This is a genomic window from Shewanella sp. 3_MG-2023, assembly GCF_030548765.1.
Lineage (GTDB): Bacteria > Pseudomonadota > Gammaproteobacteria > Enterobacterales > Shewanellaceae > Shewanella.
Genome location: NZ_JAUOSH010000001.1, coordinates 173015 through 230685 on the forward strand (window position 1 = coordinate 173015; position 57671 = coordinate 230685).

Consider the following 57671-nt stretch of genomic DNA (forward strand, 5'->3'; position numbering starts at 1 on the left):
CCCGGTAAAGAAGAGCGACTTGAGCGGGCCCGCAAAGTCAAATCAGGCGAAATTAAACAAGAAGCATTATGGCGTGATGCGCTTCATGAGCTTAAAAAGCCCGTTGTTATCTATTACATGTTGGTATTTGCTGGTTTCTGGTTCTTATTTAATGCCTTATTTGATGTATTACCTATTCATATTGCTGAATGGGTTGATACCAGCGTGATTGTCACCTCTCTATTTGGCCCTGAAGGCACCTCTAACGGCTTTTTCCAGTTTTGGTTAGGCCTAGATAATACTGGTACTAAGGTGATGCCTGAAGGCATGCTCAACCTCAATGCTGGTATGATCATGACCAGTTGTTTCTTGGTTGCTGCACTTACCGCTAAGTATCGTATTACCACTGCCATGTTAGGTGGTTGTTTACTGAGTATTTTGGCATTCGTGCTCATTGGCGCAACCAATGCTGCATGGATGATTGTACTGGCTATTGCAATGTTCTCATTCGGCGAAATGATGATTAGCCCGAAGAAAAATGAGTTTATGGGCAATATTGCCCCTGAAGGTAAAAAAGCCATGTACTTAGGCTTTGTGATGTTACCTCAAGGGATAGGCTGGACTCTGGAAGGCTACTTTGGGCCTAAACTGTATGAGATGTATGCCTCAAAAGAGATTTTCTCACTGCAGCTTCTTGCAGAGCGTGGCATGAGTCAAACAGATGTTGATGCAATCCCCCAAGGCGAAGCATTTTCAACCTTAGTGACTTATACCGGTGAGCCTGCACAGCAGCTAACAACGCTGCTGTATAACACCCACAGTATCGGCAATGCTTGGTATATTATCGCTGCGGTGGGAACAATTTCGGCAGTAGGAATTTATCTTTACGGTAAGTGGTTGTTTAAACTGCAACAGAGCTAAAGTAAATTTAAACAAAAAAGCTGACAAGGCTATTCATAGCATTGTCAGCTTTTTTATGGCGCTAATTTAGTATTACGCTGCTTTTAACGACGCTGGTGCTGCAGTGGTTTCAGCTTTACTTGCTGCAAATCTGACTTTTCCAACAGGCAAAATCACCCGGCCATATTCAGCATTCAGCACTTGCGCCATGGCAAAGTAAATGGCGCTTAAGCCACATAAAATACCTTCAAAGCCAGCAATGGTGCCAATTAGCTCGCTGCCGGTAAAATCTCGCGCAGCTAATAGGAAGAATAAAATAGTTAGCAAGCCAAAGACAATTTGCTTGGCTAATGGGTAACGCATAGAGCCAATAAACATAAAGCCAGTAAACATGCCCCAAAGCGCTAGGTACCAACCCATAAAGCTTGCAGGACTTGCCGCAAAACCCATTTTAGGCATGACAAGTAGACCAACTAAGGTTAACCAAAATAGCCCATAAGAAGTAAATGCTGTAGTGCCAAAGGTATCGCCACGTTTAAAGCACATGATGCCGACAATCACTTGGCCAATGCCGCCGTAAAAAATACCCATAGCAAGGATCATTGAATCAATTGGAAAAAAACCAGCATTATGAATATTAAGCAAAATGGTGGTCATACCGAAGCCCATTAAACCAAGTGGCGCTGGGTTTGCGTATGAATTTGTCTGCGGTGTCGACATTGAGTTCCCCTACAGGAAGTAATCAATTAAGTAAGTAGTGACGATAGTGTCGCCACACTAGATTAACTTTGGTTAATCTTAGCGCCGCGCATAATAATGTAACCGCAGGAGGCAATCAAACTAGCAACCAAGGGAGCTGAGGAATAAGCACACTAAACAATGCGATTAATTAGTGTTGCTTTTCAGCTTGTTAAATAAAAAAATGGCATTAACCCCTCAAGTGAACACCTGAAGGCTTGCCAGCTCACAAATATTGCCAACTACCGATCTAACTCACAATAAATCAGCATTAAAGCCTGCTTATAAGTAAACTAAAACACGCTAGAACGTTTAAAAATTGCACTGACTCACAAAAATGAATAATAACGCCATTGGGATCAATAAAAGGGTTAATGCAAACACTGAGGATAAAAAAGGGAGCCCGAAGGCTCCCAGTGGTTTATTTGCTATGAGAAGCAGGGGATCTCATAGCTGATGAAACATCTATTATTGCTAACTAGTGTGCCCCTCCAGCATGCATTATATCAATACCGTAAGTCTTACCTTCAGCATGACAAGTTGCACAAGATTCAACCGGCAGATTAGCAATTGAAGCTGGATCACCCTCAACTATCGCACCATTACTCTTGAAGTGAGCCATTGCTGAGGCACTTGAGTGAGCGTGACAAGTACGACATGCTTCAGCGGTTGGGCTAATGAACATTGTTGCACCAGCATCTACTGCAATTGCGCGTTTACCTGAAGTAAGACCACCATCTGCTGCGAATAAACTCACATCATCTTTATGACAAGCTGCACATTCGGTAGCCACTGCTGGGTAACCTTGTGTTTCCATATCAGAATTTAAGTGTATTGCAGGGAAGCCACGGTTATCATCCCAAAGACCTGAATGGAAACGGTGAGCGACAGTGAATAAGTCACGGTTGCTATAGGTTAAGCCTTCAATTGTTTCAAATACTGGGTCGCCATTTTCGTCAACTGCATCTGTTTTATATTCAACAGCCACATGATAAGAGCCACCCCAAGTGTCGTTATGACAACCTACACATTGGTCGAAACGTTCGTTACCGTAATGCTTAGCGATACCTAATGAAGTATGACAAGTATTACATTTAGCTTCATCAGCGGTTACCCGTGCAGGGTCGCTAAAGCGAGATATCGTTGCGCCGCTACCATCAGCATTGGCGAGATTCCAGTAAGCTGGCGCCATAGTGACTGCTACATAACCAACATCATATTGCGCTTCGCCGCTTGAATCTAAACACTCAATAAGCATGCCTTCTGAATCGGCACATACTGAGAAGCGTGGCGTTACAGAAATACTCTTTCCGTCTAGATTAAACTCACCTAATTGAGTCACCATTAACTGACCAGCGGATGCAACAACACCTTTTAGATTAACCGAATCACTACCGTAGTAAGTACCATCAGTGTCTATCCAGCCGGTTTTCATTTCATCGTATTTAGTAAAGTTAGTGAACTCGAAACCATCTTCAACGGCAACACCATCAATAGTGACATCAAATGTAATCACCATTTCATCCATGTCAACTGTTGCGCTTTCAGTGTAACTCACACTATTTAAAGCAATTTCAATTGAATCAGTGGCAATCGCTCTCGCTGCAACATTATGTGCTTGCATTGGGCTTAAGCTACCTGCGCCATGACAACCAGAACAGGCTGCATCACTTTCAGGTACGATACCTCTGTGGTTTTCACCAGTGGCTAAATCTACATCTGTATGACATGACACACATGCTTCTGCGTAGACATTATCATTCCATTGCATACCGTTATCATGACATGCGGTACATTGATTGATTTCTGATGGGAAGCCAATTTCGCCAAACATATCTGCAGCTTCACCTTCTAGATCGTCAATATGATGACCAGCGTGTAATGTGTGAATCATTGCATTCCAATTAGCGTTAAAGCCTTTTTCTGGATCGTCTTCACCGCCAGCATAAGCTGGGTTATGACAGGCTACACAATTTTCAACTTTTTGATAATTATGGTGGGCACCAATGTTAGCTATGCGGATATCGGTAGCTTCATACCCATCCATTTGAGTATGACACTTAATACAAGAGGCGTTAGACACTGAATCTTTTTCAGATACCGCTAGCTCACCCGTTGCAGGAATAAAGTCAACCGGAGTAGAAAGCAATTTATCTGCAATGCCTTCACCTGTGCTGTCTACAACATCATAGCTACGCACCATAACGCGATGTAAGTTATTGGCATCACCATCTGCAAGTACAACCGGTGCATTGCCTTCATGTTCCCAAGTACCTGTGTAAGTCCCTGGGTTTGCTTCATCTTCAACTAAGGTACAAGCTTCAACTTCTGCGCCGCCGCGGGCTTCTGCCATACCTGTTGGCGTACAATACATACTTGAACCAAATTCATTGGTTAGGGTATGGCTTTCCCACAATAGTGGCGCGCCAGTATCAGTGGTATTGGCCGCTTGATTCATCACATAAAGCGCTACTTTGTCTAAGCCACTAAAGGGCACATCTTCGCCTTTAGCTGTTTTGCCTGTTACCGTAAATTTGATAGCAAAATCATCACCTCCTACTACCACGATATCTGCAGGGGCTAAGCTCAACACAAAATCAGCAGCACCCGCTACTGTATCAACAACATTTCCCGCTGGTGCACCTGGTTCTCCTGGCGCGCCGGGTTCTCCAGGGGCGCCATCTTTACCATCATCTCCATCACTACAACCCGCTAGTCCAATAGCAGCGATTAACGCTGCTGCTAGAATCGACCTTTTATATGTTCTCATTATCGGATCCCCTATATAGGTATTTAAATCTGCTTTAGCAGTAACTTTAATATAAAAGATACCCCTTTAGATGTATCAAAAGAGTTTCATATATGTGACTGAAATTTAAAGATTTAGATCTTGCAATTTTACAAATCGAAGTTGGCAATTTCGATATATGAAATTTGTATAGGTTATTGAGTTTTATACTGATAATGATTGTTATTAACGAAACAGATTTGCGCTAAAAGAATGGTGGAAACAAGCATAAAAAATGCACAGTTCAAGGTGAATGACTCGACAGCCATAGCGCTTCTCTAGCCCATTAAAATGATATTCAGCGGCAGATTCCCCATCACAGGGAAATGGCTAAATAGCACATAAGCGATTTAGGCAGCGATTAACTTAAGCACTGAATTAATAATAATCTTTCTGCTGTCATCACAATAGCGACGGTATGAGGAGGTTCTTTCAATAAGGTGGTATTGCGGCGCGGCGCCATGGCCAAGCAATTTTTCTCTTTCGGTTTCCGGTAAGCTTTCAACACGTAGTGCATTAAAGTGATTTAACACTGCAGCTTCTGATGTGGCTATAAAGCTGAAACTTCGCATGGTCAACAAGTGACAAAACCACTCTTCAATGGAACTAACTCGACTGATATTAAGCGGCTCAATCCCTGATTGACGGCAGTAAATTTGGAAGAAATCTAATTTATCATTAAACCCCTTGGTATCGAGCAGCAAAAAGGGATAGTTAGCTATGTCATCTAAACTTATAGCATCATAGCCCCAAATAGGATGATTCGTTCTAGCCACAATCGAAGTGGAATCACTGTGACCGAGGCTTTCAGATAATAAATCGCTGGCGCTGGCTGGGCCAAGGTTAATCCCTAAATCAATGTCACCTTGGTGGATCAACTCTTCAGAATGCTCATTCCATATATGCATTCTGACTTTACCTAACTTATCCATTATGTCGTCGCTGCCAAGCGCCATTGAAAGTGAAGTCATAATGATGGGAGTTACCGCAATATTGAGCACGGTTGATGAATTAGTACAGTTACCTTCATGTACGATGCGTTCAATATTTGAGGCTGACTCGCAAAAACTACATATGGGCTGATAAAGGTGCTCTGCTAGCGCGGTAGGTCTTAACCCTTGTTGACGTCGATAAAATAACTCATCATCAAAGGTTAACCGTAACGCCGTTAAACAACGGCTTATTTTAGGAGCTGAAACGTTTAATTCTTTCGCTGCAAGGTTAGCAAAGCCTGTTTCATAAATAGTTTTAAAGACCAACAAACAGAACACGTCTAATTCGCTGATTTTCTTAAGCGCTTTGAAATCCATGCAATTACCTAGTAATAACCTTGTTAATATTAGGCTTAATCTAACATGGTTGTAACAAGTAAAACTTGATCAAGCCCAACCTTATAGAATTAATTTAAGTTTTTTTAAGGTTTTATAAGATTTACTTAAGATTGATTTCAGTTTGAGTGAGCGAGCGAAACTCCCCGACTAACAATTGCTTATCCAAGTTAATATTGCCCACCGACTCACGATGTAAACCAATCACCGGATTCCTGAAGCGGCCAAACATACGCTTAATTTGATGGTACTTACCCTCTTGTAACGTCACCCGTGCTTGATACTCTGAGATGATTTCAAGTTGCGCCGGTAAAGTGGTGATATCTTCAAAACCAAAATACATCCCTTGATTAAAAGCGCTGATATATGAGTCATCAATGGGATTTTCTAACGTCACCAAATACTGTTTGTTTACTTTGGTTTCAGGCGACATCAAAGCTTGCGACCATTGGCTGTCATTGGTAATTAACAGTAAGCCAGTAGAATTTAAATCAAGCCTACCAGCAATATGCATCATTTCAATATTGACGCCAGTTAATAGCGACAAGGCCGTGGGATGAATATCATCTTTTGTCGCGCTCACCACACCCACAGGCTTGTGTAACATATAGTATTGTTTTTGCTGGTTCTGAATAAAGTCACCATCAAGCATAATAGCGGTAAACTCATTAATTTGATGGTCCATCTCTTTACAAGTCTCACCATCAACATTGACCCGCCCAGCCAGTAAAATTAGCCTTACCGCCTTTTTAGGTAGCTGTAATTTTTTAGCTAAAAACTGATCTAAACGACTTCGTTTACTTTGCATTTATAAGCTCAATTTAAGTGATTTATTCTTATTTAACTAGTTAAAAGAATTAACTTATTACTAATCAATTTAGTGGATAGTTTGAGTTGGCAAACTAAATCGCATACCCTATTTGAGAGCGAATCTAAAAGGGAGTGATATGTTTTTGCAGCCAGTCTATCCGATTTTACAGCCAAATATGAGTATTGTAGAGCTAAAACAAGCCATTACTAATTTTGATATTTGGCTAGAGCAACAGATTAGTTGTAGCCCAATTACCGAGATCCTGACATTTCGCGCTCAATTTTTTGATAAACTTCTCAGTCATATTTGGCAAAAGTTTACTTTTGATATAAAAGAAATCTCTCTCAATGCTGTCGGTGGCTACGGCAGGCAAACTCTACACCCTTTTTCTGATATCGATATTTGTATTATTCATGACCACAACTTATCCACCGATGATGCCAATAAACTCAGTGATTTTCTGACTCAATTATGGGACTTGGGTTTAGATTTAGGCCATGCAGTAAGGCGCCTAGATGATACTTTTGTCGCCTGTAAAGAAGATGTCACCATCGCCACCACTTTACTTGAAATTCGCAATATTTGTGGCCATGAAAACCATCAACACCAAGTTATCAGCAAACTCTATGGCGAAAGTATTTGGAGTAGCGCAGCCTTTTTTGAAGCCAAGTTTAATGAGCAACAAGTCAGGCATCATAAAGCCCAAGGCACCGCCTTTAATATTGAGCCCAATTTAAAAAATAGCCCTGGCGGCATGCGTGATATTCAAACGATTACTTGGATAGCTCGCAAACATTTCTCCATTGACGATCTTAAAGATCTTCGTCGTCTTAATTTTTTAACTGCTGATGAATACGCAGAACTAATGGAGTGCCAAAACTTTATTTGGCGAGTGCGATTCTCATTGCATCAAGCGTCAAACCGCTCTGAAAATAGACTTTTATTGCAACATCAAGCTGAAGTCGCTCGCCTACTGGGATTTGGTGACAGCGGTAATATCACCATTGAAAAAATGATGCGCCAATTGTTTAGAGCAATGAAGCGTATTCGTGAATTAAACCTGATGTTGATGGCTTATTTCCAACGCGAGATATCGCCACTGAAACACAATAATTGTATCGATATCAATGACAATTTTGAGATCTTAAATGGCAAAATAAATGCAAAAAATCAAGATGTGTTTATTGATAGACCGCAGATCATGTGGATGTTTTATTATATTGCCGAATACCATCAACAAGTAAAAGGCATTACCCCTGAGACCTTAAGATTGATCAGGCAAGTACGTCGTCGTTTAATGGGTGATTTACAAGACTTTCATGTCTGCCGTGAACTGTTTGTCAAACTATTCAAGCACCCACAAGGCATGGGGCTGGCAATTACCTTAATGCATCAACATGGCATCCTTACCTCATATTTACCCCAATGGCGTGAAGTGGTTGGCCAGATGCAGTTTGATTTATTTCATGCTTATACTGTGGATGAACACACTCATAAACTGCTAAAAAACTTATATGCACTAACCCATGATGACATTAGTCACGATCACAAATTGGCCGCTGATATCTATGCTCGGTTCCAAGCCAAAGAAACCATTTTATTTGCCGCACTATTTCATGATCTTGCTAAAGGACGTGGTGGTGATCACAGTGAACTCGGCGCAGTAGATGCCAAATTATTTGCCAAATTCCATGGTTTAAAAAACTCACAGCAGCAATTAATTAGCTGGTTAGTGGAACAACATCTATTAATGTCCATCACCTCCCAGCGTATGGATATTCAAGATCCTGATGTCATTACTGCTTTTGCAAAATCCGTGGGCAGCCTCACTAAACTTGATGCTTTATATTGTTTAACGGTGGCCGATATTCAAGCCACCAATGATGATCTATGGAATGATTGGAAAGCCAGTTTATTAACCGACCTCTACTTTGCCACCCGTAAAGCCCTCAGGAATGGTCTTGAAAATGTATTGCAACTGCGCAGCGTGGTTAGGGAGCACAAACAAGAAGCCCTTAATATCATCAATGCCGATTCACAATTAACAGATGAACACCAAATACAGGCTCAATCTGCTGCTATTCAAAAACTATGGAAAAACCTGCCGTTATCCTTTTTCGGTAATGCAGAATCCAGTGAAATAGCAAAATACACCCTAGGAATACTTTCGCATCAGCAACAAGCTCAAGCAGATTCTGAATCGTTAATTATTGTTGATGATAGTAATGTCAAAGGCTGTAGTGATGTTTTTGTGTATACCAAAGACAGAGCAGGCTTGTTTATTTCTCTGTTTAATACCCTATCAACCTTGAAGATATCAGTGAAGCAAGCACAGATTTCACAAACTAAAGACGGTTACGTGGTTGAAGCTTTTAAAGTACTCGACTTTGACGGTAAACCGATTTTCAGTGCTCAGCGCAGCAAACAAGTCACCAGCAAGCTACGTCAAGTGATAGACAATAATGTAATGCCGCCGAAAAAGCGCCCTTTAAGACACACCCAAAGTTTTGATAACAAACCCACCATTGAATTTATTCACTCTAAAAAAGCTAACCGCACCTTAGTGCATATTTTAGCGCTAGAAACCCATGAGTTTATGGGGCAAATAGCCAGTGCATTCAGAGCACTAGAGCTTACAATTCATTCTGCAGCCATCAGCACAGTCGGTGAGCGAGCTGATAACGTGTTTACCCTTTCCAACCAATACGGTGCACAGCTTTCAGAAGAAGAACAAACCGATTTACAGGAAAAATTAGTGAAATCGATCACTTCAACCTTATAATTATCTCAATTAATGTTGTCAATGAGCGATACATGTCTACCAGCGAAACAAAAACAACAGCTTATAGCTATAGTGTTGAATATATTTTAGATCGATCTCATTTTGAAGAAACCTTCGATGAGTCAGTTGTCATTAATACCAGTCCAAAGCGTTACTTAAAATCTGTGGCATTTTTAGTCGCTGGATTTTTAATGACCATCACCGAGTTAAGCCCCTATGTTGCTTACTTCTTTATTGGTTTAGGGGCAGTTGAAGCACTGCAAGTTAGGTTTAATCGCGCTTGGTGGTTAATGAGGCAACTAATAAGTAAGTCAGCGAATAACCCAGTAAATTTAACCATTGACGATAACGGTATTCATTCAAAGTCGACTTATATTGATCATCATTTAGCTTGGGATGATGTTTATCGCATTGCAGAAACAAGCCAAGGTTTTTTACTCACAACCCAATTAACCAAGCATTATGTTTCTAAGCGCTGCTTAGATGACACTTGCAGTGATTTTATTCGCAAAAAAATGAACTAAGCATCTGTTTACATAACGTGTTAACACTTAGAGGAACAATTATGACTAAACCATCATTAAGTTTAAGTATTGTCGTAAGCCTTGTTATCTGCAGTTTTTTCAGCACAGATACCAATGCCAATGGAATACCAGCCCCTGAGGATACCGTAAAATCATTAACGGCGGCCTGTGAAAATATGGCCGCTGAAGAACAAATTGAAGCCATCGAAAAACAGCAATTTATTACCGACTGCATCAATGCTCAGTTAATTGAAATGGGCTATCAAAGGCAAGCACCGCTAGAGATTGAACAATCAAATACTGAACCAGTTGAGCAAGAATTAAATTAACGCCGTGACGCCTTTGGTTAAAAACGGCTTAATGTAAATTAATCACACCAGTATCAGTTTGTATCATTAAGGTAAAATCAGTGTAGCTAAATAATGAACAATGTTAACATTATGTTTATTGAAGTTTTATTGATTAGGTAGCAGCCTTAGATGTATCGATTATTGCTCATACTTACCATTGTTATTGCTGGTATCAAGCCAGCGCAAGCTGAAGACACCTGTCAAATTGATGGCGACTGCATTGTGGTTGGTCAATGGGATGTCAGTCTAGCTTTGGGCTGGGGCAATAAAACCAACCCAGTAAGTACCTATAAAGATATACCTATCTATGTCATACCCTCCGTCGCCTATTATGGTGAAAGCTGGTTTTTTGACAACTTCAATTTTGGCTACACCCTGGTAGAGCAAGAAAGTTTTACCCTTAATCTCGCGAGCAGTTATAGCGATGAACGTGCTTTCTTTTATCGCTGGGACCCATCAAACATTTTTTTACCCCAAGCCAGTAGCTTTGATGAGACGGTTGAACTCCCTGCAGCGGATCTCACAGAATCTAGAGGTATATCACAACCTGAGGTTTTAAATGAGCTTGAAACCAGACACTTCACTGTATATGGTGGTGTGGAATTTTTTTGGTACGGTAAATTAGGTATATTAAGACTCACCGCAGCCCATGATTTACTTAATGTTCATAATGGACAAGAAGCCAGTGCCAGTTGGTCGTACTCTTTAGCTCTTGATAAATTCCGCTTTGATTTATCATTAGAAGCTGATTGGAAAAGTTCGCAAGTTATTGCTTATTACTATGGTATTAGATCAACTGAAAATCTATACTGGAACACGCAATATCAGCCAGGTTCTGGCTGGAATAACGCGATTGAGCTAACGACACGTTATAGTCTTTCACAACGCTGGGATTTACTTTTAGCGGCACGTTACACCCGGTTAGCTGATGAAATTATTGACAGTCCAATTATTAATGAAAATTACTCTCGCTCCTACTTCATTGGAGCTGCATATAGGTTCTAATCTTGTTCAGTAAACAAGAATATAACCTCTATCACTTTTTCGGTATATTAATACTGATATTTAGTGCTTTCTGCGTCAAAGCTGATACGCTTGAAACGCAAGCACAGCTTTCGGCTACGCCTCATTTATGCCTCAAAGACGCTCAAAACAAACATTGCGAGATGGATATTGAGCTAAATTGGCAACTGAAAACTGACCAACTCATTTGTATTGAATCTAACTATCAAGCAATGAGTCGCTGGTGTAGTGATTCTACTGATGATCATTCATTGCAATTTTCAGTAAAAACCAATAAAGACATTCACTTTGTCTTGGTAAGTAAAAATAATAATAATGAATTGGCGGACGTAATCCTAAAAGTCACCACAATGTCCGAACCTAAAGTTCGCAGACGTTACCGAAATCCTTGGAGTTTATTTTAATGGCAACCCCCCCATCAACTCATAGAGTTCTGTTGGTAGAAGATGATATTCGTCTTGCCAACTTAATTGTGGACTACCTAAAATCACACGATATGCACGTTGAAGTTGAACGACGTGGCGATACCGTTTTAACACGATTGATTAGTTACAAGCCTGATATCATCCTACTTGATATTATGCTGCCTGGACTTGATGGATTAAGCCTGTGTGAAAAATTACCTGACTACTTCTCAGGCCCTATATTGTTAATGAGTGCGCTTGGCTCTCCAGAAGACCAAATCAAAGGCCTAGAATTAGGCGCTGATGATTATGTTGTCAAACCTGTCGACCCAAGCTTGTTAGTGGCACGTATAAACAACCTATTACGCCGTCAGGCACAACCGCCAAAACCAGAATCTCATTGTTTAAGCTTTGGTAAGTTAAGCATCGACCCGCATACCCAAGCGATTCGCTTAGGCAATACCGAGGTTGATTTAACTAGCCATGAGTTTGAATTATTGTGGTTACTGGCGTCACAAGCGGGGCAAGTATTAAGTAGACAATACATCTACCAATACTTACTCAATATCGATTTTGATGGTAAAGACAGAAAAATTGATGTGCGCATATCTCGCTTACGTAAAAAGCTTGGAGATAGTATCGAAACACCATTCAGAATAAAAACTGTTTGGGGACAAGGTTATTTATTCGCGCCTGAAGCGTGGAATAACTAATTAGGTCATAGAAGACTTTGAAAAGACTCTTCATCAGCCTATACCTATTACTTAGCTTAAGCTTTTTAGGTATAGGCTGGACATTAGATAGCCTCTGGCAACAGCAAGTCGATGAATACGAGAACATTGACTCGCCATTAATCGCCTTTGCATTATTATTGTCTTTGCAACCTAAAGAGCAGCGCTTAGCGCAGCTTAAAATCATTCAAAAGCAACACCCCTACCCGTTAGCTTTATTTGAAAAAGATGAAATTGCTTTAAGTGGCAATGTCGAATTCTTGGCCAATGAAATAGTCACCACCACCACAGATAGCAGCCACGAATTGCAATTTATTGCCGTGGGTGATCAAGTGTTAATGGCAGGCCCAGTAGATATCGATCCCCGCGGGTTGCTGCGTAATATTTTTACGATATTCTTTTATTTGATGCTGGCCTTTGTCGCCTTAATTTGGGTATGGCCATTATCCAAAGATCTCAAAACCCTTAAAAAAGCCACGCAAAACTTTGGTGAAGCCAAATGGGATACCCGTATTGAGCTCAATCCCGGCTCTCAAGTCGCACCGTTAGCCAACACCTTTAATGACATGGCGCGGCATATCAGTGATTTAATTGAAAACCAAAAACACCTCTCTAATGCCGTATCACACGAAATCAGAACCCCGCTAGCACGGTTAAAGTTTGCTTTAGCCTTACTACCACAATATTGTTTGCCCAATAGTGATGAGCAACGACGCCAGCAATTTCTTGATGACATGCAAATTGATATCAAAGAAATGGAAACCTTACTGCAAGAGCTATTGACCTATGCCAGCTTAGAAGTGCAACAAGAGCCCACATTAGAGCGCTGCGGCTTAGTGTCCATTACAGAAGAGCTGATCACGCGTTTAACCCCATTAAGCGATAAACCGATTAAATTTAAGCATATGTATAGTGAGTTATATGTGATGGCAGAACCACTGCTGATTGAGCGTGCGATTCAAAATCTTGTTACTAACTCCCAACGCTACACCCATAATGAAATTGTTGTGTCTTTGTCTGAAGATGACCAACACCTGCTCCTAACAGTATCTAATGATGGTCCCGCGATCCCTGAAGAAGATCATGAAAGATTATTTGAGCCTTTTTATCGCAGTAAGTCACAGCACCAAGGCAATAAAGGCCATGGTTTAGGCTTAGCCATTATCAAACGCATCATGTTGCGCCACAAAGGCGATGTCACATTAACCAGTGATGATGACAACACTTGTTTCACTTTAATGTGGCCAAAAAGTAAACGCGAACTAGCTGCAGAAAGCGCACATTAATCTCAATGGTTAGCTTAACGCTGAAGCTGACGATAGAAATAATGGAGATTGGCCGTTAGCGGCGCAGGCTGTAATAGACCCACCACATCAAACTCAATAATATTAATTACAGCTAAAGCCTACCTAAAACCACAAGGTTGCAATCACTAATCTAAGCTAAAATCAGCCAAATCAATGTTGTCATCATCAGTTTGTTCATCAAAGTCAAATTGTGGATTAGCCTGAGCTTGCTGCTGTTTTATCGCTATTTGATGGGCTTTAAATTTGGCATATTGTCGGCGGCGCTTTCGCTGCTGGCATAAGCGAATAATATTATGCTTTTGTGCATCAGAAAAATGCAGCCAGTTAAAACGCTCATCTCGATTTCTCAAACAGCCATTACAATATCCGCGCGCATCAGTTTGACACACACCTATGCAAGGGCTTGGGACGGAAAAAAAACTTAACTGTTCCATATTTAACTGACGTTTCTCTCCGACAAAATTGAAGTTTTATGCTTCTAACTTAGCATTAATTAACCAAAAAGCCATGTTCAGCGCTGGTTATTTGACCGACGAATTCTGTGTAAGATTGGTTTACTGCAGGCTTTTGATTTAAGCTGATTATTAATTCGCTCAAGAAAACATCCTATAACAAACAGATTCATTGATTAACCGGAGCCACTTATGCTATTTCGTGCGTTATTTACAATGTTACTTCTACTAGGATTAAGCGCCTGCCAAAGCACCACAGGAAAGTCAGACTTTGATACCAAATATGACTTTAGTCAGTTAAAACGATTTCATTTTATTGAAGTGTCAAATCAAGGGGATCAACTTAGCGCCGAGCGGATCAGAGCCAGTATACGTGCCAATTTATTAGCCAAAAACTTTATCGAGCAAGTAGAAAATGACTTAGCCGTGAGTGGTGAAGCCACTGGTAATGACATAACTGGTGACTTTGGCGTCAGCTACGCCTTTTTAACCAAGGACAAACCAAAAAGCTCAGGGCTTTCTATTGGTCTAGGTACTGGTACTAGTGGCAGTAATGGTGGTATTGGGATTGGTACTAGCATGGGAATCCCCATCGGCAGTGACAGCGCTAAAATCCAAGTGATTCAAATTGATATTATAGATTTAAAAGATAACCGACTCATCTGGCGCGGCACTGATGAATATGACTTTGAATCTGGTGGTAATGAAAAAGTCACTGAAACGACCAAAACCATTAATACCATTCTGGCTCAGTTCCCGCCTCAGGCTGCTGTAAAATAACAATTAATCTTATTCTTTATAAGTTGCTAAAATAAAAAGTCCGCAATCGCGGACTTTTTTATAAAAGAATAATCACATTATCACTAATGCCCTTCAGCAAACAGATAATTGAGCCAACCTTGCATCCGCAATAACACTTTACGAATAATCGAAACATGAGTGAAATGCTCGGTATAAATTGCCGCTTGCCCAGCTACACCTGCAGGCAAGCTGGTGCGTAGTTCATCGTCAGCTAACTCGATTAATACTAACACCCGGCCACGCTTAAATAACTCATTTGAAGAGCGCAGCGCACCGCCAAATTGCAGCTCACCTTCTGACATTGCAGGTAATACCTTAACGACTTTACCTTTATTTACTTGGCCAGGCATAGCATCAAGGATAATTTCCGCTTCATCACCTTCTTTTAAGCGCAGTAATGAATTTTGCCAAAATGCACCAGCAAAGTAGCGGTCTTCATCAGGTATAAATGTCATAGTGGGTCGCAGCGGAATAGGCACAGCCATCACCCCCGGACGCAACGCCATTTGAGTGACTATGCCATCAACTGGTGCTTTCACTTCGGTTTGTTCTAAATTAAAGATAGCGGCATCAAGTTCGGCTTTAACCACAGCTACATCAGTATTTACCCCGTCGATGTTTGACTCAAATGCCAGTCTAAAACGGATTTCTTCCGCTAACGCCGATTTAAAAGCAGCTTCTGCTGCTAAATATGATTGGCGTTTATTATCTAACTCAATTTCAGAAAATGGCGAGTTTCTACCACCTTTACGGCGACCTTCATCATAACGCTCAAAGGCAGATTTGGTTCTGTCACGATTAGCCTCTGCTTGCGCTGCGCGGGCAATCGCACTATCCCATGAGGCTTTTAATTGTGGCACGGCTTGCAGTGCATCTTCCAGTGCCGCTTCTTTTTGTTTAACGACAGCAATGAAAGGGGTTGGGTCGATTCTAAATAGCACTTCACCTTTTTTGACAGGGACATTGGGCTTAACATTGACTTCAACCACTAAGCCTTTTACTGCAGGATTGATTGGGATTGAAACGAAATATTCACGGGCAAACTTAGTATAAGGATGGTTATAGTTCATCAGTACTAATAAAGTACCAATTAATACTATTCCGCCTAACACCGCCGTTGGCACAGTCCATTTGTTGAGTGGGATTTTAAAAATTTTGAATATCGCCACACATAAAGCGGTATAGGTTAATATCAGTAACAGATCCATCGCTACGCTCCTTGTTCTGGCTGCGGTTGAGGTTTAACAGCATCGGTGACACTTGCTTGTTCCGATGGCGACTCAATAGAGATTAAACGCTCATTTAGGTCATTAACCTTATCTAACAATTCTTTCACTTCACCTTCCAACATAAGCTCTCGCTTCTTACCATCACTAAAGCCCCAGCCTCTATCTTCGCGGTATAAGGTTGCCCAAATCCATAAGAATGGCCAAATAGCGTGTAGGGTAAATAAACTGACCCAACCAGCGATATGCAAAGCATCCTGCTGTGGGTGATTACGCTTTTTAGCAATTTCATAGGGGATATCATGAATCGCGATAACACCGTAAAAAATAACTAATGCTACAAAAAACAGCAGCCCTAGAGCAAAATAATCCAAAAACATATGACACTCCTATCACAATCAAAGCAAAAGAAATAACAACCAAAATCAACAAACTGGCAACCTCAAGATAACACAAGGCAATAGCTAAAATAACCAATTAAAGTGCTTTATTCGCTATAAAAATAAGAGTTTTCACGTGATCTTTTACACACTTATCGGTTTAGCTAATCAATCAAATACGAATAAAAGGTAAACTGCCTCGGCTATTTTTTCCCCCTACAAGGTTAAATAATGAATAACAATGTCCCTTTCACCTTTGGTACCGCTGAAACTGACGGTGCAGTTAAAGCCATGCTGCTAGGTTGTGGTGAGCTTGGTAAAGAAGTCGCTATCGAATTACAACGCTTTGGCATCGAAGTTATTGGCGTAGATCGCTACCCTAATGCTCCAGCCATGCAAATTGCACATCGTTTTCATGTGGTAAACATGTTGGACGAAAAAGCATTACGAGACGTTATTGAATTAGAACAACCGCATCTAGTGATCCCAGAAATTGAAGCTATCGCTACTCAAACCCTAGTTGAGTTAGAAAAAGGCGGCATCAATATCATTCCAACAGCTAAAGCGACTCAGTTAACCATGGATAGAGAAGGCATTCGCCGCCTAGCCGCTGAAACCTTAGGTATTCCAACATCGCCTTATTTCTTTTGCGATACATTCGCTGAGTTTACTGCCGCAATTGAGCAAATTGGTCAGCCCTGTGTGGTTAAACCTGTAATGAGTTCATCAGGTAAAGGTCAAAGCGTGATAAAAACCAATGCGCAAATTGAACAAGCTTGGCAATACGCTCAAGAAGGTGGCCGCGCGGGTGGTGGGCGAGTGATTGTGGAAGGCTTTATTGATTTTGATTATGAAATCACCTTGCTGACCATTAGTGCTGTCAATGGCATTCATTATTGTGATGCCATTGGCCACAGACAAGAAGACGGTGATTACCGTGAGTCTTGGCAGCCTCAAGCAATGTCAGCAGCTGCACTTACCAAAGCGCAGCAAATTGGTGAGCAAGTAGTAACCGCGTTAGGCGGCTATGGTTTATTCGGTGTTGAGCTGTTTATCAAAGGTGATGATGTTTACTTTTCAGAAGTATCACCAAGACCCCATGATACTGGTTTAGTCACGCTTATCAGCCAAGATTTATCTGAGTTTGCTTTGCATGTTCGGGCTATTTTAGGCCTGCCTATTACCGAAATTAAGCAACATGGCGCAAGTGCCTCTGCGGTTATTCTGGCTGAAGGAAAGTCTGAAAATATTCGCTATCAAGGCGTTGCTGAAGCATTAGTGCAAACGGATACCCAAATTAAGCTGTTTGGTAAACCTGATATTGATGGTAGACGCCGTCTGGGTGTTGCCTTAGCCCGTGATAACAATATTGATAATGCCATAACGAAAGCCATAGCATCGGCGGCAAAAGTTAAGGTTATATTTTAGCTTTACACTATGATAACTCGCCTATTACCACGTCATAATTACGCTTTGTGACCTAGGTTAATGATTGCTCGCTGTAGACATAAACGCCTAACCTCAAGCACATAAAGTACTAAGGTTAGGCTTTTTATTGGATAAATTCGATGTGGTATTAACATCACCTTGAAAGGCTTATGAAGCAGTTAGCTGCTTTTTCTTTTAGGCAGTGCTCTACCTTGCAAATGAAATAACACTAAAATTAACATCCTTAATAAGGATTTAAGTTTACCAGCTTGCTCGAAACGCCCCGCTATCATCAACTTTTGCAAAACAAATATTTTACCGTAAACATTGGCAACCAGCTCATCAGAGCTTTTACCGATATATTTATCAAACTCAGGGTAATCAATAATGGCCTTGGCCAATAAGCTATTAGCAGTTAAACGATTAAAGTCATAACCTTGTATCATTGATTGCTTAAACACATCGACATCAATTCCTGCCACGATTTGATCAGCACTAAGACCCTGTTTTAGCCCTACAGCGATAAAATTGATATTGGCTTCAATTTCAAATAACAGCGCGCGTTGCTGGCCTTTATGCTTCTCAACCCGCGCATGCTCTTTTTCAAATACATCGTAAAGCGCTTTCCATAAACTCATATTGCACAAATATCCTTATTTGTTTTTCTGGCTAAGTTACCTGATTACATGGGCTGTTTTTTAAAAATTGCGCCACATTATCCACGGCAATATTTAACAGATTTTGCCTTGCCTCTGTTGTTGCCCAAGCGATGTGAGGGGTAATAATGGTATTTTCAGCCGCTAATAACGGGTTATCAGCCATTGGCGGTTCGCTTGAAAGCACATCAAGTGCAGCGCTAAGGCGGTTGTCATTTAACGCATCTGCCAATGCTACTTCATCCACTAAACCGCCTCGAGCGGTATTAACCAATAAAGCGTTAGGCTTAAACAACTCAAGACTTTGAGCATTGATCATTTTATCAGTGGCTTGATTAAGCGGACAATGCAACGACACGATATCTGACTGGCTTAATAACTTATTGAGCGTCTGCCATTGAACACCTGCAGGTAAATCCGTTTTGGGTGTCGATGTGTTAATTAACACATTCATATTAAATGCCAGCGCTAACCTTGCCACTTGTTGACCAATATCACCATAGCCAACAACCCCCATAGTTTTGCCTTTAAGTGATACTAAAGATGAAAGCGTAAAACAAAAGTCTCTTGATTGACTCCACTGACCTTTTTTTACTGCTTTATCATGTAAATCCACCTGCTGGGTATGTTGCAGTATTAAAGCAAATACCATTTGCGCCACAGCATCAGGGCCATAAGCAGGCACATTGGTTACAACTATCTGCTGCGCGCTAGCCGCTGCGATATCAACCACATTGGTACCTGTTGCCGTCACACCTATGTATTTAAGCTGTGGACATTGGCTTATCACCTCAGCATTGATTACCGCTTTATTGGTTAAAATTATATCGGCATCTTTGCTACGGGAGATAATATCTGCCGCCATAGTGTGTTCATAAACGCTAAGCTCACCCAGCGCAGCTAACGATGACCAATCTAAATCACCCGGATTTAATGTATGGCCATCAAGTACAACAATTTTCATGTTCGGTCACCTAATTAAAATTTAACCTCTAAACCAATATTGCCCTGCCCTTGCCACATGATATCGGCAGAAATATTCCACACACATTCATTGGGGCCGCAGAAAAAGCTATTGTTTGAGTTAACGAATGTAGCGTAGCCTCTTACATCGGCAAATAAGGCCACTTGAGAGGTAATGTCATAGGCTACGCCGCCGCCAAATCCCATTGAAAAACGGGTTTCAGTTGAAAAGTCATTGCTCGGTCGCATGTGCGTGACACCGGCAGTGACGGTAACGTAAGGTTTAACGCGGCCATTGGGGAAAAATAAACTTCCACCGACATGGAAATAATCAACATCAAGATCAGTAAAGACATCCGCACTAAAAGCATTGCTTCTCAAATCAGTTTTTTGCGTGCTATACAGAAAGTAGATATTACCTGGGTCTTTGGTCGTGACTCCTGCCATAAAGCCATAATGCTCAGATTCGGTTATTTTTAGCTTATCTGTTTGCTGACTATTCAGATCGCCAATGTCAAATTCTGTACTGCCAAAACTATAACCGCCAAAAGGAGCAACAAACACCTCAGCTTGAACAGAGGTTGCTAACAACGCCAAACTTACTAGACTCACAGTCGCTTTATATTGCATAGAAAACTCCCTTTAACATCACTTCTTAATGATGATTATTGTGTTTACCACCCCTGCGCTTATTTCATTCCTCGAGATGTTTTAACTGTTTCATAAGCAGATTGAATGTCTTGAGCTTTACTTTTTGCCAGCTCCATCATTTCTTCTGGTAAACCTTTAGCGACCAGTTTATCTGGATGATGCTCATTCATGAGTTTTCGATAAGCACGTTTGATTTCTTGGTCGCTGGAAGACTCCTGCTTACCCAATAGTGAATAAGCGTCTTCAAGCTGCATGTGGCTGCCATTAGCCGTTTGATGATGGTGAAACTCTGCCTGCCAACGATTAAGTAGCGCATCCAAATGAGCTTGGCCTAACCCTAACTCTTTGGCTATGGTTGATAAAATCTGCTTTTCTTTGCTATGTAATTCGCCATCAGACAGTGCGGTTTGAATTTGAATTTCAAGAAACATTTGTAATATTTCACGGCGACCTTGGGTCATCACTCGAAATTCGCGCAGGGTTTTGACTAAGTCGAAATTGGCATCGCGTCCATTTCTAAATGCTGTTTGCGCATCACGTCTTGCATCGCCAGTTAACTTCATTTGATCCATCAGCATAGTGGCAATACGAATATCCACATCCGTCACATGGCCAGAAGCTTTGGCAACATGGCCCATAACTGTAAAGGTTGTATTAAAAAACTCAGCTTGACGCTGATGCCCCTTACGCAGCATCTCGGCAAAACCACTGCGTTTATCGTACATATGCCCAAGCCAAAGCCCTAATAGGGCGCCGAAACCTTTACCAAACATGTAGCCGATAATAAAACCGAAAACCTTACCCCAAATACGCATTCATCTTCCTGTTGTTAATTTGTCTTACTGCTGAGCTCATCACTGTCTATGTCGACTGGTTATTTATGGCACATGTCGTCATGTGCTTACTGCGGCTTGCTTACAATTTACGTTTCTGCCGATATGGTGCCTGTTGCCAAGTAGTTTGTTAACAAGTCTAACCGCTCAATGGTACCTACATCACACCAGTAAGTACTGGTACGACTACCGATAATCTTTTTATCAGCCATTTTGTGACGTAATAATGGCCCTAAGGCTTGCTTACCAGCGCCAATGTCAGCAAACATTTTGGGATGATAAATCCCCATGCCTGAATAGGTTAGCTTATTGGCACCCGCTTGCGCTAATTGCGCTCCAATAATCGCAAAATCACCTTCTGGGTTATGCTGAGGATTATCAACTAACCATAAAAAAGCCTCTAATGCGGGTTCTGCTTTTAATTGCGCCATTGCCTGGGTGATATCAGGCAGTTCATCGATATATATATCGCCATTGATAACCAAAAAAGCTTCGTCACCTAATAGGCTTAAGGCTTGTTTAATACCGCCAGCAGTTTCTAAGGCGTTCTCTTCAGCACTATAGTTAATAGTGAGCCCCCACTGACTGCCATTGCCTAGCGCTTGTACTAATTTATGCCCTAACCAAGCATGGTTGATGACAACTTCTTTGATGCCAGCGGCGGCTAACTTTTCTAAATGGTAAACAATTAGCGGTTTACCCGCTGCTGCAACCAAAGGTTTGGGAAGTGAATCTGTAAGCGGTCGTAATCGCTCACCACGACCCGCAGCCAAAATCATGGCTTTCATATTTTAATGTCCATAAGGTTAAGCTTATCTGTGTATATTAACGGTAGCCGCACGAATATCATTGATCTGTCGCATCTGCAGTAAAATGCGTTAGCACCTTTTGTTGCAACCATTGACCAAAGTCTTGTAGCTCTGGGTATAAAGCGGCAATATCAACGATGTAACTAAGGGTAAGTGGAATATCCTTCAAATAACCGGCTTTGCCATCACGCAAATTCAGCCGTACAAAAATGCCGGCGGCTTTTATGTGGCGCTGCATTCCCATTAAATCAAACCAGCGCTGATATTGGCTAAAGCTTACACCATCATCAATTAATCCATGCTGAATACATAAATTAAAATGATCCATTTGAAGCTGATTAACCACAGCATCTGGCCATCTCACATAACAGTCTCGCAGTAATGACACCGCATCATAGGTAACTGGGCCAATCACCGCATCTTGAAAATCAATTAAGGCTAATTGTTGCTGATTTATGAGAATATTGCGGCAATGAAAATCACGGTGCATTCCGACACTAGGCTGCTCAATTGCATTGGCGGTTAACACCCCAAAAGCATTCTCGATAATGCCATGCTCATTTTCACTCAGGGTTAATTGCAAATGCTTCAATAACAGCCACTCGGTAAAAATGGCTAACTCTCGCTGCACAAAAGCGGCATCGTATTGCGGTAAATCCCCCTTAATGGTGGACTTAACCTGTGCCACTTGCGGCAATAACCCTAACGCTTGCTGATAAAAATCAATCACAGATTGGTCATTCAGGCGTGTTATGAGTTGCTCATCGCCTAAATCTGACTGCAATACAAAGCCGTTAATATCATCTTGTGCTATAACTTCAGGTACCTTTAATCCTGATTGTGCGTATGCAGCTGCTAGCTCAATAAAGGGCGCTATAGGTACCAGTTCAACAGGCGAATCAGAGACGATATACGTATTTGCTAAATGCTGAACGCGAAAATAACGACGAAAACTGGCATCACCACAAATGAGTGTTGGGGTGATATCTGTGTTGAAATGTTGACTTAACCACTTACTCAGTAAAATAAATCTTGTATCAGATAAACTCATCTCAATGGCTCTTATGTAAAAATTGCTTTATTATAGCCAACATAACATTTGGAAACAGCTAAAGATAAAATGTTAGCTGTGGCTCTTTTTTCAATTCATTTTGTCTAGACTAAGAATTCATAATCAATTATTAACATGCAGATCCGTTATTTCCTGGCATTAAGCCTGTTACCAAACCTAGTCTTGGCACAAGAGTCTCCTGAAATTGAAGAGGCTCAGCTTCAGTGTGCAGTGCAGGCCCCCGTTTCACCGTCAATAAACGACCGTGATAGCATTAGCAATATTTCAGCTGAAGATATTGTCATTATTTCCGATCGCTCTGAAGCAGCCATGGGCGATAAAGCCCATTTTTCTGGTAATGTCAGTTTCAGCCAAGGTAGTCGCCATATCAGTGCTGACGAAGCCATCTTAGATCAAAAAAATGAACAATTAGATGCTAATGGCAATCTGATTTTCAGTGATGAGCAATTTACCGTAACCGCAGATTCATTAAATGCGCAAATGCTGACCAACAGCGCCACCCTTACTGGGGCTAAGTATTGGCTTAATGGCCAACAAATTAACGGCGATGCTCAGCAATTAAAAATTACCGAACAAAACAATTTAGAGCTCAGTAACACCAATTTCACCACCTGCCCCCCTGGCGATAACTCTTGGCGCCTTGAAGCCAAAGAAATACGCATCGACAGCAGTGAAGAATGGGGTGAGATCTGGGATGCTAAATTACGCATAGCCGATGTACCGATTATGTACATCCCCTATATGACCATTCCGGTTTCAGATAAAAGAAAGTCAGGCTTCTTATTTCCCAGTTTTAGCACCAGTACCACCAATGGCGTTGAAGTCAGTGTGCCTTATTATTGGAATATCGCCCCAGAATACGACTTAACCTTTACCCCAACCTATATGTCAGCCCGTGGGTTTTACAGTAAAACAGAATTTCGATACTTAGCCGGTGAACAACAAAATGGTCAATTCAACTTTGAATTCCTTGCTAATGACGACAAGTTAGATAATAGCCCTGACCGTTACCTGTACCATTGGCGCCATCAAGGCGCAATAAATGACAATTGGCGTGTACAAGCTAACTTTACAGATGTCTCAGACAATAACTATTTCAATGATCTCAGTTCTGATGTTAATCGATCAACGGATAATCAGCTTTCACGTATTGGTGAAATTAGCTACTTTGAACGAGATTGGAACCTCGGCATGCGGGTACAAGACATTAAAGTTCTCGGCGAAGAAGAGAGCCCTTATCAGGTTATGCCTCAGCTGAACTTTAACTATCAGACTAATGATTTTTGGAATGGGTTAGATTTTAAATTCAATTCTGAGCTAACCAATTTTCAACATACAGAAAATGACTATGCCACGGCGACACGTTTTCATATGGAGCCAAGTATAAGCTGGCCGATACAGGGGCCTGCAGGTTCTGTGACCAGTGAAGTTAAATTACTGCAAACCCAATACTGGCAAGACAACAATAACAGCAATGATGAACTGGATGACACGGTTAACCGAACCATTCCTCAAGTGCGAATTCACGGTCAAATTAATTTTGAACGTCAGTTAGCCATGCTTGGCAGTAATTACAAACAAACCTTAGAGCCACAATTTCAATATTTATATGTCGGCTACGAAGACCAATCTAATATTGGGATTTATGATACTGCCCAGTTACAAGAAGATTACTTTGGCTTATTTAGAGACCGCCGCTTTTCTGGTTTAGATAGAATTGCAGACACCAATCAAATAACCTTAGGGGTTACAACGCGCCTCTTTGATGAGTCCAATGTTGAGAAATTTAAATTCAGCATAGGTCAAATTGTGTTTATTGAAGATAGTAAAATAAATAGTTATAACGACATAGAAGCGGACGCATCAACCTCTGTGCTTGCCGCTGAAATCGATGCCAATATGTATCAAGATTGGTTTATTAGTGGTGCTGTGCAATTTGATACTGAAAACGGTGAGAATAAGAAAAGTGAAGTCACCTTAGATTTTAGGCCCAGTAATGACAAATTATTACAGTTTAGCTATCGCTATGTGCCTGATTTGCTTAACACCAACACTAATGACAGAGTGAACATATCTCAAATAGGCATGCGCACCTCATGGCCAATAAGTGATGATTTATATTTTGTCGGTAACTTTTATTACGACTTAAATGAATCAAGAAATATTGAAACCTATACCGGTGTCCAATACGAATCTTGCTGCTGGGCATTGCGCTTAAGTTACCATTACCGCATTAAAACTAATTACGATGATGATTTAAATCCAAGTTTAGATACCCGAGAAGAGTTTGAAAGTGGTGTATACCTTAACTTTATCATTAAAGGCTTAGGTGGTTCTGGCCCCCTAGGTGTCGAAGACATGCTTGATGACGGATTATTTAACTATCGTAAACCACTTTACTTGAGGAATTAGCCATCATTTGTGGTAGATTGCTGAACCTACTGGAAAACAAACAGTCCTAATAAAAGATAACAACACTGTATGTGGTATATATTCCACTGCAATTAAAACTAAAAGTGCCAAGGATTTCGTGGATGAAACACTGTAAGAAAATGATTTTTGCTTTATTTACTTTGGCAATGAGCCAAGTAACCATCGCGGCGCCAGTTCCCCTCGACCGCGTATCAGTACAAATTAATGAGGGTATTATTCTTGAAAGTGAAATCACTCATATGGTGGCGTCGGTAAAAGCCAATGCGCTAAAAGCAGGCCAAGGCTTACCGTCAGATAATGCACTTCGCACTCAAGTTATTGAACGTTTAATTTTGACTCACTTGCAATTGCAAATGGCAGAACGTATTGGTCTATCTATTGGTGACCTACAGCTTGATCAAACCATTGAGAATATTGCTAAAGAGCAAAAGCTAACGGTTTCTCAAATGCAACAACAAATTGAAAACGAAGGCATGAGCTATGCGCAATACCGTGAGCAATTACGTGAAGAAATCACCCTAGGTGAAATCCAACGTATTCAAGTTCAGCGTCGTATTCAAGTCTCACCTCAAGAGATCAGTAACTTAGTTAAAATGATCCAAGAGCAAGGTTTAAAAGATGTCGAGTTCCAAGTTGGACATATCTTAATTGAAGTGCCAAATAACCCAAGCAGTGAACAACTAGAAGCATCGAGCAAACGGGCGAATATCGTATTAGACCGCTTAAATGAAGGTGAAGATTTTCGCCGCACAGCTATCGCATCTTCATCAGGGCCTAAAGCGCTTGAAGGTGGTATCTGGGATTACATGAGCGTGAACGAAATGCCAACCTTGTTTGCTGAGGTAGTAACTGACGCTAAAACTGGTGATGTCATTGGCCCAATTAAAAGTGCCTCAGGTTTCCATATTATTAAAATCATGGACGCTCGCGGCCTGCAAACCAAAGAAATCAATGAAGTAAGATCACGACATATTCTGCTAAAACCATCACCGATCCTTTCAGAAGATCGTGCTAAAGCAATGCTAGAAAGCTTTTTAGCTCAAGTTCGTTCAGGCGAAGCTGATTTTGCAGCACTTGCCCGCCAATACTCTGAAGATCCTGGTTCTGGGGCAAAAGGTGGTGAATTAGGCTGGGCAGAACCGACTGTATATGTACCTGAGTTTGCTCAAACATTATCAAGCTTAGAAATTAATGAGTATAGTGAACCCTTTAGAACAACCCATGGATGGCACATCGTTCAACTTGAAGAAAAACGTAAAACTGATGCTACTGCTCAGTTTAATAGCAATCGTGCTCACCAGTTGATTTATCGTCGTAAGTTCAATGAAGAGCTACAAAACTGGTTAGATGAAATGCGTTCAGAAGCCTATATTGAAGTTTTTGAACCTGAGAGTACTCGAGGTTAAGCTAACTTAATGACAATACGTATTGCGATTACGCCGGGTGAACCGGCGAGTATCGGCCCAGATCTTGTTATTAAACTTGCTCAGCAGCCATGGCCTGCTGAGTTAGTTGTTTGCGCCGACCCAGAATTATTAACTAGCCGAGCAAAAATGCTTGGCTTGCCGCTGACATTAAGACCTTACCAGCCAACGTTACCTGCTAAGGCTCAGGAAGCTGGCACCTTAACCATTGCGCCATTTACTCTTGCTGCAGAAGTTGAATGCGGCAAATTAAATGAGCTTAACAGTGAATATGTGGTCGACACCTTGCGTTATGCGGGTGAGAAAAACATGACCAATGAATTTGAAGCTGTGGTAACGGGCCCTGTTCATAAAGGCATTATTAATCAAGCGGGTATACCTTTTAGCGGCCATACTGAATTTTTTGCATTACAAGCAAATTGCCAAGATGTGGTAATGATGCTGGCAGCGCCAGGTCTGCAGGTGGCGTTAATGACCACCCACATTCCACTGGCTTATGTTGCAAAAGCCATTACACGCGAGCGTTTACATCATATAATACAAATCTTGCACAGTGAGTTAGTGCAAAAGTTTGGCATTACTTCACCTAAAATATTCGTCTGCGGTCTTAATCCGCATGCTGGTGAAGATGGACACTTAGGCCGAGAAGAGATCGATATCATGATCCCTGCTCTGAATGAACTTAGAGAGCAAGGTATTGATATTGTAGGTCCATTACCTGCAGATACTTTATTCCAGCCTAAATACTTACAAGAAGCAGATGTGGTTCTTGCTATGTATCACGACCAAGGACTTCCAGTACTTAAATCTTTAGGTTTTGGAAAATCGGTTAACATTACCTTAGGTCTTCCGTATATCAGAACCTCTGTCGATCATGGCACAGCTTTAGAGCTAGCCGGAACCGGTGAAGCTGATAGTGGTAGTTTTACCTGTGCATTAAATAAAGCCATTGAATTGGCCTCAAAAGTAAGTAGTTAAATTTTAATGAGCAATAAAGTACATTTAGGCCACACGGCCAGAAAACGTTTTGGACAAAACTTTTTAACTGATGAAAGTGTGATCAGTCGGATCGTGGGCGCCATCTCGCCAGATAATGACCATGTTATGGTTGAAATTGGCCCAGGCCTTGGCGCATTAACTGAACCTGTTGCTGAATCAGTTGATTGCTTAACTGTAGTCGAATTAGATAGAGACTTAGTCGAGCGTTTAGAAAACCACCCAGTATTAAAGCATAAGCTTAATATCAATCAGGGTGATGCACTGAACTTCGACTTTAGCCAGTTGCAACAAGACGGCAAAAAGATGAAAGTATTTGGTAATTTACCGTACAACATCTCAACGCCGTTAATGTTTCACTTATTTGAGTTCGCTGAAATAATTGAAACCATGCACTTTATGCTACAAAAAGAAGTGGTTTTGCGCCTTTCTGCAAGTCCAGGCACTAAAGCTTACGGCCGCCTAACTGTGATGGCGCAGTACTACTGTAAAGTGGTACCTGTACTTGAAGTGCCGCCACAAAGCTTTACTCCGGCGCCAAAGGTCGACTCTGCAGTGGTACGTTTGTTGCCATACGATGTAAAACCATTCCCGTGTAAAGATGTCACCGTTTTACGTCATCTATGTACCACAGCCTTTAATATGCGCCGTAAAACACTACGGAATAACTTAAAGCACATGATAACAGATGATGAGTTCAGCGCGCTGAACATTGATTCGACTCTTCGACCGGAGCAAATAACTGTCGAGCAGTATGTGGCACTTGCAAATTTAGTTTGCGATAAAAATCTATAATTCTAAGGGCACTTTTCATTGAAAGTGCCCTTTCGTTTTTAGGAAGTTTAATGTCCTCTGTAGCCCCCAAAATTAAAATAAAAGTTGAGACTAACTATTTAGAAGAGCAGTCATCAGCAGCAGAATCAAAATATTTATTCAGTTATACCATTACCATCATTAATCTGAGCGACATTGCAGTGACACTCAAAGATCGCCACTGGATTATTACTGACTCAAACGGTGAAAAAAGTGAAGTGCAAGGCCCTGGCGTGGTCGGAGAAACACCGACTATCGAGCCTAATACAGCTTACCAATACTCAAGTGGCACAGTATTAGAAACACCCGTTGGCTTTATGGAAGGCTCATACGGCATGAGCAGCGCCCAAGGTGAAGCTTTTAAAGCTGTAATCCCAACATTTAGATTAGCCGTCCCAGGGATTTTACAATAATCCTATGGCACATTATTTTGTTGGCGATATACAAGGCTGTTTTGAAGAATTACAACTGATCCTCGCTAAAGTGGACTTTAACCCTTCAAAGGATGAACTATGGGCTGTCGGCGATTTAGTCGCCAGAGGTAATGGCTCCTTACAAACTTTACGCTATTTAAAATCATTAGAGGCCAGTGCCAAAATAACTTTGGGTAATCACGACTTGCATCTATTAGCCCTTAACGGCAACATTAAAAGACCCAACCCCAAAGATAAGCTTGCTGAATTGCTAAGCGCTGATGATTTACCCGACTTAATTACTTGGATAAGAAAGCAACCCTTGGTGCAGACACTGCCCTCCCACAATATCATCATGAGCCATGCAGGCATTCCACCGCAGTGGGACTTAGCGACCTTACTCACAGAAGCTAATGCGGTGAGCCAAGCATTACAGCAAGATGATTATATCGATTCACTAATTGCAAAAATGTACACCGATGATGCAGAGCGCTGGGACATTACAGCCATAGGCTTGCCAAGACTGCGATATTGCATCAATGCCCTAACGCGAATGCGCTATTTGTTTGCTGATGGCAGTTTAGACTTTAAATGTAAATCCCCCATTCAAGACAAACCACCACAACTCACGCCTTGGTTCGAATTCAACTCCCCGTTAAAACAAAGCCACACTTTGGTATTTGGTCATTGGGCGGCGTTAATGGGCGTGGTTAACCAACCTAATATGCAAGCACTGGATACAGGATGTTGCTGGGGAGAGCATTTAACCCTATGGCATTTAGAAACCAACGAAAAAATACAACAGCACAAAATAAAATCATAAATAAATAATTAAACTTTCCAGTAACAAAGCCGATACAGTTATTGGATCTCCAATGATCATACAGCCCTGAGTGATCAAAGAGATAAATTCGGGATAAAATAATAACAGCCGGAGTATGCTATGAAAATTAATGTTGCCACCAGAGTGATTGGCGGTTTTACCGTTGTGACTCTCCTTTTGATAGTTTTAGGTGGCGTGTCTTTGCTCACCAACAATAGCATCAAGGACAGTACTAGCACCTTACAACAAGTTAGTTTGCCAGCCCTTACTGCTACCGGTGAATTAACGCAAAACTTAAGCGCCCAGCAAATTCACATTCTATTCGGTTACTACACTGATCAATCAGCTCAAATTCCAGCAGTCAAAAAAAATATAAACACTGAATCAGTGGAATTTAACAAAAAACTCAATAACTTGACTGGGTTAATTTCTGGTAGACAAGAGTTTTCCAGTAACCTTTCTCAGCTTAAAAACAGCTACCATAATTTTGAAAAAAATAGCGCTTTAATGCTAATAGAGCATGAAAATGCATTATTAAAACATGAACAACTATTACAACTTCGAGATAATTTAGAAGACAGCGCAGATGATGCATCATCGATTTTATTAGACCTGATAGATCTAGAGTTGAGTGAAGATACCACTAAACAAAGTATTGCAGCTGCAGCGGGAGTCGTTGATAGTAATTTCATCAATATTATTACCACCATTTATGATTTAGTTGCCGCTAAAGAAAACGCTAAATATGAAGTAATAGTGAATGAGCTAGAGTACATGCTCAACGATACCCGCACAAAGATTGAGCATATCAACTTACAAGGCCGCGGTATTATTAGCGATAGCACTCTTAATGATTTAAACGTAGAAAGTGATGCTGTATTTGCCCTAGTGACAGGTAATAACTCCATAGTTACCTTGAAAGGCCAGCAACTAAAGCATGATCAAACCGCTGCCGAAATGTTAGCTGCAACCGATAAAGACCGTTTAGACGTTAATGCTAGAATGAACGAGCTAGCTAATAAAATTGAAAACTTCACAGCTAAAATAAGTGACGATGCAATTAAAAATATCGATTCGGCTACTATCCAAACAATGCTGGTAGTTATTCTGGCCATTGTGGTGGCAATTATCGTCAGTTACGCCGTAGTGAAACCATTAACTCGCTCATTAGAAAAAGTAAACCAGGCGCTAAATATTCTTGCCTCTGGAGATTTAACTCATAAATTAGATGATTCAGGCCATGACGAGTTCGCGCTACTAGCTAAAAACTGTAACAGCTTAGTGGATAGTTTAAGTGACTTAATCGTCGGCATTTTAGACCGCTCGAATCAGTTGGCCGCAGCAGCTGAACAAACCTCGGCAATTACTACCCAAACTACATCTGGTATTCAAGAGCAAAAAAATCAAGTGGATCAAGTGGCCACTGCGACAACAGAGCTAAGCTCTAGCGCCCAACAAGTTTCAATGAGCGCCGATCAAGCCCTTGAACAAATTAAACAAGCCGATCAAGAAACTCAGCATATGCGCACACTTGCTGAAGAGAATAAAGTCACTATTCTTGCCTTAGCAGAAGAAGTCGCTAAAGCGGGCGTGGTGATCAATAAGGTCCATACTGATAGCGCATCAATCGGCTCTATTCTTGATGTAATTCGTGGTATTGCAGAGCAAACTAACTTACTGGCATTAAACGCTGCGATTGAAGCTGCCCGCGCGGGTGAGCAAGGCCGTGGTTTTGCTGTTGTCGCCGATGAAGTTCGCAGTCTTGCTTCTAGAACCCAAGAATCGACTAGCGAAATTCAGCAAATGATTGAAGTGTTACAACAAGGTGCACAACAAGCAGTGACGGTCATGGAATTAGGCCGCACACAAGCAACCAGCTGTGTCGATAAAACAGAACAAGCTAACTTGGCCTTAGAAACCATTAGTCAGTCAGTACATAAAGCTTACGACTCTGGTAATCACATTGCCCAAGCCGCTCAAGAGCAAAACTTGGTCAGTCAGCAAGTCTCTGAAATGCTAGAGCACATTGCTGCTATTTCAGAAGAAACCGCCATAGGCGCAGATCAAACAGCACAATCAAGTCAGCAAGTCGCAATGCTGTCTGAAGAGCTACAAAGCTCTGTGAAGGAATTTAAAGTTTAACGACTCACAGTATCTAAATGTAGAAAAGGCTCTTTAGAGCCTTTTTTATTGCCTTTAAAGCCTAATAGCGCCATGACTTAGCAATGATTTGCGGCAATAAAAACCATAAGCAACAAAAAACCGCCCTAAGGCGGTTTTGGCAGTCAAAGCTATCAACTTTATTCATGCATAAGATTATATTTGATAATTCACAATTGCTATCACCAAATTAATCAATGCGCTTTACTCACCACTATTAATGCGATCTTGAACTGCAGCAGTAATAGCACTACCACTATGGCCATTGCTATTAGCCCAATCAAGAATGCTTTTCCCGTCGGCTTCTGGTGAACTTAAATCACCAGCAGGAAGACGTTTAGCGATGTACTCACCCACTTCAAATGAATTTGCATTATAAGCGGTTCTTAATAAGCTTGCGCCATCACAAGAAACACCGGTATAGATATTACGTAATTTAACACGACTTTCTTTGAGTTTTTTACGTAGTCGATTTTTATCATTCGATTTAACGTAATCACAAATACTTGCCACAAGTTGATCGGTATCAGCGACTGCTGGGGTTGAAACTGAAGATGCTGCAATTAGGACGGCGACGGCCACAGGCATTAAACGCATCCGATACTCCTTTGTAGGTATTATTATTTTCAGCTTACCATCAAGGGTAAACCTCTATTCAGGGTAAAACAGCTTGTAATTTAACATTTTTTCACAAAAGTGTTAAAGCTATATTGCAATTGTGCTGCATTAACCTGATTAACCTTATCTTGTAACGTCCAGCTATCATCATCCCACTCGGGGAAAAAAGTATCGCCATCAACAGTTAGCTCAATGAAGGTTAGATATAATATATCGGCCAGCGGTAAAATTTCTTTATAGAGCTGCCCACCACCAATGACAACTAATTCATCACAATCTGTAACAAGTTGTTTAGCTTGCTCAAATGAACTCACACATGAAACGCCTTCAATGTGATAATCTGCTTGGCGGCTGATGACAATATTATGTCTACCTGGAAGCGGTCTACCAATAGATTCAAAGGTTTTACGCCCCATCACCACAGGCTTACCTAAGGTCATCGCCTTAAAATGCTTTAAATCTTCAGGTAAGTGCCAAGGCATTTTATTATCTTTACCAATGACACGATTATTGGCCATGGCGGCTATCATTGCGATGCGCATATAAAAATCCTTATTTGATGCTAAAACGGGGGTTAAATAATAGGTCTGGTTCGATAATACACTAATGAGGGCATTGCTAAGCCGACTGATAATGCCCCAAGAATGAATACGGTTTTCAGGCCATTAAGAATGACTATCGAAGTTAAATCACTGCTGACTTGCTCTTGAACACTCAGTTGTACCAAAGCTATCAAGGTATTGTATGCATAGGTACCCGGTACCATGGGTATGATAGCTGCAACAGCATACATTAGCGGCGGCGCGAGGTGACGCTTAGCAAAGCGTATCGTAATAATACCAACGATGGCTGCAGCTGCAAATGTCGCCCACTCTATGGGCATATCAAAATGCATAAGTAGGCTTCTTGAACTATGCCCTATGGCGCCAGCTACCGCACAAAAAGGTAAGTATCGCTTCGGGACATTAAACAACATCGCAAAGCCTAGCGCTGGTATTGCTGAAAAAAGTCCATCATGCAGCAATTCTAAAATAAGATTCATATAAACAAAATCCCACCCAATGCCATTGAAAGTGTAATCCCAATGACAGTAGCCAGTGTTAAGAGTGTCGCGTGGCCCCAGCGAGATATACCCACATTCATATGGCCTTTAACCATATCTGATATCGCATTAATTAACGGAAAACCGGGCACTAACATCAGCACACTGGCAGCCATTGGGGTTTTAGGGGTTGAGGTTAAATCAGTGATGAAGCCGATTTGGGCAATGATTGTGGTGATAAAAGCGGTAATGGCAAAGATAATGAGTGCATTAAAGTGCTTTTTGACTAATGATAATCGCACTGACATACCAATAGCTGAAGCACAGAATGTAATAAGACACGCGGTAATATCACCACCAAACAAGTGACAAAAACTCGCACAAGATAGCCCAATCATCGGGATCAAATATTTTGCCGGATAACTCTTAGGCTCAATGATCTCTAAGCGGCGTTTAACTTGTTTGGCATTGCACACTCCGCGCTCTGCCAAGAGGCAAATGCGTTGTACTTCACACACCACCTTCATATTGATGCCATGCTCTCGAATGCGTCGGGTTGTAGTTATACAGCGGCCATGGACTAAACTGGTCAGTACAAGGGAGTTGGAGGAAATTGAAAGTTCAACGCTGGCAAGACCCAGCGCTTTACCTAAGCGCTGACTGATCTCTTCAACAAGATCAGACTCAGCGCCATAGGCTAGAAGTAATTGTGCACTTCGTACAACAAGACGAGTGATATCATTTTGAGTTTCTGCGTACACTTGTCTCTCGACTATTAACGTTGGTAAATGATTTCCACATCGTAGTCATCGTCATCGAAGTCATCATCAAAGTCGTCGTCGTAATTTTCATTTACCGATTCAACGCTAGCTTCATGGTAGTTATCCCATTTAAACTCAACTTCATCATCTGGGCTAGTGCCTTCATCTTCAGGAGGAAGTGAATTGATGAAATCTAATAGTTTTAAGCTAATGTCTTTAGTGTTCGTTCGGTTGAATGCTGACATAGTGTAAATGTCACCCTTCCAATCCATTTCCTTAACAATGCGATCCATTCTTTCTGCAAGTTCATCTTCATGCAATAAATCGATTTTGTTAAAGACTAACCAACGTGGCTTAGCTGCAAGCTTTGGTGAATACTTTTCAAGTTCAGCCACAATTGAACGCGCAGATTCAACCGGATCACTGCCATCAATAGGATCGATATCGATGATGTGTAATAACACACGACAACGTTCCAAATGCTTCAAGAAACGAATACCAAGACCAGCACCATCTGAGGCACCTTCAATCAAGCCAGGAATATCGGCGATAACGAAGTTTTGCCCAGGTCGTGGACTTACCACACCAAGGTTTGGTACTAGTGTCGTAAACGGATAATCAGCAACTTTTGGTGTTGCACGAGATACCGCACGAATAAAGGTTGATTTACCTGCATTTGGTAAGCCCAATAGGCCGACATCAGCAAGTAACAATAATTCCAGTTTTAAGAAACGTACTTCACCAGGCGTACCTAATGTTTTCTGTCTCGGCGCACGGTTGGTACTGCTTTTAAAGCGCGTATTACCTAAACCGTGGAAACCACCTTTAGCCACAAGTAACTTTTGGCCATGGGTAGTCAAATCACCTAATAATTCTTCAGTATCGAAATCAACAGCACGCGTACCCACAGGTACTTTAAGCATTAAATCTTCACCGCCATGACCGGTACAATCACGGCCACGTCCATTTTTACCACGCTCAGCAATATGCGAGCTGACAAAACGGAAATCAATAAGCGTGTTCATGTTTTCATCTGCGACTAAAAATACACTACCACCATCACCGCCGTCACCACCATCAGGGCCGCCGTCTGGCACATATTTTTCACGTCTGAAGCTAACGCAGCCACTGCCACCGTCACCCGCTTCAACTCTGATTTTAGCCTCATCAATAAACTTCATACATACTCCTGACACCACTTAATGTGTCAATTATAACCTCAAAAGATTGAGATGTGCAGGGAAGCGTAGAAGATACAATCACCATAAATCGCTTACTGCAAAATAAATAATCAACGATGCAAAACATCGCAAATACCGCACGTAAATTTAATCCACTAATTTTTAATAAACTAAAGTCTAGCTAACTAAATCAACAATGAAGTAAAAAAACACAAAAGCCCCGCCAGAAGGCGGGGCTTTCAAAGACTGATTAGAGTCTAGATTAAGCTTCGATGCTAATAAACTTACGGTTATTAGGACCTTTTACTTGAAACTTAACTTTACCGTCTGTTAATGCAAACAAAGTATGGTCACGACCAATACCTACGTTTACACCAGCGTGGAATTTAGTACCACGTTGACGAACGATGATGTTACCAGCTACAACTGATTCACCACCAAAACGCTTAACACCAAGACGTTTACTTTCCGAATCGCGGCCGTTACGAGTAGAACCGCCAGCTTTTTTATGTGCCATGAGTTAGACTCCTAAATTATGCGCTGATCGCTGTGATTTTAACTTCAGTGAACCATTGACGATGGCCCATTTTCTTTTCGTGATGCTTACGACGATTGAACTTTTGAATAGTTACTTTCTCACCGCGACCGTGGCTAACCACTTCAGCAACAACTTTACCAGTTGCAACTAGAGGTGCACCAACGTGAACGTTCTCACCATCAGCAACCAATAATACTTGATCAAACTCTACAGTTTCACCAGTAGCAACTTCAATTTTTTCTAAACGAACTGTATGACCTTCAGCAACACGATGTTGCTTTCCGCCACTTTGAAAAACAGCGTACATAGCTATTTCACTCCAAATGGACTAACACTCCGGTTCATTGTTATGTTGATACCGGGTGCTAAAAACTTTTAATGACAATGGGCGCGGATTCTACGGCAAGATTTGCATTCTGGCAAGCGTTAAATTTGAATCAATAAAAAAAGCTCGGCTTAACTCCCACTATCTAAGAACAAAAGCTGCCTAAAGCATGAAAATTCGGTAAAATTTGTTAATATACAATTTGAACCTTATATAGTGGGCAATATAATTTTGTCCGGTAGCCTAATAACTAGAGACCATTATGGATTTAAACGCCATTCGTCAACTAGCTGATAACGACATGCAAGCCGTAAATCAGTTAATTTACAAACAACTTGAGTCTGATGTTGCATTAATAAACCAACTCGGTTTTTACATTATCAATGGCGGTGGTAAACGACTACGTCCATTGCTTTCAGTTTTAGCCGCTCGTGCTATCGACTATAAAGGTGAAGAACACCTAAAGTTAGCTGCCATTATAGAGTTTATTCATACGGCATCACTACTACATGATGATGTTGTTGATGAATCAACCTTACGACGTGGCCGTAAAACCGCTAATGCCCTTTTTGGCAATAGCGCTAGCGTGCTTGTTGGTGACTTCTTATACACTCGCTCATTCCAGATGATGACTGAGTTAGATAGCATGAAAGTACTGCGCGTACTGGCTGACACCACTAACATTCTTGCCGAAGGCGAGGTTTTACAATTAATGAATTGTAATGACCCTGAAACCACCGAAGAGAATTATATGCGAGTGATTTACTGCAAAACAGCTAAATTATTCGAAGCCGCGACCTTACTCACAGGTGTTATTGCAGATGTGAGCAAAGAGCAACAACACGCATTAGGTGAATACGGTAAATTTTTAGGTACCGCATTCCAACTAACCGATGACTTGCTTGATTACACTGCAGATGCTGATGAGCTAGGTAAAAATATTGGTGACGACTTAGCCGAAGGGAAACCTACCTTACCGCTAATCTATGCCATGGCACACGGTAATGATGAAGCTAAAGCGCTGATCAAAGACGCAATTGAAAATGGAGATGGCACCAAAGCTATCGACGAAATCGTCGCAGCCTTAAAAGATTCAGGTGCATTAGAGTACACCAAGCAAAAAGCCGATGAAGAAGCGGATAAAGCCATTGCGGCATTAGCGCCAATTGCTGATAGCGAATACAAAACCGCGCTTATCTCATTAGCTAAGATTTCAGTTCAGCGTAATAACTAAAAACCACTAAACTAAGCTGTTACTGAATATTAAAATGCACTTGATTGCTATCAAGTGCATTTTTTATTGCTAAGACCTACACTTGCCAATCAATTGGCGCACTATTTTTTGCCACTAATAATTGATTAATAATTGAAAAATGTTTGCAACCAAAGAACCCACGATAAGCCGATAACGGCGACGGGTGCGGCCCTGAAAGAATATGATGCTGAGGTGAGGTTATCCAGCGGCCTTTTTTTATCGCGTGAGCGCCCCACAGCACAAATATAATAGGTTCAATTTGTTGATTAAGGCATTGCATTACTTGGTCAGTAAAATGCTCCCAGCCCGCTTTTGAGTGCGAATGAGCCTTACTTTCTTCAACGGTTAATACCGTATTAAGCAATAACACCCCTTGTTTAGCCCAAGCCGTTAGGTTGCCATGTTCGGGAATGATAAAACCACTGATATCTTGCTTAAGCTCTTTGTAGATATTTACCAAAGAAGGCGGCGTTTTCACTCCAGCTTGTACCGAAAAACATAAACCGTGAGCTTGCCCTGCCCCATGATAAGGATCTTGCCCTAATACAACCACTTTTACCTGCTTCAATGGCGTTAGATCAAAAGCTGCAAAGGTCTCATTTTCTGGAGGGTATATCACCTTGCCTTGCTGGCGCTCTGTCGCTAAAAAATTCATTAATTCAATATAATAGCCTTGCTGTTGTTGCTCATTAAACACCTGCTGCCAATTCGCATATTTCATCTCATACCTACCTATAACCCCTAAACCAATCTACAATTATTTAACAACACATTACTAAAGATGCCTAAATGCAAATTGAAAAGCTCAAAATAACTCAAACTGGGTTTACGCTTATTGAACTGGTTGTCGTCATTATTATACTGGCTATTTTAGCCGTCATCGCTTTGCCTAAGTTTATCAACCTTCAACAAGATGCGCATGTGGCAAATGTAAAAGCCACTGGCGGCAGCTTCGCAACCGGTATCAGCCTCGCGCATATAAAATGGGCTGCGTTAGGCTATTCAGGCCCTGCTGATAATCTGCCAATATTTGAAAATGCCGGTACTGATGGCCAATTAGATATTAATGAGTGGGGATATCCAGCACAAAACTGGCCTCCGTTTGAGCCATCACCAAGGCTAAACAACGTCGCTGATTGTATATCGGTATGGGAAACCGTACTACAAGATGCCCCCAGTGTTTCCACCACTGCCGATGAAAACGTATCAGATTACCAAGCCACCTATATAAATCCTGATCAATGTCGCTATTTTTATAACTCTCTAACGACTTTATCTATTTACTATGACTCTCGAAATGGTCAAGTGATCACTGACTCTGACCCAGACAGTTAAAATGACGTTATTGCTTAATAATTGGATCGAATCCGCAAACTCAATGGTTTTTTACCTGAATTTAAGTTTTAAAGTGGGTAAACTAATTGCAATTAAACCAGTACTAAAAAGTGGAAAATATGTCAGAAGAAAAAACTGAAACAACAATGTACCAAATTGCTGATCAATTTATCGCGCTAGCAAACCAACTTAGCCAGCAAGAAAACGATATTGGCAAAGTCGGTACTGCCCTTCGCTTTGCTGCAGCACGTTACAATGCATTTGAAGCTGCAATTAAGTCTTCAAATTTAGAAGCTGAAAAAGATAATGCCTTAGAGTGGTTTTCTGAGGAGTTCAAAGGAATGTTAAGTGAAAACTTAAATGACCATATAAAGAACCCACCAGGAAGCCAGCAGGCATCAGAAGAGGACGTTGTAGAGAAAGACGATTCAGTACAAGTATTTAAGAACTAACAACTGCTTTAACCAAAAAAAGCCATCGCAAGATGGCTTTTTTGTTCTCTCTATCTGTAATAAATACTATTTAAAATAGATTTATCAACACCCGAACTGCCAGCAAGATAAGTACCACACCCGATAACTTATCAATCAATGCCGCTTTGTTTCGTAACCGATTTAAGATCGGCCCATGGGATAACACCACGGCAATAAGGGTGTACCAAAGCCCATCAACAACCAAGGGCGTTAGCACAATAACGGTTTGACCTGCCATGGTTTCAGCTGCAAGCACAAACTGACTAAATAATGCTAAAAAGAATAATAAAATCTTTGGGTTAAATAATGATATCGCTAAACCGTCTCTTGCAGCCTCAAGTAAAGATGCTGGCACTCCTGCTTGTAGCTTTTGCTCCATACCACCTTTAGAGTTTAGTGCTTGAAACCCCATCCAGGCCAAATAAAGCGCCCCCAGAATCGCAATACCGTTAAACACAATTGGCGACTTTTCTAGCACCACTGCAAGCCCTAATAAGGTCACCAAAGCATAAACACCAATACCTATTGAATGTGCCCAGGCACAAACAACACCATGTAATCGCCCACCAGATAAAGTATGTTTTAACACCATAGCTAAACTAGGACCTGGAGACATGGCTCCTAAACAACAGATAGCCAATAGACCTAACCACGTACTAAACGCCATTTTATTTCCCAAATCATTAATGAGTGAATATTCTTACAATTAAATACAGATGATTATATTCATTTAATTATCTGCAGTTTAATAAAGGCGTAACGTTACCATGAATGACCACTGACAACATGGGTTTAACCTCAAATTAAGTAAAACTTGATATAGTCGCCTATATCTTCTGCATAATTAACTGAGAACACATCCTATGGCCTTATTGCTGCCAATATTACTTGGATTACTACTAACCGGTATCGGTTTACTGATTATCCTAAAAATAAAAGGGAATAATATTCCTACTGCGATCATCGTGTTACTTAGTTTTATGACCTTATGTTTTGGCGGGGTGTATGCTTTTTTACAAAAAGATGAAGATTACAATGCTTATAAACGCTTGCAGTGGCAAACGCTTAACCCAAGCCAAATAGCGCCTTTAGTTGAGCAAGGCTATACTGTATTTGTGGATGTATACGCGGACTGGTGCTTGCCTTGTCGAACCAACCAAGCCAATGTCACCCATAGAGAAAAAGTCGTTAATGTACTTACTGCAGATAATATCATTTTAATGCAAGGCAATTGGACTGAACCTAATGCACTTATCGAAACCTATGTAACCAATGAAGGCGGCATGGGTACGCCATTCAATAAAGTTTACGGCCCTAAGTACCCACAAGGGGTTAAGCTGCCAACAGTGCTCACCATTGAATCATTGTTTGATACTTTAGATGCGGTTAACTGATTCGATTAGTGTTTAGCAAGTTCAACTCAATAAATTTATCGCAAAAAAAAGACTGCAGATGCAGTCTTTCTTGTTCAAGTTAAACGCTTAAAAGCTGTAAGTTAACTTACCGTAGTAGAAGCCACCGTTATAATCGAATGGACCACTTTCATAGTAAACTGCACCTAGAGCACCTAAAGTACCGTCTTTAAGCTTTTGAGCTTCTTGGTCGAAGATATTATTCGCACCCACTGAAATAGTTAATGCATCAACTACCGTATAACTCACTTCAAGGTCAACAGTGAAAGCAGAATCTGCCGTTTCAGAACCCCAATCAGACGTATCATCAGCATGGGTTGCATAGTATTCACCAAAGTAATTACCACGTAACGATACGTTTAAATCGTCCCAGGTTTGATTCCACGTTAAGGTCGCACGATGAGCAGGAATACCATCTTCTAAACGACGCACTTTACCTTCGTCAGTAGTATCTGGATCAAACTTATCAACGTTTGTATCCGTCCAGCCATAGGCAAGACTGAACATTGAGTCACCAGACATCAGCTCTGTTTCATACGAACCCACAATATCAATACCTTGAGTTGTAGTATCAAAGTCATTGGTATAATAAGTAACCGCCGAAATTAACTCAGGAAACTCTACTCCCGCCGCTCTTAACGCATCATAATCATCCGCTTGTACTTCAATTTGACTTGACTGCGCCAGACGACCTGTCACTTCAATATTGTAGTAATCAACCGTTAAGAAAAAGTCTTCATACTCAAATACCGTACCTAACGCATAGCTGATGGATTCTTCCGGTTCTAAAACTTCACCACCATAAAATGCCGCTAATGGATCCGTTGGTGGAGCAATAAATGTCTGGATCAAATCACCGTTTACAATCGAGGTTTGAGTGTTAACCACATTCTCTTGACCGACTGTTGGCGCTCTAAACCCAGTGCTGTGTGAGCCACGAATTGACAAGTAATCATTCACTGAGTATTGGGTTGAAATCTTATAATTTAAGGTATCGCCGAAAGTAGAAAAGTCCTCATAACGCAGCGCTAAACCCAATAACCAATCATCAGTTAAATACGCTTCAACATCGGCATAAATACCAATATTGGTTCGAGAGTTTTTACCCGCAGCTTCAGGACCAAAACCTTTAAAGCCATGGGAACCAATATTGAAACCTTGATCTGCGTATGGGCCAGCTAACCAAGAAGCTTCTTCACCTTGAGTAATTTCAAATGACTCTTCACGCCACTCAAAACCCGTTGCAAAGCTAATATCTTCAATTGAGCCAATGGTGAAATAACGCGAGAAGTCGAGGTTGACTGTGGTTTCAACTTGCTCGTAAGCACCGGTATCAAAATCAGTTTGAGTATCTTCAGGGTTAGCCGCTAAACCTAAAGAAGGGTTAAGCGAGTTCCTTAAGCTAAAACTTGCTTTGTTGGCACCGGTACCTGCACTGGCATCATAAGCCCACTCACCAAATTCGCCTTCAAAACCTAAGAAGAAAGACATATCTTCAATGGTCCCAGCAAATTGAGGGGTATAACCACCTGGGCGCACTTGGTTCATTGAGAAACAGTTAGGATCTGCAACCATTGCTGCATATTCAGGGGTATCAAGTACATTAGGTACATTTGCAGGCACAACATCACATGTTGATGGATCGCCATTTACTGCCCCCACTAGCAAGGTTTCGCCGCCATCAAGGGAGTAAACATTGCCACGGTTATGGGGGTTACGGTAATAGAAGCCACCCACAGCATCTCTTGACGATACGTTACCAAATGCATAAAGGCTGTGCTTGTCATTAAAGTCAAAGCCAAGATTCGCAAATACAGTGTAATCATCTTTAATTTCTGGGTTACCCCATATTTGGGCAGGATCATTAACGAATGTGTTTCCTCCCGCAATTAAACCCGCAGCATCAGGGCGCTGTACACTGCGACTGGTTGCATCAGCAGTTTTGTATTGCGCACTAATATTAACGAAGCCAGCATCTGTTAACGGCAATCCGATGTTGCCATCCACGGTTGTCGTTGCACCATCGCCTTCATAATATTCACCGTGAGAAACAGAGACAGAGCCACCTTCAGCGCTATCTTTTAATTGGAAGTTCATTACACCTGCAATGGCATCAGAACCATATTGCGCCGCGGCGCCATCACGCAGCACTTCAACTTGCTTTAACGCAATACTTGGAATCACCGAAATGTCAGGCCCTTGAGCACCATCATTTATGCCACCTCCTTGGAATGCAATGACAGAAGCACGATGACGTCGCTTACCATTAACAAGGATTAAAGTACTGTCTGAAGGCAATCCACGTAAATTGACTGGGCGTACAAGGGTTGCAGCATCACTAATCGGCTGAGCGCGCGAGTTAAATGATGGTACTGAGGTGACCAACATATCAATCATGTCGGTAGAGCCATTCTTCCTTAAATCATCAGCGCTAATGATATCGATAGGTACAGGGGACTCACCCACTGAACGAGGTGCAGCGCGGCTACCTACAACAGCAATTTTTTCTACATTGTCTGCAACTTCTTCCGCAGCTGCGACTTGAGTAGACATGACTGAACCAGTCAATGCTACTGTAATTGCGAGGCTTAATGAGCTAAAGCCAAACTTGGTTGTTTTCTTTAGATTGGTCATCATGTGGTCTCTTTATTTATTATATTTTTGCTTGTGACTCATTTTTATTCATAAACATATGATTAAAAATCGTCTCTCCCAAAATGAAATACATCATCTCAGTTACATTTCTATAACAAATGCAAGCTAATTGCGAACAATTTCGATTACCTCTCAAAATAATCTACGCATTTCGAGGTAATAACAGAGTAAAAGACTAAAACACTAACTAAATGAATAGCAAGGCAGTTGATAACGCTGACTTTATACTTACAAACCAATTAACCATGAGGCTCAAGAACACCTTTTTAGTTCAAAGAACCATCAAAACTGAACGAATAGATAATGCTAACCATCAGCCATTATAGAGCAAAAACTCCATACTTTTTAATACTATAATTTTACAAAGCTATAGAATGTTGTTGACCTGTTAACTAAAACCACTCTAATCTAAACGCCTGTTTGAAATGCAGCAAAAAAACAACAAAGGGGATAAGCATGGGGTATGACGCAGATAAAGAACTCAATCTACAGCAATATGATTCATTGGTAGATTTGATCGAACAAACTTGCCAACGTTATGGGGATAATGTGGCTTATGCTTGTTTGGGGAAACAAACCACCTTTAAAGAACTCGAACTTACTTCACGTCAGTTTGCCGCCTACATGCAAAACCATAGTCAGCTAAAACCTGGGGATCGCATCGCGATTCAGTTGCCAAATATCACTCAATTTGTGATTGCCGCATACGGTGCAATTCGTGCGGGGCTAATCATAGTCAACACTAACCCGCTGTATACTGAACGTGAGCTAATCCATCAGTTTAATGATTCCGGCGCAAAAGCCTTGGTGGTGTTATCTGACTTATTACCCACATTAAATAATGTAGTTGCGAAAACTGATATTGAATTAGTCATCAGCACCCATGCACTGGATTTAATTAATCCTCAGCCTCAAGCCGACACCCCTTTTGCAAAAGTCGAATTTAACCACATGCTCGCCTTAGGTGAACAATCAAGCTTTAGTCCTTACAAACCTCAGCAAGAAGATCTAGCCGCGCTGCAATACACTGGCGGCACCACGGGCTTATCAAAAGGTGCCATGCTAAGTCATCGCAATATGTTGGCTAACTCAGGCCAAGTAAAATCGCGTATTGCCAGCACTATGACTGAAGGCAAGGACATTTTTGTCGCACCGTTACCGATTTATCATATCTATGCCTTTATGGTGAATTTAGTCCTGTATTTTGAATCTGGCAGCTGCTCAGTGCTAATCCCTAACCCACGCGATATTGCAGGCTTAATAAAGACTATGGCCAGTTATCCGTTTACTGGCTTTGCAGGGCTTAATACTTTATTTGTTGGCCTATGCCACCAACCAGAATTTCAAGCATTGGATTTTAGTAAGTTAACCATTACGCTCTCTGGCGGCACAGCACTGACAAGTGCTGCGGCAAATATTTGGCAAAAAACTACTGGCAGTATGATATCTGAGGGTTATGGCTTATCAGAAACCGCCCCGGTAGTGAGCTTAAATGCGCCGGGTTACCAAAAGTTAGGCACTATTGGTAAACCTGTATTGGCCACCGAGGTTAAAATATTAGATATAAACGATGAAGAAGTGCCATTAGGTGAAGCTGGCGAACTTGCAGTTAAAGGCCCACAAGTGATGCAAGGCTATTGGCAAAAGCCTGAAGAAACCGCCAAAGTCATGACCCGTAACGGTTATTTTAAAACTGGCGATATTGCAGTCGCTACTGAAGATGGTTTTCACAAAATAGTCGATCGCAAAAAAGACATGATTATCGTTTCAGGTTTTAATGTTTATCCCAATGAAGTGGAAGATATTTTATCCCAAAACGAATTAGTGCTTGAGTGCGCGGTAGTCGGTGTCGAAGATGAAAAATCCGGTGAAGCAGTTAAAGCAGTGATCGTTTTAAAAGATCCCTCAATTGATGAAGCGCAAACCAAACAGCAAATTTCAGATTATTGCCGCAGCCAATTAACAGCCTATAAAATTCCACGCATTATTGAGTTTACCGAGCAACTGCCGAAAAGCACTGTGGGTAAAATCTTACGCCGCGAGTTAAGAAAGTAGCAGTCCACGGTATATGATTTAAAAGAAATATCATTCGTAACAACATCAAAAATGCCTTCACAATTGAAGGCATTTTTTTATCGCTGGCTAAACTGAAAATAGTCAGCGCTAAGCAGATTCTTGCCCTATGTCAATGTCAGCGAGTAATTGCAAGCTGGCAAACGCGTTATAAATTTCACTTGTATGCATTAGCTCTTGGTGTGTGCCCACAGCAACGACTTGGCCTTTTTCTAACACCACAATTCTGTCGGCATTAATCACTGTGGCTAATCGATGGGCAATGATCAAGGTGGTTCTGCCCTGCATCAGATTATCTAAACCTTGCTTTACATACACTTCACTCACCGCATCTAGGGCACTGGTGGCTTCATCTAATAATAGAATAGGTCTGTCTGCCAATATGGCTCTGGCAATGGCAATGCGCTGTTTTTGACCACCTGAGAGCTTAACGCCTCTCTCACCTAAATAGGTATGATAGCCGTCAGGTAACTCATTAATAAATTCATCAGCTTTAGCTGTTTTACAAGCGTTAATAACCTCATCTTCGCTGGCATCAACCCGGCCATAGCGAACATTTTCAAGTACGTTAGTGGCGAAAATAACTGAGTCTTGTGGCACTAATGCATACTGCTCGCGTAATTGGTTTAAGCTCAACTGCGAGATATCAAATCCATCTAACTTAACAGCGCCTGAGCGAGGTTGATAAAAACGTAGCAGCAATTCAAATAAGGTACTTTTACCGGCGCCGCTTTCTCCTACCAACGCAACTCTTTCACCCGCCTTAATCTGTAAATCAATGCCTTTAATGACATCATCGGCAACACTAGGGTAAGCAAAACGTAACTGCTCTAGACTCAGTTGGCCTTTAACCTCATCAGGGAGCATCTGAGGCGTTGTAACTTGTGGTAAATCAATAGGAGTGTTCACTAACTCAACTAATCGCTCTGCAGCGCCTGAGGCGCGCTGAATTTCACTGAACACTTCACTAATGGTGGCCACTGCACCTGCTGCCATTACCGCATAAAACATAAAGGCGGATAATTCACCAGCGGTAATATTTTGCGCCATCACATCTTGCGCCCCAACCCACAGCACCAAGGCAATAGCGGCAATACTTAAAAACATTACTGAAGATATTAAAATAGAGCGATAGAGAATACGGCTTTTAGCCGCGGTCATCACAGCTTCAACTTGCTCATTGAACACGTAGCGATCTTTACTTTCATGGCCGTAGGCTTGCACGGTATGAATTTCATGGAGGGTTTCATCGATATACGCCCCCAGATCGCCCACTTTATCTTGGCTGGTACGTGAATACTGACGCACTTTTTTACCAAGAAAAATAACCGGAACAAACACCATAGGCACAGCCAGTAACACTAAGCCCGTTAACTTAATACTGGTCAGCGCCATCATCACTATAGCGCCGAGCACGGTAACACTTGAGCGAAACGCCATCGACAAACTACTGCCCACCACACTTTGCAATAACGTGCTGTCAGCGGTAAAGCGTGAAATCACTTCACCAGTGCGCTGCTCGGCAAAAAATGCCGGCGATAATGACAATAAATGGTTATATACTTTCAAGCGAATATCAGCGATAACCCGCTCACCTAGCCAAGTCATTAAGTAAAAGCGACAAAAGACCGCCGTGCCACTTACTGCGGTTATCACTAATATAAACAAGACGATTTCATTGAGCCGGCCAGCGTTATCAGCCACAAAGCCTTCATCGACCATCATCTTCACTCCTTGGCCTAGTGATAACCAAGCAAATGAGCCGATAAATAAAAAGATAATTGCCGCTACCACTCTCATTCGATAAGGCTTAAGAAATGTCATAATCCACGGCAATACTGGAAATGCTTGTTTAGACGATGGCTTTTGTTCAAGTGGCTGTGAAGGCGAGTCAGTAGTCAAAATAGATACCAATAAAAACTAAGTAGCCAAATAGTACCAATAAACAATCAAGCAGATGAAGATAAATATAGCATTGACAATACTGAGCCAATTATTGAACTCAGCATTGTTGCAAAATGGTGCAGGGTTTTACTATTGCTTGCAGTAAAACAAAACAGTAGATTAGCTCAAGCTGTTACTGTCGATGGTTTTCAGTGAGCGTAAAAATATCCCTAAGCCGCCAACACTCAGCACTAAGATAACAATTAATTCGAACGCGCTCATTTGGGTAAAGCGAAAATTAATTGAGCTAATCACGCCGAAGATAAGCGCAACCAGTGAGCCAAAGGTTAGGATCCAGCCAAAAATATTTTTGGCATTGTAAAACATCAAACCTACTCCAAACATAAATGGGATCATGATCATGCCACTGGTCAGGTTCATACCGCCCATTCTGTATAGACTATGCCCCATACCAAATGAACTGGTGATTTTAATGGCATTCAGTAGCATATAAAAACCACCGCACATCATAATCAAACCAATAAAAAATGACCCAATTCCACCTGACGTTCCACCTGCACCTTTCATACAATTCCTTTGTAAATGTTAATGTTATTAGCGCGTTGAGCTTAATCTATTGCCTATGTAATCTAGCATCAGTCACCTTGGCGCTGCAAACCTTATCAGCCTATGTCGAACAAATACGCCACAGGGCAATTTGGGTGTAAGGCGTCATCATTGTAGATATGGCGATTAAACGGGGCGATTAACTGCAGATAAGCCCTGAGTTCCTCTCGCACAATAAACGCTTATCTGCGATAATTATCGGCTATTTTGATGATGTTGATGACAGGTAATTATAATGACGGCAAACCAATTCTCATGTGAAGGAATTGAGTTAACACTTTTTCGCTATCCAAAGCAGCAAGAGTCCAACCTGCAAGCTTGGGATGCCGCCGATGAACACCTGATAAAACATATTATTGAGTCAAGCCAGATTCAGTCAAACACGAGCCCAGTTAATACCGCCATCATTAATGATAATTTTGGGGCGCTGCAATGCGGCCTTGTTGCGATTGAGCCAAGCTGGCCTTTATTTGTGGAAACCGACGCGAAAACCAGTTTACTGGGGGCTGAGTTAAACTTAGCAGCCAATCAACTGCCATCAGATAATATCCAGCGTTTTCATAGCCGTGAGCTATTACCTGACACCTTGCAGCTAGTGTTAATGAAGCTGCCAAAAAACCTCAGTTATTTTGCTCATCAATTGCAGCGCTTATCTCAGGTTTTACCAAAAGGTACTCAGGTACTCATTGGCGCTAAAGCAAAAACCATCAATAAAGCGATTTTAGCCGTCATTGAGAAAAATTTAGGCGCTGCTAATGCTAGCTTAACTTGGAAGAAAACCCGCGTAATCACTTGTATTGCTGACGGTAATAAACGCCAACTTCCACAAGCTGTCAACTGGCCTGTTGATGAGTTATCACTTAACATCAGTAACTTAAGCAATGTATTTGCCGCTAACAAGCTCGATATTGGTGCTCGTATCATGCTAGATAACTTGCCAGAAGGTGAGTTTAATACCGTTATAGATCTTGGTTGTGGTAATGGTATTTTAGGCCTGCGAGCCGGACAACTTTACCCGCAAGCAACTATCCACTTTGTAGACGACTCAGAAATGGCCGTTGCATCGAGTCGTCACAATTGGCAAGCAAATGGCTTTGCTCGTGAAAAAGCGCAGTTTCATTGGGATGATTGTTTAACCCACTTAGATGCTGAAATGGTGGCTGATTTGGTGTTGTGTAACCCTCCTTTTCACCAGGGGGAAGCAATAACCGATCACATTGCATGGCAGATGTTTGTTGATGCCCGTAAACGTTTAGCCCCTGGCGGCATGTTACAAGTCGTGGGCAATCGGCATTTGGCTTACCATGTAAAATTGAAGCGTTTATTTAAAAACTGCAACACTGTGGCGTCAAATGGTAAGTTTGTTATTTTACAAGCAATTAAGTAAACCCTGCCAGACTCAACCTTTGTTCAAGCTTCGATTAAGCCTTTAACTTAAAGGCTTAATCGCGCTAACAGTTAAACGACTCATTCTGGCTAATCAGTGCAGTTAATCTGTGCCGCTAATCTGTGTTAGTCATATCAGGCCCTAGTTTCAATACTTCTCCCCCACAGATACTTTACTCGGCCGAGTCAAAACAGTTAACCGCCAAGACGAGCATTACCACTTAAGTTGTTACTCATGTAAGTTTATTACCAGCTGTAACAATCGAGCTTACCATAACGGCTAATGATCGAAGACTGGCTATAAAATAAAGCGCCTAATAAATCGATATTGATATGACACCCTATAGCAAATTATAACGCTATTAACTAACCCGAGACGCTATTATTCAAGCTAATAAGCTGCCACCAGCCCCTAAATAAAAGCTTAGATAAGGCAATTAAATTGATAATAACAACAGAAAAAATTGGTATACCAATAGACCAGCTAGATGATCTTCGTAACCAACGCCAAAAATACAAACAAATATCATTCTCAGAAAATTTGTTACAATTTAGTAATAAAAAAACTTTTAAGATAGCAAGGTAATTACATGCTTTTTAAGCACCTATCATCACTTTTTCACTGTAAATCAATAAAAGCTTATCCCGAAGGTTTAATATAATGTCCAATAAACTGACAATCCTTGTTAATTGATAAGGTAAAATATCACCAGGGTTAGACTCTAGACCAACTCGGCTTAAGTCATTAAATTAGTGATTTGAATTAGCGATTTGAATTAGCGATAAGAGTAAAAAAGACAACCTTTAACCGCAGCCCTTGCTTTGGCCGCTGATTTTGTACAAAAAAACAAACAGAATTCTCTACAACCATAAAAAAAGGACGCTTAGCGTCCTTTAAAGTGTGTATTGATGGTTAACTTAATCTGTTAACCAAGTTATCAATTGAATATAAATCACGCTTCTCACTGTTTTTACGTTTCACTTCTTCAAGTGATTTAGCCTCAACAGTATCAAACAATACATTAATCAAGCGATTAAAGTGTTTGTGCATAGCTGCACGCGCCTCTGAAGCATCTGCTGCGGCGAGAGCCTCATAAATGGCAGTATGTTCATCTAAGGTCTTCTGGTTGTCTTTGCTACAAACGCTATCATAGTCGTCAATAATTTTTGGACTTGATGCCCGCAGTGCCCACAAGCTTTCAAACATTTTGATTAATGCACCGTTACGAGTAGAGTTAGCGATGATGTTATGAAACATTTGATCTGCTTCTTCTACATAAGACTTATTTTCCATCATAATCAATGTCTTATTTAACTCTACCAATTCTTCTTCGGTAATAGTATTTGCTGCAAGTGCCGCTATCTCACCTTCAACAAGTGCTCTAGCCTGGGTTAATTCAAAGGCGTTGATTTTGTTTTTTAGCTGGGACTGATTGACTGATTGTAAGACGTAAACACCCGAACCCGTTTTAACTTCAATTTTCTCTCGCACTTCCAGTGCAATAATCGCCTCACGAATGGTTGGACGGCTAACATCAAACTTTTCAGCTAGCTCCCTTTCTGGAGGTAAACGACTACCAGGTACATATTCGCCGCGAGTAATAGACGCTTCAATCTCTTCTACGATGCGCCAAAACATACGTCTATTTTTCATGTTTGGTCCTTCAATATTTTAAAAAATAACAATTTGCATAACCTACATCATATCGATTTAGTCATTCAACGCAAAGCCTATTTATCAGTTTAGAGTGCAATTCAGCAATCATACAAGCAGTAATCATTGTTACCTTAATGTTATTGGTAATAACAAAAAAGTAAAGTCAATTTAATATTGGTAACACAAAATGGTTGACACGCACCATGACCATTGGTTAGTTTCTATGCAGCGAAAGGTTGTATTTAAAGATCATGTTTAAAGGATTGTGTTCGCATTTAAATACAATATTTTATCTGGGGAGATAAACGTGAAACTTAATAAAATAAGCGACGCATTAAGGTTAAGTAAGCTTAACTGGCAGCCAAAATATTGTGCCTGATGCAAATCTATTTGGTTTCTCACCACAAGTGGCATCTGCGTCAGTGTATTGGGAAGGTGATTGGGCAGCATTGCCAGTGCTTTATAAGTACCGTGAGTCCTATTTCCAACCTAATAACTTGCCGTTTCCAGATTGTTCAAACCGTTATGTGCAAGACTCTGATTACTTATCGGTATCACTTAAAGCGCTAAACCTGCTAGACGAGCCACAAATCATGACTCGTGGTAATGACACCACAGTTTCTGACTACTCTCGTTCAGGGCCTAAGTACTTCCTTGGCGCGAAAGTTAAGTTTTAATCCGCATTAGAAACTTAGCATTGCCACTCCTACCCCACTATTGAGCTAGGAGTTTATTTACGATTAAAACAACACTAAAACTCAGTATAAAAATAACAATGAGCGTACTAATGCAATATCAATATTTACCTAGCAAGGATAAAAACTTAAAACATATTGCTCTTATGCTGTGTCTATCGGCATTAAGCCCTTTCTTATCGCTCAATGCAGCCACTTACACAGTGAAGACGCCTGTGGAATATAACCAAACAATAAAAAATATTGTCGCAGGTGATGAAATCATCTTGGCTGACGGTATTTGGCAAGACTTTGAAATCAACTTTACAGGTCAAGGCACAAAAGCGGCCCCCATCACACTGTCAGCGCAAACCAAAGGCAAAGTCATATTATCAGGCCAATCTAATTTGCGTTTATCTGGCCAGTATTTACATGTAAGCGGCTTAGTATTTAAAAATGGCTACAGTCCAAGCCGTGAAGTGATTGCCTTTAGAAGCAGTGATGATGATTTTGCTCATCATTCGCGAGTATCTGAAGTGGTCATCGACAACTTCAATAAGCCAGAGCGATTTGATTCTGATCAGTGGGTGGCGCTGTATGGTAAAAATAACCGCTTCGACCACAATCATTTAGTGGGTAAGCGTAATAAAGGCGTGACCTTAACGGTGCGATTAAAATCGCCGTTAAGTCAGCAAAATAATCATCAGATTGATCATAACTACTTTGGTCCTCGGCCAACCTTGGGATCCAATGGCGGTGAAACAATCCGCATTGGCACTAGCCATCATTCCATGTCGGCATCGCAAACTGTCATCGAAAATAACTACTTTGACCGCTGTGATGGCGAAGTAGAAATCATCTCCGTTAAGTCCGGCAACAACACCATTCGTAACAACACCTTTTTTGCATCCCGCGGCACCTTAACCCTACGTCATGGTAATGCTAACCAAATAAGCAGCAATGTATTTTTAGGTAATGGCGTAGAGCACACTGGCGGCGTTCGGGTGATCAATCGCGATCAAATCGTCACCAACAACTACTTTGAAGGCTTAACGGGTTATCGCTTTGGCAGTGGCTTCACCATTATGAATGGCGTACCTAACTCGCCTTTAAATCGTTATCACCAAGTGGTTAATGCCAATATTAATCACAACAGTTTTATTGATGTAAACCATATTCATTTAGCTGCAGGTAGTGATGCTGAACGCTCTGCTGCGCCGCTAGAAACTAAGTTTTCAAAAAACCTGTTAGTTAATCGCAATCAACTATCACCATTCGCCATATTTGATGATATTTCAGGGATAAGCTTTACTAACAACGTTTCTAATAAGCTTAACAATAACAGCATTACTCAAGGCATTGATGCGCAATCGATTAAACTCGTGCGGGCTGAAAATGGCCTGTTATATCCAAGCAATAACGCCTTAAGCGCCTATGGCATATCGACCTCACTCACTCCCACTTTAAAAAACGCAACTGGCGTGAGTTGGTATCCGAAAACAGAACCAGAAATCGCCTTTGATTCAGGTAACCAAATCGCAGTTTCAACCGCGCAAGAGCTTAAGCAAGCCGTTAACCATGCAAGCGCTGGCGATGTTATCGCACTCAATAACGGCGAATATCAACTTGAACAAGTGTTACTTATCAATAAGCCGCTCACCATCAAGGCACGAGTAAAGCAACAAGCCAAACTGAGTTTTAGCCAATCCAGCCTATTTGAAATTCAAAATAACGGCAGTTTAAAGCTCGATGGTTTAGTCATTAGCGGTAAAAATAGTACCAATATTGCAGGTAACGATATTGCAGCTAACGATGTTGCAGAAAACAGTGTGGTAAAAACCACCAGCTCCGGCATGTTAACCAATTATCGATTCAGCTTATTAAATAGTGAAATCAAACAACTTGATAACCAGCCTTCATTTCACTTTTTTGACTCAGGTGCGCGAGCTTTTGCCAATAATATTGTCATTAGCAATAATCACTTTATCAATATCAGCGGTGATATTTTAAGGCTCAATAAAGAGACTGATGATAAAGGCATTTATAACGCTGAGTATGTACAAGTAAACAACAATCAGTTTGAGCATATTCAAGGCTCACTGGTTAATTTATATCGCGGCGGTAAAGACGAAAGTACCTTCGGCCCTCACCTTACATTTGTGAATAATCACATCAATCAGGTTGGCCTTGGAAAACGTAATCCCTTCAAAGCCAGCTTATACCTTCATGGCGTGCAAGTGACCGATATGGCTAATAATCAATTTACTGACAGTGCCGCAGTCAAAATAGAACACACCACAGGTGACCCCGTCACTCAACTCAGTCATAACCAATTTACTCATACGCTACTACCAACCATTAGCGCGCTTTATGAAAACCCTAAATTTATCCATAAAAACCAATAACTAAAAATAAGCAGTAGGAGTCACAATGAAACAGAGCGAACATTTTTCATTTGGAAATGAAACAGAAATTGAAGACATTGGCGGCGGTTTAAAGCGTCAAATGCTTGGGTTTAATCAAGAGCTAATGGCAGTAAAAATTTGGTTTGAGAAAGGAGCCATTGGTTACAATCATGCCCACAGACACTCACAAGTTTCATACGTTGTGGAAGGTGAATTTCACTTTAATATCGATGGCGTCACTAAAATTCTAAGAGCGGGTGATAGCTGTATGATCCCGCCTCATGCAGACCATGGGGCCACTTGCCCAACAGGCGGTATTTTAATTGATACCTTTAGTCCCGCAAGAGAAGATTTCATTGAGGGACTAAAATGAAAATAAGAAACTTACGCTGGTGGGTGATTCTACTCATCGCATTAGCTACGGTAATTAATTATATCGACCGTTCAGCGCTAAGCGTGCTTTGGCCTGATATTGTTGAAGATATATTTCCTAATGAAACCGCACTAGAGCGCAAACAGATCTATGCCAATATTTCTATTGTATTCATATTATCTTATGCCTTTGGTCAGGCGATATTTGGTAAAATATTTGACTGGATTGGTACCCGACTAGGCTTTGTGCTCTCAATTGGGGTGTGGTCTATTGCAACAGCTGCGCACGCATTCGCACAGGGCATGCTGAGTTTCAGTATCTTTAGAGCAATTCTAGGTCTGGCTGAGGCAGGTAACTGGCCAGGCGCAGCTAAAAGTAATGCTGATTGGTTTCCTACAAAAGAGCGTGCTTTAGCTCAAGGCATTTTTAACTCAGGCGCTGCGATTGGCGGCATTATATCGATTCCACTTATCGCTTATATGACCGTTTATTTTAGCTGGCAAATGGTCTTCGTTGTCATTGGTTTGGTTGGTTTATTATGGTTAATCCCTTGGATTATCTTAGTTAAAGCACCGCCTAAGTCTCACCCTTGGATTACCGAGGAGGAGCGACAATACATTTTAACAGGTCAGAAATGCACTAACGCTGACGATGAAGTTGATGCAAAAGAATATAACCCGACCACCACAGAGCTACTTTCTCATAAGCAAAGTTGGGGGGTGATTATTGCGTCTGCAGCAATCGATCCTATCTGGTGGTTGTTTGTTTTCTGGATCCCTATTTACCTCAATGAAGTGTACGCCATGGATGTTAAGTCTATTGGGATATACGGCTGGGTGCCTTATGTGGGAGCAATGCTTGGGGCATGGTTTGGTGGCTTACTGGCACAAAACCGTTTAAAAGCAGGTTGGGATACCAATAAAACCCGTAAGCTGACGATTACCCTGGGTTGTTTGATTATGTTGCCATCGCTTTTATCTATGGCAAACCCAGGTGGGCCAACGACCGCGGTAATGATCATGGCGGTGATCTTGTTCGGCTTTCAAACCGCTATTGGTAATGTACAAACACTGCCCAGTGATTTATTTGGGAAAAAAGCTGTGGGTACACTAGCAGGGGTTTCAGGAATGGCTGCCAAGCTAGGGGCATTAGGGTTAACAGCGTTAGTGCCCTATTTAACGGCTGACGGTAACTACACGCCAGCATTTGTTATTGGTGCATCTTTAGCTCTCATTGCCATTGCTGCGGTGTGGATATTGATCCCCAGAATTGAGCCTGTTAGCCCCAAAAGCAAATAGCCTCAGCAAGGAATTAGCTTTAAACAATTTAGCATTACATTATCTAGTAATAAACCTTATGTTCTGAGCAAACATAAAGTGACTAGTTAATTGTCGCTGGGGCTGAACCCAAATAGCCCTTTTTTATTTGGTGAGACCTACTTTTCATGTACTCAACCCCTTCCGAGTATCTGTTAAGTAGGTTAAACCTTTCTTTAAAAATCCGTCATCATTATCGAGTCTGGCTCTGCTCTTCCTCAAGATGGTTAAGGTTTTCAGTATGACTATTGGGCTTAGCATCAACTTGAGCCGGCGGCGACAATAACACCGCTAATCTTTGCTTTAATGTTAACCCCGCCATAGTCACTTCCTTAAACATGTCTCGCCACTCAGCAAAGCTCACGATTATAGGATTAAAACTATTAACCGGCTTGGTAATACCATAAATCACCGTGTCATTTTCAGGCTCAAAGGTGTTAAATAACTTATCCCAAATGATCAGCACGCCTGCATAATTTTTATCAATATATTGTGGGTTACGGCCATGGTGCACCCGATGATGTGACGGCGTATTAAAAATAAGCTCAAGCGGGCCAAGAGATTTAATCGCTTGGGTATGCACAAAAAACTGTAACCCCAAATTAAGCAGTACTACAAATACCACCCAATTGGGGTCAAACCCAATCACCACCAATGGCAGCCAAAACAGCCACATTCCCGCTAAGGGGTAAAGCAAACTCTGCCTAAAAGCAGTGCTGAAATTCATATTTTCAGAGCTATGGTGAACAACATGAGCCGCCCACATCCAGCGCACACGGTGGCTTGCGCGGTGAAACCAGTAATAACAGAAATCTTGGGCGATCATCAACGCAATAAAACAGCCAATTCCCATTTGAATATCAAGTAGCTTCCAATCAAATACCATCAGGTATAATTTTGCGATAAATAATCCGGCTAAAATGTCAGTTAGTTGATGCATTGCGGCAAGGCAAAAATTACACGCAACTTCCATAGGGGCGTACTTGGCTGATTCGGGTAACTTATTGGCTCTAGTGCCTAGATACCACTCCAGTAAAATGCACAGGAAAAATAGTGGCGCCAGCACCAGTAGCAAGATCTCGGGGTGAGTGATCAGTATATTCAAATCCATTGAAAACCTTCTTTATTTTTTATTATTGTATTTTATGAATCTATTTATAAATGCATTAACCCATTGGCGCTAACAGGCTTAGGTTCATTACCACTTTGCAAAATGATCTTCGGTTAATCCAAGTTGATTTTGTAACTGATGCACTCGGCCATTATTGTCGGTTATCTGGCCACTAAAATAACCAATATACTGCCTGAAATTACTTTTAAGAAACCCAAGGTTAATCTTCTCACTGCGACACTTTAATGCGTGAAAGCTTAAATCAATTTGATTGTCCCCCCCGGTGATGTACCAATCATCGTCACTGCGCTGGCGATTAAACTCAAACCTTACCGCGGGCATAAAATGGCGTTCACCATTAATCCATAACACGTTCTCGGTGGCGCCTGTTTCATTAACGCCCGCGGCTAAGTTAAGCCCCAACACACCAGACTCTACTTGAGTATTAATTGACGCCCAGCGCCAGCTGGTTTCTCGGCGCATGTATCCGGCAGAAAAATCATAACTCGCTAAAGCCTGATTCAGCGGCTGCGGTTCATCATTGACCGTTAAACTGCCTGATACTTTTAAAC

The 57671-nt window shown here is 41.3% G+C and carries 55 protein-coding genes (2 of these 55 running past the window's edge); 27 read left to right on the forward strand and 28 right to left on the reverse strand.

The window, feature by feature from the left end; translation table 11 throughout:
• On the forward strand, positions 1 to 900 hold the 3' portion of the coding sequence (locus Q4591_RS00780) for an MFS transporter (RefSeq protein ID WP_303458865.1). Its footprint begins 627 nt before the window's first position; 900 of the gene's 1527 nt are visible here — the last part of the coding sequence; its start codon lies beyond the left edge, outside the window; the stop codon is at positions 898 to 900.
• 72 nt (positions 901 to 972) lie between these two features.
• On the opposite strand, the gene Q4591_RS00785 is transcribed toward Q4591_RS00780, so the two are convergent.
• The 4 genes from Q4591_RS00785 to Q4591_RS00800 all read right to left on the reverse strand — a co-directional run bounded on the left by Q4591_RS00785 (position 973) and on the right by Q4591_RS00800 (position 6541).
• Positions 973 to 1599, reverse strand: coding sequence for a GPR1/FUN34/YaaH family transporter (locus tag Q4591_RS00785; RefSeq protein ID WP_102438811.1), 627 nt, complete (start codon positions 1597 to 1599; stop codon positions 973 to 975).
• Between the two features lie 496 nt (positions 1600 to 2095).
• Positions 2096 to 4387 carry an OmcA/MtrC family decaheme c-type cytochrome gene (locus Q4591_RS00790; protein ID WP_303458867.1) on the reverse strand — a complete coding sequence of 764 codons (2292 nt, stop codon included), beginning with the start codon at positions 4385 to 4387 and terminating at the stop codon, positions 2096 to 2098.
• A gap of 368 nt (positions 4388 to 4755) precedes the next feature.
• Positions 4756 to 5715 (reverse strand): LysR family transcriptional regulator, encoded by a 960-nt coding sequence (locus tag Q4591_RS00795; protein WP_102438815.1) that lies wholly within the window; start codon positions 5713 to 5715, stop codon positions 4756 to 4758.
• Positions 5716 to 5836: 121 nt separating this feature from the next.
• Complete coding sequence (locus Q4591_RS00800; protein WP_102438817.1) at positions 5837 to 6541, reverse strand: 16S rRNA pseudouridine(516) synthase; 705 nt, start codon at positions 6539 to 6541, stop codon at positions 5837 to 5839.
• 139 nt (positions 6542 to 6680) lie between these two features.
• Between Q4591_RS00800 and glnD the strand changes: the two genes are divergently transcribed.
• From glnD to Q4591_RS00835, 7 genes are all read left to right on the forward strand, one after another.
• The gene (gene glnD, locus Q4591_RS00805) at positions 6681 to 9326 is read left to right on the forward strand and encodes a [protein-PII] uridylyltransferase (RefSeq protein WP_303458870.1); all 2646 of its coding nucleotides are present in this window, start codon (positions 6681 to 6683) and stop codon (positions 9324 to 9326) included.
• Positions 9327 to 9358: 32 nt separating this feature from the next.
• Positions 9359 to 9850, forward strand: a complete 492-nt coding sequence (locus Q4591_RS00810) for a YcxB family protein (RefSeq protein WP_102519350.1) — start codon at positions 9359 to 9361, stop codon at positions 9848 to 9850.
• A 41-nt stretch (positions 9851 to 9891) separates the two neighbouring features.
• Positions 9892 to 10179: a hypothetical protein gene (locus tag Q4591_RS00815; protein WP_102475559.1), complete on the forward strand. Its 288-nt coding sequence runs from the start codon at positions 9892 to 9894 to the stop codon at positions 10177 to 10179.
• 150 nt (positions 10180 to 10329) lie between these two features.
• Positions 10330 to 11205: a MipA/OmpV family protein gene (locus Q4591_RS00820; protein WP_303458873.1), complete on the forward strand. Its 876-nt coding sequence runs from the start codon at positions 10330 to 10332 to the stop codon at positions 11203 to 11205.
• Between the two features lie 2 nt (positions 11206 to 11207).
• Positions 11208 to 11627 (forward strand): DUF3019 domain-containing protein, encoded by a 420-nt coding sequence (locus Q4591_RS00825; RefSeq protein ID WP_076541170.1) that lies wholly within the window; start codon positions 11208 to 11210, stop codon positions 11625 to 11627.
• On the forward strand, positions 11627 to 12340 hold the full coding sequence (locus tag Q4591_RS00830; protein WP_076541172.1) for a winged helix-turn-helix domain-containing protein: 714 nt from the start codon (positions 11627 to 11629) through the stop codon (positions 12338 to 12340). Before Q4591_RS00825 ends, Q4591_RS00830 begins: the two co-directional genes overlap by 1 nt.
• A gap of 17 nt (positions 12341 to 12357) precedes the next feature.
• Positions 12358 to 13644 carry an ATP-binding protein gene (locus Q4591_RS00835; RefSeq protein WP_102475561.1) on the forward strand — a complete coding sequence of 429 codons (1287 nt, stop codon included), beginning with the start codon at positions 12358 to 12360 and terminating at the stop codon, positions 13642 to 13644.
• 146 nt (positions 13645 to 13790) lie between these two features.
• Here Q4591_RS00835 and Q4591_RS00840 read toward each other — a convergent pair whose 3' ends face one another.
• Positions 13791 to 14099 carry a DUF1289 domain-containing protein gene (locus tag Q4591_RS00840; RefSeq protein ID WP_102438832.1) on the reverse strand — a complete coding sequence of 103 codons (309 nt, stop codon included), beginning with the start codon at positions 14097 to 14099 and terminating at the stop codon, positions 13791 to 13793.
• Positions 14100 to 14309: 210 nt separating this feature from the next.
• Here Q4591_RS00840 and Q4591_RS00845 point away from each other — a divergent pair, with 210 nt between their 5' ends.
• Positions 14310 to 14897: a DUF4136 domain-containing protein gene (locus tag Q4591_RS00845; protein WP_102438834.1), complete on the forward strand. Its 588-nt coding sequence runs from the start codon at positions 14310 to 14312 to the stop codon at positions 14895 to 14897.
• An 83-nt stretch (positions 14898 to 14980) separates the two neighbouring features.
• On the opposite strand, the gene Q4591_RS00850 is transcribed toward Q4591_RS00845, so the two are convergent.
• A complete protein-coding gene (locus tag Q4591_RS00850) occupies positions 14981 to 16126 on the reverse strand; it encodes an HlyD family secretion protein (protein WP_303458876.1) in 1146 nt (381 codons plus the stop codon).
• 2 nt (positions 16127 to 16128) lie between these two features.
• A complete protein-coding gene (locus tag Q4591_RS00855) occupies positions 16129 to 16524 on the reverse strand; it encodes a DUF3302 domain-containing protein (protein ID WP_241900959.1) in 396 nt (131 codons plus the stop codon).
• A gap of 231 nt (positions 16525 to 16755) precedes the next feature.
• Between Q4591_RS00855 and purT the strand changes: the two genes are divergently transcribed.
• A complete protein-coding gene (gene purT, locus Q4591_RS00860; protein ID WP_102438838.1) occupies positions 16756 to 17952 on the forward strand; it encodes a formate-dependent phosphoribosylglycinamide formyltransferase in 1197 nt (398 codons plus the stop codon).
• A 179-nt stretch (positions 17953 to 18131) separates the two neighbouring features.
• Here purT and Q4591_RS00865 read toward each other — a convergent pair whose 3' ends face one another.
• From Q4591_RS00865 to Q4591_RS00890, 6 genes are all read right to left on the reverse strand, one after another.
• Complete coding sequence (locus Q4591_RS00865) at positions 18132 to 18590, reverse strand: hypothetical protein (protein ID WP_303458881.1); 459 nt, start codon at positions 18588 to 18590, stop codon at positions 18132 to 18134.
• 31 nt (positions 18591 to 18621) lie between these two features.
• Entirely contained in the window at positions 18622 to 19572 is a 951-nt protein-coding gene (locus tag Q4591_RS00870; RefSeq protein WP_303458883.1) for a D-2-hydroxyacid dehydrogenase, read from the reverse strand.
• A 14-nt stretch (positions 19573 to 19586) separates the two neighbouring features.
• The gene (locus tag Q4591_RS00875; RefSeq protein ID WP_102475563.1) at positions 19587 to 20201 is read right to left on the reverse strand and encodes an outer membrane beta-barrel protein; all 615 of its coding nucleotides are present in this window, start codon (positions 20199 to 20201) and stop codon (positions 19587 to 19589) included.
• Positions 20202 to 20260: 59 nt separating this feature from the next.
• Positions 20261 to 21037 (reverse strand): co-chaperone DjlA, encoded by a 777-nt coding sequence (gene djlA, locus Q4591_RS00880; protein ID WP_076541194.1) that lies wholly within the window; start codon positions 21035 to 21037, stop codon positions 20261 to 20263.
• Positions 21038 to 21144: 107 nt separating this feature from the next.
• Positions 21145 to 21843 (reverse strand): N-acetylmuramate alpha-1-phosphate uridylyltransferase MurU, encoded by a 699-nt coding sequence (gene murU, locus Q4591_RS00885; RefSeq protein ID WP_102475564.1) that lies wholly within the window; start codon positions 21841 to 21843, stop codon positions 21145 to 21147.
• A gap of 58 nt (positions 21844 to 21901) precedes the next feature.
• A complete protein-coding gene (locus tag Q4591_RS00890) occupies positions 21902 to 22915 on the reverse strand; it encodes an aminoglycoside phosphotransferase family protein (RefSeq protein WP_303458886.1) in 1014 nt (337 codons plus the stop codon).
• Positions 22916 to 23050: 135 nt separating this feature from the next.
• Here Q4591_RS00890 and lptD point away from each other — a divergent pair, with 135 nt between their 5' ends.
• From lptD to Q4591_RS00925, 7 genes are all read left to right on the forward strand, one after another.
• Entirely contained in the window at positions 23051 to 25348 is a 2298-nt protein-coding gene (gene lptD / locus Q4591_RS00895) for an LPS assembly protein LptD (RefSeq protein ID WP_102475565.1), read from the forward strand.
• Positions 25349 to 25470: 122 nt separating this feature from the next.
• Positions 25471 to 26775 carry a peptidylprolyl isomerase SurA gene (gene surA / locus Q4591_RS00900; protein ID WP_303458894.1) on the forward strand — a complete coding sequence of 435 codons (1305 nt, stop codon included), beginning with the start codon at positions 25471 to 25473 and terminating at the stop codon, positions 26773 to 26775.
• A gap of 9 nt (positions 26776 to 26784) precedes the next feature.
• Complete coding sequence (pdxA, locus tag Q4591_RS00905) at positions 26785 to 27771, forward strand: 4-hydroxythreonine-4-phosphate dehydrogenase PdxA (protein WP_102438852.1); 987 nt, start codon at positions 26785 to 26787, stop codon at positions 27769 to 27771.
• Positions 27772 to 27777: 6 nt separating this feature from the next.
• Positions 27778 to 28584: a 16S rRNA (adenine(1518)-N(6)/adenine(1519)-N(6))-dimethyltransferase RsmA gene (gene rsmA, locus Q4591_RS00910; RefSeq protein WP_076541204.1), complete on the forward strand. Its 807-nt coding sequence runs from the start codon at positions 27778 to 27780 to the stop codon at positions 28582 to 28584.
• Between the two features lie 50 nt (positions 28585 to 28634).
• Positions 28635 to 29015, forward strand: a complete 381-nt coding sequence (gene apaG / locus Q4591_RS00915; RefSeq protein WP_102532205.1) for a Co2+/Mg2+ efflux protein ApaG — start codon at positions 28635 to 28637, stop codon at positions 29013 to 29015.
• 4 nt (positions 29016 to 29019) lie between these two features.
• On the forward strand, positions 29020 to 29838 hold the full coding sequence (locus Q4591_RS00920; protein ID WP_303445561.1) for a symmetrical bis(5'-nucleosyl)-tetraphosphatase: 819 nt from the start codon (positions 29020 to 29022) through the stop codon (positions 29836 to 29838).
• A 120-nt stretch (positions 29839 to 29958) separates the two neighbouring features.
• Positions 29959 to 31980 carry a methyl-accepting chemotaxis protein gene (locus tag Q4591_RS00925; protein WP_303458897.1) on the forward strand — a complete coding sequence of 674 codons (2022 nt, stop codon included), beginning with the start codon at positions 29959 to 29961 and terminating at the stop codon, positions 31978 to 31980.
• A 222-nt stretch (positions 31981 to 32202) separates the two neighbouring features.
• Here Q4591_RS00925 and Q4591_RS00930 read toward each other — a convergent pair whose 3' ends face one another.
• From Q4591_RS00930 to rplU, 7 genes are all read right to left on the reverse strand, one after another.
• The gene (locus Q4591_RS00930; protein WP_102438859.1) at positions 32203 to 32595 is read right to left on the reverse strand and encodes a DUF3718 domain-containing protein; all 393 of its coding nucleotides are present in this window, start codon (positions 32593 to 32595) and stop codon (positions 32203 to 32205) included.
• 80 nt (positions 32596 to 32675) lie between these two features.
• Entirely contained in the window at positions 32676 to 33158 is a 483-nt protein-coding gene (gene folA, locus Q4591_RS00935) for a type 3 dihydrofolate reductase (RefSeq protein ID WP_102475568.1), read from the reverse strand.
• 32 nt (positions 33159 to 33190) lie between these two features.
• Positions 33191 to 33658 (reverse strand): threonine/serine exporter family protein, encoded by a 468-nt coding sequence (locus Q4591_RS00940; protein WP_102438863.1) that lies wholly within the window; start codon positions 33656 to 33658, stop codon positions 33191 to 33193.
• Complete coding sequence (locus Q4591_RS00945) at positions 33655 to 34419, reverse strand: threonine/serine exporter ThrE family protein (RefSeq protein WP_102438865.1); 765 nt, start codon at positions 34417 to 34419, stop codon at positions 33655 to 33657. The genes Q4591_RS00940 and Q4591_RS00945 overlap by 4 nt, the downstream gene beginning before the upstream one ends.
• Positions 34420 to 34433: 14 nt before the next feature.
• Positions 34434 to 35600 (reverse strand): Obg family GTPase CgtA, encoded by a 1167-nt coding sequence (gene cgtA, locus Q4591_RS00950; RefSeq protein WP_076541219.1) that lies wholly within the window; start codon positions 35598 to 35600, stop codon positions 34434 to 34436.
• Between the two features lie 262 nt (positions 35601 to 35862).
• Complete coding sequence (gene rpmA, locus Q4591_RS00955; RefSeq protein ID WP_055024328.1) at positions 35863 to 36117, reverse strand: 50S ribosomal protein L27; 255 nt, start codon at positions 36115 to 36117, stop codon at positions 35863 to 35865.
• Positions 36118 to 36133: 16 nt separating this feature from the next.
• Complete coding sequence (rplU, locus tag Q4591_RS00960; protein WP_076541221.1) at positions 36134 to 36445, reverse strand: 50S ribosomal protein L21; 312 nt, start codon at positions 36443 to 36445, stop codon at positions 36134 to 36136.
• A gap of 280 nt (positions 36446 to 36725) precedes the next feature.
• Here rplU and ispB point away from each other — a divergent pair, with 280 nt between their 5' ends.
• A complete protein-coding gene (ispB, locus tag Q4591_RS00965; RefSeq protein WP_102438869.1) occupies positions 36726 to 37697 on the forward strand; it encodes an octaprenyl diphosphate synthase in 972 nt (323 codons plus the stop codon).
• Positions 37698 to 37773: 76 nt separating this feature from the next.
• Here ispB and ung read toward each other — a convergent pair whose 3' ends face one another.
• Positions 37774 to 38439, reverse strand: a complete 666-nt coding sequence (gene ung, locus Q4591_RS00970; protein ID WP_303458899.1) for a uracil-DNA glycosylase — start codon at positions 38437 to 38439, stop codon at positions 37774 to 37776.
• Positions 38440 to 38507: 68 nt separating this feature from the next.
• Between ung and Q4591_RS00975 the strand changes: the two genes are divergently transcribed.
• Both Q4591_RS00975 and Q4591_RS00980 read left to right on the forward strand, forming a co-directional pair.
• Positions 38508 to 39053: a prepilin-type N-terminal cleavage/methylation domain-containing protein gene (locus tag Q4591_RS00975; protein WP_102475570.1), complete on the forward strand. Its 546-nt coding sequence runs from the start codon at positions 38508 to 38510 to the stop codon at positions 39051 to 39053.
• A gap of 119 nt (positions 39054 to 39172) precedes the next feature.
• Positions 39173 to 39505, forward strand: coding sequence for a DUF3144 domain-containing protein (locus Q4591_RS00980; protein WP_303413759.1), 333 nt, complete (start codon positions 39173 to 39175; stop codon positions 39503 to 39505).
• 70 nt (positions 39506 to 39575) lie between these two features.
• Here the strand turns inward: Q4591_RS00980 and Q4591_RS00985 are convergent, their stop codons facing one another.
• A complete protein-coding gene (locus tag Q4591_RS00985) occupies positions 39576 to 40193 on the reverse strand; it encodes a LysE family translocator (RefSeq protein WP_102438877.1) in 618 nt (205 codons plus the stop codon).
• Between the two features lie 196 nt (positions 40194 to 40389).
• Here Q4591_RS00985 and Q4591_RS00990 point away from each other — a divergent pair, with 196 nt between their 5' ends.
• Entirely contained in the window at positions 40390 to 40920 is a 531-nt protein-coding gene (locus tag Q4591_RS00990) for a thioredoxin family protein (protein WP_102519357.1), read from the forward strand.
• Between the two features lie 87 nt (positions 40921 to 41007).
• On the opposite strand, the gene Q4591_RS00995 is transcribed toward Q4591_RS00990, so the two are convergent.
• Positions 41008 to 43575: a TonB-dependent siderophore receptor gene (locus tag Q4591_RS00995; RefSeq protein ID WP_102438881.1), complete on the reverse strand. Its 2568-nt coding sequence runs from the start codon at positions 43573 to 43575 to the stop codon at positions 41008 to 41010.
• A 474-nt stretch (positions 43576 to 44049) separates the two neighbouring features.
• Between Q4591_RS00995 and Q4591_RS01000 the strand changes: the two genes are divergently transcribed.
• A complete protein-coding gene (locus Q4591_RS01000) occupies positions 44050 to 45648 on the forward strand; it encodes an AMP-binding protein (protein ID WP_303458902.1) in 1599 nt (532 codons plus the stop codon).
• A gap of 108 nt (positions 45649 to 45756) precedes the next feature.
• Here the strand turns inward: Q4591_RS01000 and Q4591_RS01005 are convergent, their stop codons facing one another.
• Positions 45757 to 47502, reverse strand: coding sequence for an ABC transporter transmembrane domain-containing protein (locus tag Q4591_RS01005; RefSeq protein ID WP_277870005.1), 1746 nt, complete (start codon positions 47500 to 47502; stop codon positions 45757 to 45759).
• A gap of 228 nt (positions 47503 to 47730) precedes the next feature.
• Positions 47731 to 48138: a hypothetical protein gene (locus Q4591_RS01010; RefSeq protein ID WP_102475573.1), complete on the reverse strand. Its 408-nt coding sequence runs from the start codon at positions 48136 to 48138 to the stop codon at positions 47731 to 47733.
• 274 nt (positions 48139 to 48412) lie between these two features.
• On the opposite strand from Q4591_RS01010, the gene Q4591_RS01015 reads away from it, so the two are divergent.
• Positions 48413 to 49564 carry a methyltransferase gene (locus Q4591_RS01015; RefSeq protein WP_102532196.1) on the forward strand — a complete coding sequence of 384 codons (1152 nt, stop codon included), beginning with the start codon at positions 48413 to 48415 and terminating at the stop codon, positions 49562 to 49564.
• A 912-nt stretch (positions 49565 to 50476) separates the two neighbouring features.
• On the opposite strand, the gene Q4591_RS01020 is transcribed toward Q4591_RS01015, so the two are convergent.
• Complete coding sequence (locus tag Q4591_RS01020; protein WP_102438889.1) at positions 50477 to 51217, reverse strand: FadR/GntR family transcriptional regulator; 741 nt, start codon at positions 51215 to 51217, stop codon at positions 50477 to 50479.
• Between the two features lie 374 nt (positions 51218 to 51591).
• Between Q4591_RS01020 and Q4591_RS01025 the strand changes: the two genes are divergently transcribed.
• The 4 genes from Q4591_RS01025 (at position 51592) to Q4591_RS01040 (ending at position 55970) form a co-directional block, all read left to right on the forward strand.
• The gene (locus Q4591_RS01025; protein WP_102475576.1) at positions 51592 to 51897 is read left to right on the forward strand and encodes a hypothetical protein; all 306 of its coding nucleotides are present in this window, start codon (positions 51592 to 51594) and stop codon (positions 51895 to 51897) included.
• Between the two features lie 110 nt (positions 51898 to 52007).
• Positions 52008 to 54299: a polysaccharide lyase 6 family protein gene (locus Q4591_RS01030; protein WP_303458906.1), complete on the forward strand. Its 2292-nt coding sequence runs from the start codon at positions 52008 to 52010 to the stop codon at positions 54297 to 54299.
• A gap of 25 nt (positions 54300 to 54324) precedes the next feature.
• Positions 54325 to 54672 (forward strand): cupin domain-containing protein, encoded by a 348-nt coding sequence (locus Q4591_RS01035; RefSeq protein ID WP_102438895.1) that lies wholly within the window; start codon positions 54325 to 54327, stop codon positions 54670 to 54672.
• A complete protein-coding gene (locus Q4591_RS01040; RefSeq protein ID WP_102475577.1) occupies positions 54669 to 55970 on the forward strand; it encodes an MFS transporter in 1302 nt (433 codons plus the stop codon). Before Q4591_RS01035 ends, Q4591_RS01040 begins: the two co-directional genes overlap by 4 nt.
• Before the next feature lie 211 nt (positions 55971 to 56181).
• Here Q4591_RS01040 and Q4591_RS01045 read toward each other — a convergent pair whose 3' ends face one another.
• Positions 56182 to 57099, reverse strand: coding sequence for a sterol desaturase family protein (locus Q4591_RS01045; RefSeq protein ID WP_303458908.1), 918 nt, complete (start codon positions 57097 to 57099; stop codon positions 56182 to 56184).
• Positions 57100 to 57186: 87 nt separating this feature from the next.
• Positions 57187 to 57671: the end of a DUF2804 domain-containing protein gene (locus tag Q4591_RS01050; RefSeq protein WP_102532193.1), read on the reverse strand. Its footprint extends 553 nt past the window's final position; only the last 485 of its 1038 coding nucleotides appear in the window; its start codon lies off the right edge, out of view; it ends in the stop codon at positions 57187 to 57189.

Bases quoted from the DNA above. Each gene is read 5' to 3' on its own strand.
- glnD (WP_303458870.1), top strand. From the start codon at position 6,681: ATGTTTTTGCAGCCAGTCTATCCGATTTTACAGCCAAATATGAGTATT.
- Q4591_RS01010 (WP_102475573.1), bottom strand. From the start codon at position 48,138: ATGAAAGGTGCAGGTGGAACGTCAGGTGGAATTGGGTCATTTTTTATT.
- Q4591_RS01015 (WP_102532196.1), top strand. From the start codon at position 48,413: ATGACGGCAAACCAATTCTCATGTGAAGGAATTGAGTTAACACTTTTT.
- Q4591_RS00890 (WP_303458886.1), bottom strand. From the start codon at position 22,915: ATGAGTTTATCTGATACAAGATTTATTTTACTGAGTAAGTGGTTAAGT.
- Q4591_RS00930 (WP_102438859.1), bottom strand. From the start codon at position 32,595: ATGCGTTTAATGCCTGTGGCCGTCGCCGTCCTAATTGCAGCATCTTCA.
- lptD (WP_102475565.1), top strand. From the start codon at position 23,051: ATGCAGATCCGTTATTTCCTGGCATTAAGCCTGTTACCAAACCTAGTC.
- Q4591_RS00975 (WP_102475570.1), top strand. From the start codon at position 38,508: ATGCAAATTGAAAAGCTCAAAATAACTCAAACTGGGTTTACGCTTATT.
- rsmA (WP_076541204.1), top strand. From the start codon at position 27,778: ATGAGCAATAAAGTACATTTAGGCCACACGGCCAGAAAACGTTTTGGA.
- Q4591_RS00840 (WP_102438832.1), bottom strand. From the start codon at position 14,099: ATGGAACAGTTAAGTTTTTTTTCCGTCCCAAGCCCTTGCATAGGTGTG.
- djlA (WP_076541194.1), bottom strand. From the start codon at position 21,037: ATGCGTATTTGGGGTAAGGTTTTCGGTTTTATTATCGGCTACATGTTT.
- Q4591_RS00845 (WP_102438834.1), top strand. From the start codon at position 14,310: ATGCTATTTCGTGCGTTATTTACAATGTTACTTCTACTAGGATTAAGC.
- folA (WP_102475568.1), bottom strand. From the start codon at position 33,158: ATGCGCATCGCAATGATAGCCGCCATGGCCAATAATCGTGTCATTGGT.
- ispB (WP_102438869.1), top strand. From the start codon at position 36,726: ATGGATTTAAACGCCATTCGTCAACTAGCTGATAACGACATGCAAGCC.
- Q4591_RS00875 (WP_102475563.1), bottom strand. From the start codon at position 20,201: ATGCAATATAAAGCGACTGTGAGTCTAGTAAGTTTGGCGTTGTTAGCA.
- Q4591_RS00795 (WP_102438815.1), bottom strand. From the start codon at position 5,715: ATGGATTTCAAAGCGCTTAAGAAAATCAGCGAATTAGACGTGTTCTGT.
- purT (WP_102438838.1), top strand. From the start codon at position 16,756: ATGAATAACAATGTCCCTTTCACCTTTGGTACCGCTGAAACTGACGGT.
- Q4591_RS01035 (WP_102438895.1), top strand. From the start codon at position 54,325: ATGAAACAGAGCGAACATTTTTCATTTGGAAATGAAACAGAAATTGAA.
- surA (WP_303458894.1), top strand. From the start codon at position 25,471: ATGAAACACTGTAAGAAAATGATTTTTGCTTTATTTACTTTGGCAATG.
- Q4591_RS00920 (WP_303445561.1), top strand. From the start codon at position 29,020: ATGGCACATTATTTTGTTGGCGATATACAAGGCTGTTTTGAAGAATTA.
- Q4591_RS01040 (WP_102475577.1), top strand. From the start codon at position 54,669: ATGAAAATAAGAAACTTACGCTGGTGGGTGATTCTACTCATCGCATTA.
- Q4591_RS00850 (WP_303458876.1), bottom strand. From the start codon at position 16,126: ATGGATCTGTTACTGATATTAACCTATACCGCTTTATGTGTGGCGATA.
- Q4591_RS00810 (WP_102519350.1), top strand. From the start codon at position 9,359: ATGTCTACCAGCGAAACAAAAACAACAGCTTATAGCTATAGTGTTGAA.
- apaG (WP_102532205.1), top strand. From the start codon at position 28,635: ATGTCCTCTGTAGCCCCCAAAATTAAAATAAAAGTTGAGACTAACTAT.
- Q4591_RS00980 (WP_303413759.1), top strand. From the start codon at position 39,173: ATGTCAGAAGAAAAAACTGAAACAACAATGTACCAAATTGCTGATCAA.
- Q4591_RS00940 (WP_102438863.1), bottom strand. From the start codon at position 33,658: ATGAATCTTATTTTAGAATTGCTGCATGATGGACTTTTTTCAGCAATA.
- rpmA (WP_055024328.1), bottom strand. From the start codon at position 36,117: ATGGCACATAAAAAAGCTGGCGGTTCTACTCGTAACGGCCGCGATTCG.
- murU (WP_102475564.1), bottom strand. From the start codon at position 21,843: ATGAAAGCCATGATTTTGGCTGCGGGTCGTGGTGAGCGATTACGACCG.
- pdxA (WP_102438852.1), top strand. From the start codon at position 26,785: ATGACAATACGTATTGCGATTACGCCGGGTGAACCGGCGAGTATCGGC.
- Q4591_RS00925 (WP_303458897.1), top strand. From the start codon at position 29,959: ATGAAAATTAATGTTGCCACCAGAGTGATTGGCGGTTTTACCGTTGTG.
- Q4591_RS00870 (WP_303458883.1), bottom strand. From the start codon at position 19,572: ATGAAAATTGTTGTACTTGATGGCCATACATTAAATCCGGGTGATTTA.
- cgtA (WP_076541219.1), bottom strand. From the start codon at position 35,600: ATGAAGTTTATTGATGAGGCTAAAATCAGAGTTGAAGCGGGTGACGGT.
- Q4591_RS01020 (WP_102438889.1), bottom strand. From the start codon at position 51,217: ATGAAAAATAGACGTATGTTTTGGCGCATCGTAGAAGAGATTGAAGCG.
- Q4591_RS00995 (WP_102438881.1), bottom strand. From the start codon at position 43,575: ATGATGACCAATCTAAAGAAAACAACCAAGTTTGGCTTTAGCTCATTA.
- rplU (WP_076541221.1), bottom strand. From the start codon at position 36,445: ATGTACGCTGTTTTTCAAAGTGGCGGAAAGCAACATCGTGTTGCTGAA.
- Q4591_RS00830 (WP_076541172.1), top strand. From the start codon at position 11,627: ATGGCAACCCCCCCATCAACTCATAGAGTTCTGTTGGTAGAAGATGAT.
- Q4591_RS00865 (WP_303458881.1), bottom strand. From the start codon at position 18,590: ATGAGTTTATGGAAAGCGCTTTACGATGTATTTGAAAAAGAGCATGCG.
- Q4591_RS01000 (WP_303458902.1), top strand. From the start codon at position 44,050: ATGGGGTATGACGCAGATAAAGAACTCAATCTACAGCAATATGATTCA.
- Q4591_RS00785 (WP_102438811.1), bottom strand. From the start codon at position 1,599: ATGTCGACACCGCAGACAAATTCATACGCAAACCCAGCGCCACTTGGT.
- Q4591_RS00790 (WP_303458867.1), bottom strand. From the start codon at position 4,387: ATGAGAACATATAAAAGGTCGATTCTAGCAGCAGCGTTAATCGCTGCT.
- ung (WP_303458899.1), bottom strand. From the start codon at position 38,439: ATGAAATATGCGAATTGGCAGCAGGTGTTTAATGAGCAACAACAGCAA.
- Q4591_RS00985 (WP_102438877.1), bottom strand. From the start codon at position 40,193: ATGGCGTTTAGTACGTGGTTAGGTCTATTGGCTATCTGTTGTTTAGGA.
- Q4591_RS00820 (WP_303458873.1), top strand. From the start codon at position 10,330: ATGTATCGATTATTGCTCATACTTACCATTGTTATTGCTGGTATCAAG.
- Q4591_RS01030 (WP_303458906.1), top strand. From the start codon at position 52,008: ATGCAATATCAATATTTACCTAGCAAGGATAAAAACTTAAAACATATT.
- Q4591_RS00815 (WP_102475559.1), top strand. From the start codon at position 9,892: ATGACTAAACCATCATTAAGTTTAAGTATTGTCGTAAGCCTTGTTATC.
- Q4591_RS00855 (WP_241900959.1), bottom strand. From the start codon at position 16,524: ATGTTTTTGGATTATTTTGCTCTAGGGCTGCTGTTTTTTGTAGCATTA.
- Q4591_RS00990 (WP_102519357.1), top strand. From the start codon at position 40,390: ATGGCCTTATTGCTGCCAATATTACTTGGATTACTACTAACCGGTATC.
- Q4591_RS01045 (WP_303458908.1), bottom strand. From the start codon at position 57,099: ATGGATTTGAATATACTGATCACTCACCCCGAGATCTTGCTACTGGTG.
- Q4591_RS00800 (WP_102438817.1), bottom strand. From the start codon at position 6,541: ATGCAAAGTAAACGAAGTCGTTTAGATCAGTTTTTAGCTAAAAAATTA.